The following is a 57,671-nucleotide window of genomic DNA, read 5'->3' on the forward strand; positions in this document are numbered from 1 at the left end:
ACGATCACCGAGCCAGCGGCAATAATAGTGAGTACACAACCAGAGGATGTGGTTGCAACCTATGGAACTACAGCTACCTTTACCATAAGTGCTTCGAATGTTGACAGCTACCAGTGGCAGATGAGTACTAATGGAACGGATTGGAATGACATCACCGATGGTGGTACCGAACCTTCTTATACAGGCAGCAGCACAACCACACTAGTGGTGGCAAATGTCATAGCTGAACTTGATGGATATATCTTCAGGGTTGTATTGGCAAATGCCAATGATTGTGAAACCTTATCTGAAATTGCCACACTGCAGGTGACCAATGAACTTCTGGCAGTTGATGATGACTTTTCAGACGTCACTATCACTGAGGGGCAAGGAGGAATTGCAGGTGATGTAACAGCAAATGACATATCTAATGGCATGAGTGTGAATGATAGCACTATAACCATCAGCTTAACTGACAACGGAGGATTGACTGGTGCAACGATTGATACAAATGGAGTACTAAGCATTCCAGCATCAGCCGTTGAAGGCACCTACACGTTAGGCTACACTATCTGTGAAGTTGCAGATTTGAATAACTGTAGCAGTGCAACCGTTATCGTTGTGGTACAGCCTGACCTGTCCTTGACCGACTTAAAATTGATGGGAGTTAAGCTTTTTCCTAATCCAGCCACTACAGAAGTATTTATAAACATTGCTGACTTGCGTGATGCTACAGTACGTGTATTTGATGTGAATGGCAGACGTTTATTAGAGCAGGCCATTTCAACTCAGTTGCACCGTATTGATGTTGCTTCATTTCCTGCCGGAGTATATCTCTTCGATATTACTTCATCCAGAGGTAAGATAATCAAGAAGATAATCAAGCAAGAATAAACAGAGAAGTAGTTTATCTCAAAGCGATTTAAATACTTTAATGACAACTAACCAGCCAAGTATCCTTGGCTGGTTTTTTTTTTATAGGGATATCTATCTGCCAGAATTCTAGGATACTACTTTTCCTTATAGATCATATCTAGATAAGAGATTCACCGACCCACCTTAGAAAAAGAGCATAATTTAACCTATCCAAACTTAGAGTATTAAAGACATGCGGTATCAGGCTAAATTACCAGTTTTAGAGTAGAAAATATCAAAAGCGGCTATTATATGTATGAAGAAAAGAGAGGCAATTCTATTAATGAAAATTATAAATTAGTTATTTAGTAAACAAATATTAGCCTGTAAGGAGATAAAAGGCTTCGTCTCTGATTAAAACAAGTAAAACTACCTAGTCTTTTTTTAAAATTTCACTTTAACATTGTAATATAAAATTTCAATTCCCTGGAACAGTATAAGATGAAATTCTTTTGCCATAATGTTCTAGCTTCTTTATAGAATGATTAATAACTAAAAAATACCTACTATGTTAAAACGTAAAAACGAAGAAGATGAGCTAAACTTATCTAGAAAAACGGCAACCCCAGCCGAAAAAGCAATATTAAAGGCATCCCAAGAGGATAACAAAGGAATCCTGGAGAATTTGATGGAGGGCTATGGAAAGCTTCTTATAGAAGATCCGATTAGACCCTTTCATGTAGAAGATTTGCAAAAAATAGTAGACAATGTAGATTATGGTGTTTTAAAAGTACTGGAGGGCACTTGGGTCAGCTATAACAGTAAAAGTGATAACCAGAGTAAGAAACCATTTGTGGGTAGTGGCGTGCATACCACTATTATGCCTTCACCGGGTACAAACTCCGGAGGTATTCCTGGAAAATATAGTTTCGACTGTGAAGAATATATCGAAAAACTTATATTTAATTTAGTTCCGGGCGGGGTTCGTAACCGCGGTGGCGGAAACGAGCAATTTTGCGGAGCCATAAAATATGAGCAAAGTATCAAAAGCGTTAACCAAATTTCTGGAGAAAGTACTTTAAAATACACGCCAATCCATGAGGAGAACGGAATGTATTTGTGGCTTAGCGATGTCTTTAACCATGCTGCTACAGCAGAATCTATAAAAGAGGATCGTGGCATACATGCCATTTCACCCGATAATCCGAATAAGGATTTATATAAGAGTGGCTATCAGGACGAAACACTTTTTCTTGTTAAGAATGAGCTGGGACAGGATGAATATGTAACCCTCGAAAATCTGAACGGTAGGAAATATTCTGAAATCATTGCATCCAAGGAACTCAAACCAGGAACAGGGCAAACCGGACCTTATTTTATTCCCGATTACTCCATTTCCCGAAGTGGTGTAATTCCACACGGTAGCACAATTACTTTATTGGGAGATATAGCTCCAAGCGGCTCAAATTATGTAATTCCAGGTCCACCACAATTTCCAACAGGCAATGCTGCATGGAAATACGACCATCTTTCAATTTCCAGAACAATGGGAGGTGCCGGTGCGAGCGAGACGAACCCCATAAACCTCGATCAGCCGGCACCAGCATGGGTATTTGAAACGCTCAACGATCAAAATGACCCAGGAGAAAACAAAATCTATACACAGCGAATATTGGCAAATGATTTATATCCTTATTCCGTAAGACCTGATTTACGGCTACGTGACTCCATCAACGGAGAAGATATAAAAAACCATATACTGATTCAGATGTCGTCCAAAAATAAAACTGGAGCACAGGGTGGCATATTGAATGTTCCGTTTGTGAACCGTTTCGTCCCAACCGTAGAAATGAACATGAGCATGTGGATTGAAACAGTTATTGAAGACGGACGGGAAATCCTTCAGTTGCAATATGAACAGATCATATTCTTCGAATTCCATTTCGGCGATGACGGTGGCACTACAAGCTGGCCACACATTCAAGTCAATACGCTTCGTAAGATAGAAGATATACCTGCCGACCAGAGGCGTATAATAGACGAGCAATTTCCGGATGCTAATTTTATTGGAGCTCCCGCAGCTTCAGGATGTCCGTATCATAAGGAATAAACCAGGCTTCACAATGTTCCTTTTTTAGGCCCTTTTGAAGTTTTCAATTGGATAAGAATTAAATAGAAAAAAAATATGAACACAGAAAATTATGATGTAATTGTCATTGGTGGCGGTGCAATAGGCCTCGCCACGGCATATAATCTAGGTAAGCGGAAAGCTAAAACCCTGGTATTGGAGCAGTTTACTTTTGTGAATCAATTGGGTAGTTCGGCAGGAGTTTCACGCCAGTTCAGGATTCCGTATCCCGATGAATATATGGTGCAAATGGCTTTGGATGCCCAGCCTTATTGGGATGCCTTGCAAAAGGAAACCGATGCGACATTGCTCGATAAGGTAGGCACACTTTGGTTTGGAGATCCCAACGTGCATTCTACCGAAGGGAATATAGGTGAAGCTGAAAAGGCACTAAAGGCATTGAACGTTCCTTATACTACCTTGACAGCAAAAGAAATTGAAGACCAATACCATTTTAAGAATTTGCCCGAAACCTACACGGGATTGTTTCAACCAGATGGTGCCAGTATTAATTTCAAAGCAACTATTGAAACGCTTCTAAATCTTTGCAGGAAAGAAGAAAGTATTCAATTGGAAGAAAATTCGCCGGTGCTTAAAATCAATCAAGTAGGAAAACTATTTGAGGTTACTACGCCAAAAGGCATATATGTTACAGAGAAGCTGGCAATCATACCTGGGCCTTATATTAATAGCGTCATTAATCTGTTGGATTTTGAAATTGAAGCTACTTATTGGAACATGTCATCGGCTTACTTTAAGAAGACCGATCCAACCATCCAATATCCAACATGGTTTGTCTTCCAGAATGCAATCGGTGAAAATGGCAATCAGTTCTACGGTTTCCCTTCGGTCGATTGGGATAATCCAGACTATATTCGGGTAGCTCCTGATTTCGTTGTAGCTCCAATAGACGAACCCAAAGACAGGACCTTGATCCCTAACGAACAGGAACTGGCCTATACCTCACAATGGGTGCAAAACCACATGACTGGATTAAGTACGGAACCTGAATATACCTCAACATGCCTTATCGCTTTAAGCAAGATTCCAAATAAGGAGTTGCTGATTGATTTTGCACCGCCTTACGTGCCAAATCATAAGAACGTAGTGGTCTATGCAACCGGATGGGCGGCAAAATTCACCCCTTTCCTCGGAAAGATAATGTCGGATCTTGTATTGGATGGGCATACGGATTTTGATATTACACCTTTCCAATTGGGACACAAATTCTTTAATTCAATTTAAATTCACAAGATTATGAATAAAAATACACCTTTAAATTCAGGGATGCATCCCGATTTAAAAACCGAAGTAGCCATTATTGGAGCAGGAACCTCAGGTTTATACACGGCTTACCGTTTGACAGCCGAAAAAAAATACAAGGCAAGCGAAGTACAGATCTTTGATATGGGCAAGAAGCTCGGAGGACGACTGGAATCGGTTATGATGCCAGGAATGAATTTCTGGGGCGAACTTGGAGGCATGCGTTACCTGACTTCACAGGAAATCGTTACAACTTTGATTGAAGGATATCCGCTTAGCGAAAAGGACTTGAGCAAACGTACTCCAGTATTAAAGGACAAGATGACGCCTGTTCCTTTCCCGATGGGTGATCCAACGAAGTTACTTATGTATCTTAGGAAGGAGCATTTCAGGCAGGACGCTTGGACGGTTGCACAGAGTGAGGGTGAAAAGCTGCCGACACGCTATTACCTGAATGAGGGTGATTTCGGCTTTAGTTCTGATCAGCTATTCAACAAGATCATATACGATGTCCTGATGGCCGATCCTTGGGTTGCAAAAACTTATGGAAGCAAAATAAAAAAAGGAATTTCAATCTATGACTACTCATTTGAATTGGACAGCCGTGATTGGGATGATATAAAACCTAAAATGGTATATAATTTTCCCGGTTCTCCGTATGACAAACGCAAGGTGAATGATTTAGGATTCTGGAATTTGATCAAAGATAGGGTTTCCCAAGAAGGCTATCAGTTTTTAGCAAATGCTGGCGGTTATTATTCCAATACGATCAATTGGAATTCAGCCGAAGCTTTTCCGTATATGGTAGGTGATTTCTCTGCCGGAACAATTTATAAGACTATCGAGGAAGGTTATGACAGTATTGCCTATGCCGTAGCCAATGCTTATATGGATAATGAAGGTGCTTGTATTTGGTCTGAAAATAAGCTACTTACTTTCACAAAGGACCATCCTTTAAAAGATACCCATAAATATGAACTGACTTTTCTGAATCTGCAAACGAATACGCAATGGAAAGTCTATGCCAATACGCTGGTTCTTGCAATGCCAAGGAAGTCCCTGGAACTCTTAGATCAGGAAAATTTCTTTTTCAATACCAATGAGGATTCTACCATAAGCAAGAACATCCGTTCGGTGATCATGGAGCCAGCCTTTAAGATCCTGATGGGCTTTGAATATCCGTGGTGGAAAGAGTTGGGATTGGACTCAGGACATTCCATTACCGATTTGCCAATGCGTCAATGTTACTATTTTGGGACTGATGAGCAAACCCAAAATTCAATGCTATTGGGAAGCTACGGTGATATGGAAACCGAAACATTCTGGAAAGCACTGTCGGATGACAAAGTCCTTTTTGAAGTAAAGCCTGCCAAATCAGTATCGTTAAAGGAACTTCATCACTTCGACGATGTTCAGGCAACAAAATTGATGGTTGCAGAAATAATGAATCAGCTTCGTGAGTTGCACGGTGATAAGGTAAAGATACCGGAACCTTATGTAACCTATTTCAGGGATTGGACAGATGACCCTTTTGGAGCAGGATACCATGCCTGGAAAGCAGGCTACTCAGTTGAAAAGGTAATGCCTTACATGAGAAAACCTTTCGACAACGAGCAAATCCATATTTGCGGAGAAGCCTATTCTGATCAGCAAGGTTGGGTGGAAGGTGCTTTCTGTGAAGCCGAAAAAATGCTGCGGGAGTATTTTGGACTCGATTGTCCGGTGTGGCTAGATCCTGATTACTATTTGGGATGGTAAGGATTACCTTCCTTGATGGATGCTACAGCAAAAAATAGCAGACAGCTTCAGCTAATGCAAGGTAGTTGCAAATAAAAACCAGTTAAACTGCCTTTCTAGGGTAGTTTGGCTGGTTTGATTTTATAATAGCAACTTTTCTTTTCAGAAAAACCTACAACCGTGACTTACAACTTCAATTGAAAGCTCTAGCAAAAATTTCTTCTTTCATTACAATACGGTTTAAAATCATAACTCAACTTTTAAAATTTGTTAAATATTTGACTACTATTTAAATTCAAACAAGTATTCATAAAAACCACAAGCAGTATGAAAAACCTTATAGAATAAGGAATAGCCACAAAAACACCTGAATAACAACATATTATAAAACAACAAAACAAACTTCGGATCATCATATTGAAATAAAAAAAATATTTTACTTGTTAAAAATTTATTAAATTAGCAATCCACAGAATCCTATTACTAATTTAAAAATCTACTTATGTAAAAACTTACCCCTACCTCCGTACCCCAAAAAATAATACTTAACCCAAAAACCCTTTTCTTATGGAACAGCATCCATTTCCAAGGCAGAAGCTATTTCTTGCCCTGACGTTCTTTGCGCTATTTTTCATGGGCATATTCAGCTCACACGCCCAAACCCCTCCCGGCGTCGGCCTATTCTGGGACAGCCAGGTAGGCTGCCAGATAGGCATCCCCGATGATAAACGTTTTAAATTCCTAGAAGACATAGAAGAGTCTGAATGCCTCCGTGTCTGCGACCTTAGTGAGGTCAATTATGAATTGTTCTACTTGCCTGCAGGTGCTACTACTACCTGGAGTGTTGTGGGAGGTACACTACTCACCTCCGCAAACGATGGCTGTACTGTGCTATGGGAAAACGTTGGAATGGGGTCCATTTCCATGACCATTGCACTTCCCGGAAGCACGATCAGCAAGACGTTATGTATTGAGAAAATGGAGTTACCAACTGCCCTTTTTGAGATTCCCAACCAGACGGCACCCGACCACTTTGTGACCTGCAGTGACCAGCTGATCAACTTTACCAATCTTTCTTTCCCCAACACAGGCTCTTCCCTGATTGGATACTTTTGGGATTTTGGTGACGGTACATCCTCCACAGCATTTGAACCTACTCACACCTATGCTCATGAAGGCGAATATAAGGTGAGGCTTACGGTAACAAACGCCTGTAATTGCAAGGCTACCTTTGAGATGAAAGTCTTTGCCAGACGCCGCGGGTTTGAAATCCTTTGCCCGACGGTTGTATGTGAAGGTCAATCTGCCCTCTACACCCTACCCTTTGATGGAGTTCAAGTCTGCAATGGCAACTATAATTGGTCGGTCGTTGGAGGCCAGATCATTTCACAAGGCAACGGCACTGTCGAGGTGCTCTGGAACAATGTGGACGAGCTTGGCTTTGGCTATGTGACCTTTGACCCTCAAAATTGTGACCTGCCTTGTCTGGAACCTTCAACCATAAAAGTACCAGTAGTTCTGAGCAAGGGTACCATCCAAGGCCCAACAGAACTATGCCTCCGAGAACAGGCACGCTATAAACTTCCGCAATGGCCCACTACCGATGTCCAATGGGAAATTGTGGGCAATACCAACAATGACCTGGCTGAAATAATGCTTACCGACCAACGTAATGAAATTATTGTAGTCCCCCTTGTTCCTGGTACGCTAACACTAAGGGCCGTCTACACTAATACCTTGCTGGGTTGCAGTGGGCAGGCCGAATTCACAATCAGCGTGGCACCTCCCTTGGAGATCATTGGAGAGGGCAATTTCTGTGAAAACAGCTCAGGGAGCTTCACCAATTCTGCAAATGCGGTAGTGACGTGGATACTGACAGACGACTCCGATGCAGTAGTAGCTACTGCAACAGGAACAACGTTCAACTATATTTTCTCAGAACCAGGAAACTATTCGCTTGCAGTGGAAGCGCCTGACTTCTGCAGTGCCGATGAAAAAAGCATAACCGTGATTGCCTTGCCAGAAAAGCCTGATGGCTTGAATGGTGATACCGAAGTATGTCCGAATGCTCCATATCCTTACAGCGTTCAAAATCCAGATCCCAACAGTACCTACTCATGGATGGTAACCAATGGTACCGTCTTGGGTTCTTCCGATGGAGAAGAAGTGAACATCACCTTCAATGGAACATTTCCTGCTACGGTTGCCGTATACCGCAAGACGATAAGCCCTGTTGAGTGTGTTTCTGAACCCGAAATCATTGCGGTGCAGCAGGTACCCGTAAACGCTGCTATAACTGCAAGCCAGGGATCAACAGTATGTGCCAGTTCCATTGCTTCTTACAAGGCAGTACAGAATGGAACTTCCAGCCTTTTTACTGATGGTGATTCCTATACCTGGACTCTATCAGATCCTACATTGGGAAGTGTCATCGACGGACAGGGAACCAACGAAATAGATGTGATGTGGAATGAAGTGTCTGCACCTACTGTCGTTACCCTAACCCTGACAATCAGCAAATGCACACTGAACCCTGCACCACAATTTACCATGCAGGTCACTATCAATCCTAAAACCCTGATCCAGATCCTGGCCTCTGAAAATCCGATCTGTGCTGGTCCACTTTATACCGTAACCTATACCGTTGCGGCTACAAACGGGGTACCACTCAGTTCCTCCGATGTGGTTACATGGAATCTAGGAAATGGTACCTATACCACAGCAGCGGGTGTCTTCAGCCAGAGCAGGACGTTCAACAATACAAGCGGAACTAACATCGATGTACTGATTACTGCGGTAATAGCTAACGCCAATGGATGTGGCACAAGCAATACGGCGGTGTGGACCACAACCGTACTGCCCAATCCTCCTGCAATAGCAACATTGACCTCAGGAGGCAATACCTTCTGCAATGCCTCGGAAGTGAACTCGGTACTGACCGTTTCCTCCAATACTACAGGTGTGCTTATCCAATGGTACAGGAATGGAGTACTGCTTCCAGGAGAAACAGGAACTTCGCTTACGGTAACGTCTGCACTAAATTTTGGTAACTATACTTTCAGGGCTACCAACCCGAATGGCTGCATTGCAGTATCAAACGTGATGACAATCTATCAGCAATGCGGTACCGCTCCGGGTTGCACAACAAACGGTGTGGTGCAGAACAATGCCTCACTGACAGCCTGTGGCACCATTACGCTATCGGCAACCGCCACACCAGCTCCTATCTCCAGCGAATGGAAAGTACTCGGAACAGGTTCTGAAAATTATAGCATCAGTGGCAACATCCTCACAGGTGCACCTGGCTTATATACCCTGATCTTCGAAGCCGTATATCCGTGTGTAGAAGGTGGGGTCACCAAAAAATGGGAATCCAAGCAGGTGATCATCCCGTATGCTCCCGACTTCTCCTACATGACGGAATGTAACGCCAACAATACCTTCAATGTCAACTTCATTGACAACAGTAATTTCTATGCTGGAGTATCCAGCCCACAGGTACGTTTCTACTACAAGACTGCTGGAGCGGCCTCGTTTACCGGACCGGTAACCTATAATTCGAGCCTAAGTGTCTTTGAAATCCAGAACCTGGCAGCAGGATCCTATGTTTTCAAGGTAGAAAACGAGGGCATCGCCCCAAATACCACTACCTTTGTCTGTTCAAAAGAATACACAGTCAATTTGCAAGGTATCAACGCCTTTACTAGCATAGACGTTAACGGAGGAGCCGCTGTTGGATGCCATGACACCTCTGTCAATTTTGGACTCAATATTAATCCTCCTCTTGGCAGCTCCGTGCTTTGGGATTTTGGTGACGGTGCAACGAACAGTGCAGTTACAACCAGAAGGGTTTTCAGCACACCTGATACCACTTATACGATTACTTGCACCATAACGAACGCACTTGGATGTAGTCTGGTATTGAACTCCAGTGTCTACATTCCAAAGAAGTGTTTCTTTGGCGATGTGGTAGCAATGCCTGCCGATGCATCAGTATGCAAGAACGAAGCGGTACTCCTGCAATATGTTCCTGAAGACGACAACTGTATCGTGGCTTCCTACACTTGGATGAATGAGAATGAACCAGTAGCAGGTGCAGGAAACACCAATACATTGAGTGTCACTTCACCAGGATTCTACTGGGTCAAGGTAAACAGCTCCAACGGCTGTACTTACAATACACCGACAAGGATAACCCCTGAATTCAAGCCCCTGCCGGGTATCAAGATCCAAGGACAGGCACGCTATTGCGAAAACGACCCTATCATCCTTACGGCCGTTACGAATGCCACCAGCATCCAATGGGCCATTGATGGCAGCGTGCAAAGCCAGTTCAACAACATGACCGTTGCAGATTTTTCGGGTATGTTTAGTCCTGCTAATTTTGTGATTAGCTGCACCGTGACCGAGGGCGGCTGTTCGAATATCGCCTTGCACAATATAACGATAGAGGAATCCATAGTGGACATCCTGGTCGATATTTCCATCCAATGTGATCCCTATCATGTGGTGATTACCGCACAGGCAGTCACCTACAGCGGGAATCCTGCCCATTACAACTGGAGCAACGGCGAGGTAGGTGAAACCATAGAGGTAAGCGATGGTGGCGTATTCAGTGTGACGGCAACCACCGGCGGAGGCTGCACGTTTACCAAACAGATCGACGTACCGAGAAGTCCTGAAAATTACATGTGGATCTTCCCTTCAGGCTGTTATACCGACTGCATAAGAGTAGGTAACTACCTCATCGGTCCCCTATTGCCACTTGACAGCTGGAGCTGGAACCTAGACGGACAGGCCGATGTATCGGGAGGTGGCTATGCCGATCCCTACACGCTGAATACCGATGGAGAATACTCGCTGACCATCAATACGGGCGTATGTGACCTTGAATCGGACGTGCTTGATTTTTCTACAGAAAGATGTGAAAAATGCAAGATTGAAGGGGTTGATATCAAAGATGTGGTCCGAAATGAGACTAAATACTGTTCGTTCACCCAGACCATCGTGATCTACAGCGGGTACAGCCAGCCCTTCCAAGTTACCCTCAGTGATCAGGGAGGCAATGTGACCATCATTCCCTCTTCCTTTACCCTGGTGCCGGGACAGAATATCATTCAGGTGACCGTGATCCCACAAAGCCCCTTCATGGGCGGTATGACCTCTTGGAGGCTACACGGACAAGTACTGGATAGGGATACCTACATCGATTGTGAGTATGTATTCCAGATTGATATCCCCTACTGTGATGATGTGCAAAGCAGGCCTACTGCCAGCAGCGATGGAAGTACGCCATCTTTCACAACAAGCAACTGTAGCCTGTCTCCAAATCCAACAAGTGGCACGGTGCAGCTCCACTATGACTTGGGTGTTGCTGAAAGTACTGTGGAACTGTATGACCTTACGGGCCGTATGCTGATCCAAAAGGACCTGACTGCCAACAAGGGCACCGAGACCCTTGATATCAGCAATTATGCCGATGGGATGTATATTGTTGTCCTTAAAAATGGAAACGAAATCCTGTACCAGCAGAAATTGATCATTAAATAATAATGCGTATATTGTACTATAATTTAACCTACTAACCAAGAGGCAGGCACTGCCTGCCTCTTTTTATTTTGCCCCTTTATGAAAAAAACTTTACTTCTCTTTTCCTTATTTTTGATACCCTACCTTCCCTATGCACAGTGCTACGAATCACTAACATTTGGAGGAACACACACCGTTGGCCTAAAGTCTGACGGTACTCTCTGGGGATGGGGACAAGGCGATTGGAGACAATTGGCAACTTCTAACTTTACAGAACCAAATCCAATACAAGTGAGTACACTGACTACTTGGGATAAAGCCTACACAGGTATTCAGAATACTTTTGCTATCAAGAGCGATGGGACACTGTGGGGAGTAGGAAGTAATATGTATGGATCCTTGGGTGTTGGCTCCACGACGGAGTACTATTTAGAGTTTCAACAAATTACTACTGCCAATAACTGGACCAAAGTGGCCCCTTCGTACCTCTTTACGCTAGCCTTGAAAGCTGACGGTACCCTTTGGGCATGGGGCAGGGATGACACCAACCAAACCGGAAATGCACCTGCAACTTCAGAACAGCTTGTTCCTATACAGGTAGGCACTGCCACCGACTGGATTGATATCGCAACAGGAACCAACAGTACCGCCTTTGCCCTAAAAGCGGATGGGACACTTTGGGGATGGGGAGCTAATGATGGCTCATTGCTGGTAGCTTCCTCCAGTGTCTATTCGTTGTCCACACCCACCCAGATTAACCCGGCCAGCGATTGGATCAAGATGAGTGTGGGAGGTTTCCATATCCTGGCACAAAAAGAAGACGGCAGCCTTTGGACATGGGGAACAGGACCAGCCAGAGGTATTGGGGAAGAAGCACCTCCTCAGGGAAACATTCCCTACTCGATCAGTACCGATGTATGGAAAAGTTTCTCAACAGGAACCAATACATCCTTTGGAATCAAGGCCGATGGTACCCTATGGGCTTGGGGACTTAACACCAATGGACAGCTGGGGGACGGCACTTCTACAACGCATTATGTTCCCACCCAGATCGGTACAGACACCAACTGGGATAGCGTACACGCCCGTAACTTTGCCACGACAATGGCCACCAAGACCGATGGGTCTATCTGGTACTGGGGCACCAACTACTATGGGGAGTTCGGCAATGGGACAGATTACAATAGCGTCTATTACACCACCCCACAACTGACTCCGGATATCTGTGTGGAGAGCCTGTCTGCTCCTGCTTTTGGAAAAACGGAAATAAGCCTTTATCCCAATCCTGCAAGTGGCACAGTGCAACTGCAATATGAGTTGGGTGTATCGGACAGTATGATGGAACTGTATGACGTCACTGGACGCGTGTTAGTGCAGCAAAGACTTGATTCCGCTAAGGGTAACGAGACCTTTGACATCAGCAACTACTCTGAGGGAATATACATCGTGGTCCTGAAAAACGGAAACAAGGTGCTCTACCAACAGAAATTGATTATTAAATGATAGGAAGTAGGATAACGATGTAACTTACTAACCAAGAGGCAGGCACTACCTGCCTCTTTTTAATTTGCCTCATCATGAAAAACTTTATTTCTCTTTTCCTTTCTTTTGATGCCTATCCCTCCTATGCAACTACTATGAATCGCTATGATTTGAAGAAATGCATGGCGTTGGTTTGAAATCTAACGGTAGCTTGTGGTAGCGAGAGTATGGTTCGAATCCCTCCTTGTCACGATGCATGTTCTAGTACAGACTTACATCTGTTCCCGAAGCTTCGGGATGAAAGCTAAACACCCTGACCTCTGAATACTGAAAACTGAGACTGAACACTGAATTTTAGTAAAAATAACAGCTCTGACAGCTAAAATACTTTTTTATTAGATTGTAAAGACTGTATTGTTCTTTGCAAACGATAAATCCATTTGCAAAAACGCATTATAATAGCGTTCAACATTTCTCTTCACCAGCCCAAGAATAATTTAATCCTATTTTTAAGAGGGTTCACAAAGTTATTAAGATCGGAGGCAGACCGTTTCTAATTAAGCACAGAATCTAAAAAAATCACCTTCACTTCCATAGTCTACAAAAAAATAGGAAAGTAGATCCAAAGGGTCAAAAAGATTGCAAAGAACAGGTAAAACTACCTATAATGATATGTAGTTTAAATTTTAGATTTGTATAGCCGAAATGACAAAAAAACAACAACTATACATTTGAATTATTGATAGTTAGACCTAATAACATCTAACTTTTCAACCAGTTGCATAAGTTAGTCAAAAAAATTTAAGTGTCCAATTAACAGACTAAACTAAATTTTAAAAACGAGTAGTATCAAAAAAACTTAGGCGTTCTGAATAAAATATAAACAAACAGATTATTTCTACCACATGCACTATAAAATAATACAAACTCATTTCAAAACATTTTCAAAAAGCATTTAATCAACTAAACAAATACAATAAATTATGAAAAAAATGAAAAACCTAGTGGGTCTATTAATAGTACTTTTAATAGTAGCCCTATCCTGTAAAGATCCTAAAAATGAAAAAGTAGGAGAAGATCAAAAAGCGGAAACCTATGTAAAGCAAAATGAAGATGGCACCTGCTTGGCTGATTCCGCCTGGTTTCATGTTGACCCTATTTCTGGAAAAAGAAAAACACCAGCACCTCTGGAAGATAGCACTAGTGTTTTTGGAAATAATGCCACCGTTTCCAATTGCGATTTTCATCAATGGTCTTGGCAAAAATTCCTTTGGTTAACTAATGATGTTTCTGGTCATCCATTATTTTTAGATAGCCTGTTTCAAGTTAGCACTCAGACAGTGCGTATTCCTACTACGGACAAAAAAATTGTTTTGACTTCGGCAGACAAGAATCAGGCAACAGGAGACGTTCTAAATACCAATAAGACTTTTAGTTCTAACAATGTTAGTTATCCTGTTTACTATTCCATCCATGTCAACGAAACTTTATACACTAGCATTTGGAAGTATGCTAAGATGAACAAAAGCGATTACACAACGGCAACCTTCCCGGTAGGTTCATTAGAGTTAAAGATAGCGTGGGTAAATGCCGATGCCATTCAGGACACTAGTTCCTACTTTGTAACAAATGCCGTTGTAGAAGGAAAAGATACAAAAATTGCCCTACTAGGAATGCACGTTGTAGGTATTGTTTATAATCATCCCGAATTTATATGGGCTACTTTTGAACATAATGATCTCGTTCCTTATTACGATTGGAATGCTACCACTACATCTGATGTTCCTGTTACCTCAAAAACAAACAAACTCTTATTCAATTCTAACGCAACAGCTACCATTGCAAATATTACAAGTAATGGCCCTAACGCGGATAGTACAAATGTCTTTGCTGTCAACCAATATGGTGTTCCACGTCAACCAGGCAATACTTTCCTTGAAACTAGCCAAGAAGAACCTACAAATTACAACAACATCGATGCTATCAATACAGATGTACATGCACAACTAACCGATATTTGGAAAAATTATTTTTACAATGGTTCTATTTGGATTAATACTGAAAACTATGATTATCCTACACAACAAGCCCAATTATTAGTTGCATTAGGTGATTCCTTAAGATATCCAGCACCTGGTAAATTGCCAAGAGGTTCTGTTGCTACTTATAATATTACAATGGAAACTTATGAGCAACTTGGCTTTACCGCTACAAGTATTCACGATCAGAATGTAGCGGGTATGGGTAACTGTTTTTCTTGTCATTCTGCCAGCAGAGGTTCTTCTTTAAACATTAGCCATATCTTTAATGGAGCCGTTGATTACAAAAATAACCTTACTACTAAACAAACAAAACAAAAACATCTAAAAGAAATAAAAGCATTTATAAAAAAAATGAAATAGCCTATTCAAAAACCTATTCTGCCCTTTTTATACATAAATAAAAAAACATTAAATAGCCATTAACAACAAGATGTATTACAACCATCAAAATTATTTAGTTACAATGTGCACTAGAATCGGTAGAAGCAATTATTATTTCAAAGCACCAACAAGTCGAACACTCAAATAAACTTTACTTTTATGAATCAAACGAACACCACGGCAACAGGTAGCTCTAGAGTGCAACATCTTGGAGGTTGGCTACCTCGCAATCCACAGGTAATAGAACAATGGACACAAAAAGTAATGAAATTGGCAAAACGCAATCCAAAACCGTTACTTCCTGAAATTGCTACTTTCAAGGAGATGGTTTATTCCGATCCTGTTTTGTATGCCAATGTACAAGGTATGTTTTCTGAAGCTCATCATTTAAAAAGAACAACACCACTCGATTGGGAACCAGAACCCATCAACTTTGAAGATTTTATTATCTTATTGAATGCTATCATGTATACTGCACCCGAGGCTTATCAGACAGGTGCACTAGGCAATCAATCCCCAGCTGGGATGATTGGTTTTCCAATTAATGCCCTACTTGCATGGCCGATGGCAACCAATTATGGCTACGATGTCTTCTCAAATGCATTGGTAAATCAGCAATTCAAGAAAATTCTGAACTATTGGTCTACTTTTTTAGTAAGTCCCGATTCACGTTATGTATTGATAGAAAATGATCCCGCTGAAGATGTTATTGCTTGGTTGAGTCCAAAAGCACAGAAAGAAATGCTTCAAGTAGCGAAATCTGCTTTAGGTGTGGAACCCAATCCCATTTCACAAGACGCTACTTTTTCAGAAGTATTTCAATGTAATCCAAATGATCCCTACTATGGTTTTAAAAGTTGGGATGATTTCTTCACGCGTTTATTCTGCGAAAGCGTACGTCCTGTAACAGCACCCGATAATGATGCTATTATTGTAAATGCCTGTGAATCGGCTCCCTTGCAAATAGCGAAAAATGTGGCGCTTTCCGATAAATTTTGGTTGAAAGGGCAGCCTTATTCTTTGGAGAATATGTTAAACTTTGATGCGTTAACACCTCAATTTGAAGGAGGAACCGTATATCAAGCCTTTTTGAGTGCTTTGAGTTATCACCGTTGGCACAGTCCAGTAAACGGAACTATTGTAAAAGCTTATGTGGTAAACGGTTCATATTACCTTGAAAATTTGGATCAAGGATTTTACAATCCGGATGGACCAGATGCTGCAGGTCCTAATAACTCACAGGCTTTCCTAACAGCCGTAGCAACCCGTGCTGTAATTTTTATTCAGGCAGACAATGCAAATATCGGTTTGATGTGTGTGATGCCTGTTGGAATGGCAGAAGTATCTAGTTGTGAAATTACGGTAAAGGCAGGTCAGAAAGTAAAAAAAGGAGATGAACTTGGAATGTTCCATTTTGGAGGCTCTACCCATTGTTTGATTTTCCGCCCAGGTGTAAAATTAGACTTCAACTACTATGAAAACATGGGATTAGATGCTCCTGATAACATTCGCGTGAATACACAAATTGCAACGGTTTTACCTTAAAACAATATTTTTTTACGCTATAACTAAAGTAAAGGCTGTTCAGTAGTAACTGGGCAGTCTTTTTTGTTTGTTTAAGTTTTAATGGTTAATAAATCATTTTTTCCTAAAAAACAGGTAAAACTACCTATACTGATGTGCCGTTTAAATTTTAGATTTGTCAAGATGTACTACCAATAGTGGCTAACCATTGTGCCATTTTGGTTGTCATAGTAACCGATAATACATGCGATTTACCTACTAAATGGCTTAACAAACCAATAATTACTAAATATGGACAACAAAAAACGAATCATTGAAAAACCTACTGCAAACAACGTAAAATGTTGGGACAGTAGCGGCAGTACTGAAATAGTAACAGAGCGTCTTAAAGAGATGTTTGTGGAAATGGGACAAAAAACCCGAATTGAAAAAGGACAAACCCCAGCCGAACGTGCTGTTTTTAGAAAACAACATGGTATCACTTATGGACAATTCGTAATCAATGAGGATATTCCTGAAAGGTTCAAAAAAGGTATTTTTGCAGGTTCTCATTATGATTGTGCTGTTCGTTTCTCTAGCGATACAGGCACTACTTCGCCTGACTTACATTCCACCATTGGGGTGGGTTTGAAATTGTTTGGAGTGGAAGGCCCAAAGCTTTTTGGGGAAGGCCCTACTGCCGATTTCATATTTCAGAATATTGATCGCTTTTTTGCCCGTGATGCACAGCAAATGTGCACGTTTACAACTGCCGGTGTCGTTGATCAGGATTATGATACGTATATCAACAAGCATCCGGAATTGGCCAGTATTTTGCAAGCCATGCAAAAAGAAGAAGCGAGTGTGCTAAGTACTGATTATTGGGCTATTTTACCTTTTCAATTGGGAGAAACTCAAATTGTAAAATACCGTTTGGTTCCAGAGGATACGTATAAAGGGGCACCTTTTGATGATGATAATTATTTACGATTGGATTTAGAAAAACGTTTACGCAATGGAGGTGCTGCTTTCAGATTTGAAATCCAATTGCGTACTAACGAAGCAACCATGCCTCTTAATGATGCACAGGTAGTTTGGAGTACAGAGGAAAGTCCGTACATCTGTATTGCCAAGTTGCATTTACCCCAACAAGATGTAACTGCTATTGGTCAGTCTGAATTTGGGAGTAATCTTTCATTCAATATCTGGAGAACATTAGAAGCACATAGACCTTTAGGTTCAATTGCAGAGGCCCGTAAAACAGTTTATGCTGCAAGTGCTGAGGCCAGGCATCAGGCTAATGGGCAACAGCTACAAGAACCTAAAGAAATAAATCCACATTTTAGGGGGAATACAGACGAGGATAGCAATTGCATTGTTAGAGCTGGCATCTATCCTCCTATTGGAGTGATGCGAGTGGGAAATAGTGAAGAAGAGTATTTCATAGGCCCTCTGGTAGATGAACCAGAAGCAAAAGAGGATGTGTATGCTTACCGCGATAAAACTGGAGCGATAAAACGTCAGGCTGCACAGTTTCGCATTTATGGCTTCAATGCTGCTGGAAAAGCTATTAAGGAGCTGACGATGGATAATGCCAAGATTACCTGGCATTCGCATTTGGCCAATCAAAAAGCCTCTTGGTATCAATTCCAAATTGCCTTGGATATTCCGGATGCCTCCGATCCTAATGTGCCACCTTCCTTATTAAGAAATATTGATGTAAAAGACCGTAGCAAGTTATTGATTGATGGTGGAGGTGAAAGTATTTCAAAACCTAATGTCACCGAAGGAAAAAAATTCACGGGAAAATTCATGGGCAAATCGGTTTATTTGGGAGAAATGCATACCGATGAAAAAGGACGCTTGGTGATGCTGGGCGGTCATGGCAAATCGAAAAATATCAATGGTGACAGAGCCATTACCTTTGCTAACAATGAAGGCTGGTATGATGATATGTCAGATGGTCCTGTTACAGCCACAGTAGAATATGAAGGAGTAGCCCTGAATGTAGATCCTGCCTGGGTAATTTGTGCACCACCTGATTATGCCCCTATGCAAAAATCGGTTCGCACTATGTGGGATTTGATGCGTAGTGTTGCTGTAGAATCGGGAATGTTAGTAAGACCTGCAAGACCTTCTTTCTGTAAAGACATCTTGCCTATTTTTGAAAGAATGACCAATTTACAATGGGTAAATGCAGGGTTTGCCGGAGCTTTTGGTTGGGGTGGACAATTTAACTATACTAGTGCTGAATGGGTAAAAAAATTAAATGACCCTACTTCTGCCAATTTAGAAATGCGTCGTACGATTTCCAATAATTTCCGCAGATTCGATCAATCTGGTGCCGAAGCTCCACAATTATGGCCTTGGCTATATGGTGATGCTGTTGCCATTCCTACAACAGGTTCTGTGAGGCAACATTCCACCTTATCCCATTTGCAATTGGAGTTTTTAGATCAATGGGTCGAAGGTGATTTTGATGCTGATTTTGTGGATACAACAGGCTGTCCTTATATTCCGCCTGTTAAAAACATTGATGATTATCCTATTGCTGAACAACCTGATATGCTAACCAAAGCTGCCATGGATTTCTGTTTGGCAGATGCTTTCCACCCTGGTTGTGAAATGACTTGGCCTATGCGAACTTCTGGTATGTATATGGCTCCTTTCCGATTGAAACACGCTCCCAAGACACCCAAAACCGATTACCATTATTATGGTTCTACCATGAATAGTGATGTCCTAACTTTACCTGCCGGTCCTTTATTGGGTGGTCAGGTACCCGGTGGTGTGACGAGATGGATGGCAATTCCTTGGCAAACTGATACGGCTAGCTGCAGGGATGGCTATACTACTGCATACGATCCCTATCTGCCTACATTTTGGCCTGCCAGAGTTCCCAATAATATTTTGAGTGAAGAACGTTACAAAGAAACTCTAGATACACATTTGGCAGAAGAAACCCGTAGGGAAGCTTTTGCATTCCGCTATTTTTGGCTGGATGATTTGCCTTTAGATGGTGAAGCACCAACACAAACCAACCAGATTAACGCAATGGTGAAGTATTTTGACAAGTTGGCGATTGTGCAACCGCGTCCAGGTGTTCCTGATAATCCCAATTTTCCACCTGAAATGCAAATTGGTGTAGTTCCTAATGAGGAACAAAACCAACTGTTGTTACAAGAAACTGAAGCCCGATTGAGAAAAATCTTAAACGACAATAAACACTTGGACAAGAAAGAACAATTCTTATTGCATACTACTTTGGAACATTTGTCTATGGAAGGCTTGTTTACTGAACAAGTTGTAATGGAAAGCACTCGCGAGCAACTGCTAGAATTGGTTCAGGACGAAATGGTTCAGGATGAGGCCCTAACAAGCGAAGTTGAAAAACTAGTGAATCTGTTAGCTTCTAAAGCACATAAACATACCAAAACCAGAACTGTTCCTCATTCCAGACAACCTCGAAAAGAGGTGGGTGTTCCAGAACAGTTGGTTCGTTTCCAACGTTTTATCCCAAGAAAGCATTAGACTTGGAAACAGAAAAAACAGAAATACTTATTATAGGTGGTGGCATTGCAGGTTGCATTGCCGCCATTTCTTTGATCGATACCTATCAAGTAACATTGTTGGATAAACTTCCTGAACCTACAGAACGAATCGGAGAATCTTTGGCTCCTGCTTCGCAACGCATTCTAAAGCAATTGGATTTACTGGAGGGTTTGGAAAACCAAGTGGGCACTTTGTATCAAAAAAACATGGGTATGCAGTCGTATTGGGGAAACGATCAAGTACACCTTGTAGATGATTTAAGGAATCCTGATGGCTTTGTTAAAAATTTGGACCGACAGGCTTTTGAAACCTATTTGAGAAAGACTGCCGAAGCACGTGGAGTTCGTTGCTTGTGGGGTTCTAAACTCCATAGTAGCTCCTATGAAAATGCGCGTTGGCAGGTGCAACTAATGGCTAGTGAAACCTCTTTATCTACTTCAACGATTTCTGCTTCTTTTGTTATTGATGCCAGTGGGCGTCAATCGCATTTTGCAAGAAGCTTGGGCATTAAACGGCAAGTGGAAGATAGATTGGTGGCTTGCTGGGTTACTTTACCCAATACCAAAACCAATACCATGAGTACCATTTCTGCCAGTGAAAACGGTTGGTGGTACAGTGCTGTTATTCCTGGTAACAAACGGGTGGTGGCTTTTCATACCGATGCTGACTTAGTGGCGAAAAGCGAACTTAAAACTACTGCCTCATTCTTGGAATTGGCAAAAGGGAATCCTGTTATGTGGTCTTTACTAGGCGAACATGAAAATGCTATTGCTTTTAAAGGTACGGTTGCCGCCAATTCAACTAAATTGGAACAGGTAGCAGGACAACAATGGGTTGCTTTGGGCGATGCGGCACTGAGTTTCGACCCATTATCTTCGCAGGGCATGTACAATGCCATGGCGGGTGCGATGCAATTGCAAGCCTTACTGGTACAGTATGGATTTACGGAAACACTTCAAAAGATACATACGGAACAGACGGAGAACATTTGGCAACATTACCTGAGGCATAAAGGTATCTTTTACCAGGCCGAAACCAGGTGGAAAGAAAGTGCTTTTTGGAAGAGACGGTTTGAGACTGATCACTGCGACTGAAAACTGAAAACCTACTCCGGTTCCACCCCTGGCGGATTAAACAGCCCCCAATCGTCTACAATATACTCCCAAACATCAAAACCTTTGACCCATTGCACAAACAAAACCTTGAATTCATCAATGGCAAACCGAAGCAAATTAGGATAATCATGTTGCTCTTCACTAAAATGCTTGAGGCTTCCTGCCTGAACATATAATTCTCTAGCCGCCTTTCTGATGATGGCGGCATTTTCCATTTTTAGGTCATACAGCCCTACTCCTTCTGCTCCAGCTATCTTAGCAGGAATGATAAAAGCGTTTTCCATCATAAAACCTTTGGTAGCTTCCAAGAACATATCATCTTCGGGAATGGTCGTGACTAAGGCTTCCGTGAGACGGAGGAAGAAATGTTCAACTGAACTTCCAAAAGAAAATTCAAATTCATCAACTCTATCTATTCTGAAATTATTTTTTTATTGATTGTGATTGATTTCCAACTTAAATAATCTAATTAAATACAAGAGAGAATTGAAAATAAGCAGCTAACTTTTGACTACAACAATAGTAGATTTGACTACATGAAAGTTCTAAAATCCCTCGAATTTTGCTTTATAACTTTTAAAAAATAATTTATGTCAACAAAAAACAAAATAGCACTGGTAACTGGTGGAAGTCGTGGTTTAGGTAGAGAGATGGTTCTTTGCTTAGCCAAAAAAGGTATTCATATCATTTTCACATACAACAGTAATAAAGCTGAAGCCGATAAGGTTGTTAATGAAGTTATTGCTTTAGGCCAAAAAGCAACAGCCTTCCAACTAGATGCGAGTAAATAAGACACTTTCGATGATTTCGTAAAAAATACAGTTAATCACCTACTGGAAAATGAAGGTAGTCCAAATTTTGATTATTTAATAAATAATGCAGGTTTTGGCACAAATGGTAAAATATCTGAAACTGCTGAAGAAACTTTAGACACAATGTACGCGGTACATTTAAAAGCACCTTATTTACTAACACAAAAATTATTTCCTTTTTTAAATGAAAACGGAGCTATTGTAAACATTTCATCAAGACTTACAAGATTTACCTTTGGAGATTTTTCATCTTACGCTATTATGAAAAGTGCTTTAGAAACGCTATCAAAATATATGGCAAAAGAATTTGCAATCAAAAAAATCAGGGTTAATACTCTTGCACCTGGAGCAATTGCAACCGATTTTGGAGGTGGTGCCGTGAGAGACAACAAAGAATACAATAATCTAATAGCAAGTCAAAAGGCTTTAGGTCGAGTTGGTTTACCTGATGATATCTGGAGTGTAGTTGCATTTTTATGTAGCGATGATGCTAAATGGATTAATGCTCAACGATTAGAAGTTTCAGGTGGAATTCATTTTTAATAACTAATAAAAAAATCAAATGAAAATTATAGTAACAGGCTCATTAGGTAATATTGGTAAACCCCTTACAGTAGAATTAGTAAAAAAAGGTCATTCAGTAATAGTTGTAAGCAGTAAAGAAGAAAAAAGAAATGAAATTGAAAACTTAGGAGCTAAGGCTACCATTGGTTCTATAGAGGATATACTATTTCTAAAACAAACTTTCATGGGAGCTGATGCTGTATTTTGCATGGTGCCACCTGCTGACTACAAAGAACCGAATCGTAGTGAATATTATAGTCGAATAGCAAATAGTTATTTCAAGGCAATACAAGAAACAAAAGTAAGTCGAGTAATTCATTTAAGTACTTTTGGAGCTGATTTAGATAAAGGAACTGGAATATTGTTGGGTGCCCATTATGCGGAAAAAATATTAAATCAATTGCCAGATGTGAATCTAACACATATCAGACCCACTTATTTTTATTATAATCTCAACAACTTTATAACTATGATTAAGTTTCAAGGTATAATAAAAGCAAACTATGGTGGTGATCATACATTTCCAATGGTTGCACCTGCTGATATTGCTGAGGTAATTGCCGAAGAAATCCAAAGAATAAATTCTGAAAACAAAGTACGATATGTAGCAAGTGATGAACGAAATGGTCACGAAATTGCAAAAGTTTTAGGAGAAAGCATTGGCAAACCCGATTTGAAATGGGAAGTAATAAGCAATGATGAAGTACAAAAAAGTATGGAATACCATGGCATACCATCATTACTGGCTTCAGGTTTTGTGGATATGTTTGATAGTATGTACAAAGGCGATTTGTCAAGAGATTTTTATTTAAACAAACCTGTTTTTGGAAAAACGAAATTGGAGGATTTTGCATTTGATTTTGCAAAGGCTTATGAAGAAATTTAGTGCATAAAAAGAGATATAAACCAAGATTTCGGAACCAATTACAACTGAAAATAAGACTATGATACAAGCAATAGAAGGCAATAAATTTTACACATGAGAAAAAACAAAATAGTAGGTTCTTGGGAACTAAAATCAGCACATCTTCATCTTGAAAATGACATTTTATCATTATTCGGTCAAAACCCTAGCGGAATATTAATTTTTACAAAAGATATGCGTTTTAATGTTGTCTTGATTGATATAAATATTCCAAAATTAGCCAATAAAAACAAAGGTCTTGAAAAATATCAAGATTTGCTTACTGCAACTAAAGGATCTTTGGCTTTATTCGGAACATATACCATTGACAGTAAAGGAGATTTTGCTTCACAACATGTAATTGTCTCCACTTTTGCTAAGTGGAATGACTTAAAAAGAGATCGTAATCAACTTAAACTTACGCGTCAGGCAAATCTATTAGTTGAGCATTTAGAACTAGAAAACGATACATTTGTCTCATTCAAATGGCAACTTATTGAAGAAATAGATTCTCCAATTTAATCTGTATCATTAAGGATAGTAGTATCTTATTTAAATAAAACATTTCACAATTTATTAAAGGAGCTAAACTTGCATTATGGAAATAAAAAGAATAAAATCTATCAAGGAATACCATCGATGGGCTGGTTTGCCTAAACCTGAACATCCATTGATTAGTATAATTGATTACTCAAAAGTAACGCATCAAACCAATGAAAAGCACTTAAGTGTTGTAATGGATTTCTATTCTATTGCACTAAAAAGGGTTGAAGGCATAAAGATGTTGTATGGCCAATCAGAATATGACTTTGATGAGGGGTTGATGGCTTTTATTGCACCTGGACAAGTGTTGCGAATAGAGATTGATCCGAATGCACCTAACAATCGATCTGGCTATTTATTAAAAATACATCCCGATTTTTTATGGAAAACAACATTGGTAAAAACAATTAAGCAATATGAATTTTTCGATTATAAAATTGATGAAGCTTTATTTCTCTCGGAGAAAGAAGAAAAAATAATTACAGCGATTTTTGAAGGTATAAAACAAGAATATCACAACAATATTGATAAGTTTAGCAAAGATTTAATTATTGCTCAAATTGAATTACTACTAAAATACTCCGACCGATTTTATAACCGCCAATTTATTACAAGAGAAATTAGGAATCATGAAGTTTTATCTAAGGTCGAGGAAATGTTAAATGATTACTTCGACTCGGAAAACCTTTTAAATGATGGATTGCCAAGGGTGCAATTTATCGCAAAAAAATTAAATATTTCACCTAATTATTTAAGCAATTTATTAAAGTTGCATACTGGACAAAGCACACAACAACACATCCACAACAAACTTATCGAAAAGGCTAAAGAAAAACTTTCAACAAGCAAACTCTCTGTTAGTGAAATTGCTTTTGAATTAGGTTTTGAACATCCCCAAAGTTTTAGTAAGTTCTTTAAAACTAAAACATCCAAAAGTCCTTTAGAGTTTAGAAACAGTTTTAATTAAGTTTTTTAAACTTCATTTTGAACACAACAAACCTCATATTGGATACAATCCAAGAAGGTAATGTTCCCAATTTTGCAACTCACAATAATACTATAAAACATGAAGTACAAAATTTTAGGAACTACTGGATTAAAAGTCTCAACTATTTGTTTGGGTACAATGAATTATGGCGGAAAGGGATTTTTCGAATATATGGGTAATCTCGACCAAAAAGCTGTAGATGAACAGATTAAAATGGTTACAGAAACCGGTGTTAATTTTATTGATACGGCTAACATTTATTCAGAAGGAATTTCAGAAAAGATGATAGGGCAAGCTATAAAAAACCTTGGTATTGATAGGGATGATTTGGTTTTGGCAACAAAAGTGAGAGGAGCAATTGGCAAAGGACAGAACGATCTTGGACTTTCAAAAAAGCATATTATTCAACAAGTTGAAGCCAGTTTGAAAAGACTCGGAACAGATTATATTGACCTGTACCAAATTCATACAGTTGACCCATTGACACCCATTGAAGAAACAATCAGAACTTTGGACGATTTGGTTCGAAGTGGAAAAATTAGATATTTCGGAGCAAGCAATATTGCCGCATGGCAACTAATGAAAGGACTAGCTTATTCCCAATACAATTATTTGGATAGATTTTCCTCTTTGCAAGCCAACTATTCATTAGATGTTAGAGATGTTGAGCGTGAAATTGTACCCCTCCTTTTAGACCAAAAAGTCGGAATGATGGTTTGGAGCCCTTTAAGTGGCGGTTTGCTTACCGGCAAATACAGAAGAGACGGACAAAAAGAGGAAGGCCGCTTAAATTCGTTTCCATTTCCGCCTTTTCATGAAGATAGAGCGTTTGATGTTTTAGATATATTGACACCAATGGCAAAAGAGAAAAATGCATCCATTGCACAATTGGCTTTGGCTTGGCTGTTGCATCAATCTGTTGTGAGTAGCGTTATTATTGGAGCCACAAAATTGCATCAATTGAAAGATAACTTAAAAGCTGTTGAGGTTGTTTTTACAGAAGCAGAATTAAACCAACTTCACGAAGTGAGCAAATTGCCAGCTGAATATCCTGCAATTGTTTTAGATCTGATGACAATGGATCGAAGTGCAGGTATTGATTTTCAAAATGCTTAACTTTACAAGCTAATAAAGCAAACGGATAGTTTTGGTCTGCTTCTCTCAAACTATGAAGAATACACAACTCAATATCGAAAAAATAAATTCTGTAGTTGCACTGCATTCTTTTTTAGCACTGCCAAGTCCTTCAAACCCTTTGATTTCCATAATTGATCATTCTCAATTGAGTTATAAACACCCCTACGAAAATCAAAAACTGAATATGGATTTATACAATATTACGGTGAAACGAAATTTTAAGGATCAAATAAAATACGGTAAGAATAGCTATGATTATGATAAGGGAAGTATGTCTTTTATTGCACCCAATCAGATTATTGCAATGGCCAATCAAACCGACACAAGCAAAAATGATGGATGGTCGTTGGTATTTCATCCAGATTTAATTAGGAAATATCCTTTGTTTAGCGCCATAAAAAAATACGGCTTTTTCTCTTATGAAGTCTTTGAAGGTTTACACCTTTCTGAAGAAGAAGAAAAGACAATTAATGCTTTAATTCAAAACATTCACAATGAAATCATTTCGCGTTTAGATCATTTCAGTCAGGAGGTCATTGTAGCAAATTTGGAATTACTTTTAAGCTATTGTAACCGTTTTTATAACAGGCAGTTTTTAACCCGAAAAATGGCTACTAACGATTTGCTGACAAAATTCGAAACACTTTTACAAAGTTATTTTACTGAAAACACGACGCTTGAATTGCCAAAAGTGGAAAAGATCGCAACAGAACTAAACGTTTCCTCTTCATATTTAAGTGATATGTTACGAACTGTTACCGGACAAAACACCCAACAGCACATTCACGAAAAATTGATCGAAAAAGCCAAAGAAATGTTGACGACAACGCAATTAAGTGTGAGTGAAGTGGCTTTCTCACTAGGTTTTGAATACTCACAAAGTTTTTCCAAATTATTTAAAAGCAAAACCAATCAAACACCAATTGAATTCAGAAACAGTTTTAATTAAATTATTCTTTCAATTTTTTGCGATGATTTTCACCCCATTCGCCCATAGTAGTCACAACTTCTTTTACAGTTAGGGCATACTCGGTTATCTTATACTCAACCAGTATTGGAGATGTGTCATAAACAGTCCTTGTAATCAATTTATTTGCTTCAAGCGATTTCAATTCAGCTGATAGCACCCTATTTGTAATTTTTGGTACAAAGTCTTTAATATCCTTAAAGCGATGGTTTCCATGTTTTATGGCAATGATTATAGGCAATCGCCATTTTCCTCCAAGTACATACAGGGTGTCCTGTACATGGAATATTAAATTCTTGATTTGTGATGCAACTTCTTCCGTCACTTTGGTATCCTTTTGTATATCGGTTACAAAAGTATACTAAAGTCTGATAACTTTGCAGAAACAAAATTAAAAATTTTAAAAAATGAAAACTGCATTAATAACAGGGGCTAATAAAGGTATAGGCTTTGAAGTAGCTAGACAACTTTTACAATTAAACTATCGAGTTTTTATCGGAAGTCGAAGCCTAGAATTAGGAAACAAAGCAGTTGATAAATTAAAATCAGAAGGGTATAAAAATGTAGTAGCTGTTCAAATTGATGTTACGGATCAAGACTCCGTAAAAAAAGCAAGAATAGAGCTGGGTAAAAAAATTGAAGTTTTAGATGTTCTTATCAATAATTCAGGAATCAATGGAATCGAATTTGATGGAGAAACTCCAATAATGCATACTTCAACGGATACTGATGTAAACAAATTCAAAGAGGTATTTGAAGTGAATCTTTTTGGTGTTATCAGAACTACTCAGGCATTTTTAGATCTATTGAAAAAATCTGTAGCACCAAGAATTATAAATGTAAGTTCGAGTCAAGGTTCACTTACTTTGCACAGTGATCCTGATTTTATCCATTACAAACATAAAGGAGTCGCATATCAGTCATCAAAAGCCGCTTTGAATATGTACACTATCGTTTTGGCTTATGAGTTACGGGACTTGCCTTTTAAGGTCAATGCCGTGAGTCCAGGGTCGACAAAAACCGATTTCAACCGTCAATTGGGTCAAGGATCTGTAGAAGATGCCGCTAAAAGAATTATTAAATATGCAACAATTGATCAGGATGGCCCAACAGGCAAATTCTTTGCAGAAGATATGAATCCCAAAACGGGTGAGATTCCGTGGTAGAATATTTTTTAGACAATTAATAAAATCTAAATGCCTGTGAGATGTACTTTTCTTGTTGGCATTTAATTTTTGATAGTTGTGGATTAGTGCTTTTTGACTACAAGAAAACGTGTTCCAGCTACATCCGGATATTTGATAATTCTCAATTTTGCCTCTTGAGACGAACTTTTAAAAAAAAAATATAAATGAGAAAATTAAAATCAATCATCAAATACATGGGAATTACAATAGCTACACTGCTACTACTTGTAACGGTCTTTGTTACAGGATATTTTTATACTACAAATGCTCCATTAACAAATGGAAAGGTAAGCTGCAACATTGGCTATAAAGAAAATCTAAAACTAGACCTTTATGCACCAACCAAAAACATATTTGATAAATCTCCAGTAATCTTTTATGTGCATGGTGGAGCTTGGATCATAGGTAGCAAATTTACCATTAACAGCAACAGGTTTAATAGTGCCATTCATAACTTAAGAGAACAAGGATACACCATTATTTGTCCTAATTACACCTTAGGAAAAAAAGGGAAAAGTCCGTTTCCAGATTGTATCGTAGATGTTTATGATGCGGTCGATTGGGCAAAGGAAAATGCAGCACTTTATAATTTAGATACGCAAAACATTGGTTTGCTGGGAGAATCGGCAGGTGCTCAAATTGCGATGATGATAGCATTTTCTGATCATCACTTGGAGAATAAAAAGAACAATGAAACAACGTTTAGTTATTTAATTGATGTTTATGGACCGAGTGATTTAGCAAGCATGTATGAGGGTCCGGAAATTAAGAACTTAAATAATCGGTTAAATAAATTTTTAAATCTGGCAGGAAAAGAAATCAATATAGAGGAATATGTTTTTGGTTTTAATCCTGCTCAAGACAAAAGCAGGGCAAAGAATGTTTTAGAGAATTATTCGCCTATAAAATTCATCAGTAAAAGGAACTTTCCTACCTTAATAATCCACGGAAAAGAAGATCAAATCGTATCTGTTAAGCAATCGGAAACTTTGAATTCAAAAATGGATTCACTAGGACTAAACAACGAAATCCATTTATTTGATGGAATGGATCACAGCTTACGAAAAGCCACTCAATATCAAAAAGATAGTATTCAATTGTTAATTACTGATTTTGTGCTTAAAAATTATAATTCTAAACATTTAACTTTAAAATAATCACAATTTTAGTTTTCTTACTGTTTAGTGTTTTGGTACATTTACACATTCAAAAACAATTTAAAGAATTAAAAACTGAAGTTAGAAATAATCAAATGTGGTCTATTGTATGTCCATTTAAATTTAATTACCCTCAAAGAAAGGACTACAGGAGTAGGAAAAAGAATTAGGCAGTGAAATTAAATCATCTTAACCTTAAAAACAATATTTTGGCACACCTAAATAGCAATGAAAGCCTTATTTCAGAAAACACAGTAACACTACCTCATCCAAGTAAATTGCTTGTAATTGAACCAATTGATTATCCTAATCCTTACGATTTTCAAAGGCCTCATCGCCATGATTACTTTGAAATTATTCTGATTCAAAGCGGCAAAGGAATTCAATATATAGATTTCAAGCCTTATGAGATGAATCAAGGACAGCTTTTTAACATATATCCTGGGCAAGTGCATCTGATGCAAAGAGATACAGCTCGAGGATTACTGATACAATTCCGAAAAGATTTGTTTGAATTTATCAGGCCCCTTCAACATTTTCATTTATATTTTAGCAATCCAGAATTCAATCTTGACCCTCAAACTTTTGATCATTTATATAGTCTTGCCGAACAAATGGCTGGGCAATTGGCAACAGAGAACCTCTCGCCGATGGCTATCTATAAGTCTTATAGTTATTTACAAATCATACTCATCACCCTTTCTGAATTGCATGGAGAGAAAACAACCCCCGATCATAACCATCTTGTATCGCAGTTTCTTTCATTGGTCTCCCAAAATATATACACAAGAAGAAAAGTAGCCGATTATTGCCAAATGATGAACTGTTCCCATGATAAACTTAATAGTGCCTGTAAAAATGCATTCGGAAAGACGGTTTTAAATCTAATACATGAAGAGTTGGTTTTAGAAATACGAAGGCTTTTTCTGGTTAGTTCCCTTTCCTTAAAGGAAATTGCATTTGAGCTTAATTTTGACAGTCAGGCAAATTTTAGCATTTTTGTCAAAACACATACTGGACTTACTCCTTCGGAGCTGCAAGCATCTGTAATTGAGATTTATAAGTAAAAGCGGATTTTTCATAACTGGTAGTTGTATTAAGTCAATAACTTTGATTTTCTTTAAACAGAAGTTATGAAAATAATTATTGTCTTTTTGCTAATTTCCTTTTTTGGCAACGCCCAAGAAAATAATATTTGGTATTTTGGTGTACATACGGGTTTGGATTTTAACAACGGAACTCCTGATGTGCTTGATGACAGCCAATTAAATGCATTGGAAGGAAGTGCATCCATATCCGATGAAAACGGAGCATTGCTTTTTTATACTGATGGTATAACAGTTTGGAATAAAAACCATAATGTTATGGAAAATGGATTTGGGCTCTTGGGAGGTTCTTCCAGCATTCAATCATCCCTTATAGTACCTCAGCCGGGTAATCAATCTATATATTATATTTTCACAACTGCTACTGCTGGTGGTACGGATGGTTTTAGGTATTCCACTGTTGATATGAGTGCCAATAACGGCATGGGTACAATTATAAATAAAAACATTTTACTTCAAACTCCAACTACCGAAGCCGTTAATGCAACCCGGCATGAAAATGGTCAAGATGTCTGGGTAGTTGCACATAATTATGGTAGCAATCTATTCTCTTCCTATCTCGTAACTCCAAACGGTGTTAACGAAAGTCCGGTTATTAGTGCGGCTGGATTTGTTGTCAACGGTCTTGGACATTGCACTTTAAAAGTAGCTCCTGATGGTAGCAAGCTTGCATTTGCCATACAAGAAATGCAAAACGGAACACAATTGTTTGATTTTAATACTAGTACGGGTAACGTTTCAAACCCAATTCCTTTAATCGGTGGAAATGATTACGGTTTAGAATTTTCTCCTTCAGGTAAAATTTTATACACCAGCAATCTCAAATTTTTATATCAGTATGATTTAGAATCTAATGATATAGGAAGTTCTGGAATTGAAATTTTTTCAATCAATCCTTTTGAGATAGGAGGCGATATTGCAACACTACAAATAGCCCCTGATCATAAAATATATGTTGCAAGACACAGCCGCTACAGGCTATCCATAATCAATAATCCTGATATGGTAGGATTAGGTTGTGACTTCCAAGATAACGGGATAGCCTTGGGGGTTAATGGTGCTAGTACTTTTGGTTTGCCCAATAGTGTGCTTTCTACCATTTTTAAAATAAAGGCAAGTAGCAACTCCATTTGCACAGGCCAAGAAACAACATTTTCTATAAATACTAATCAATTTGAAACCTTATTATGGGAGTTTGGAGATGGCACTACTTCAAATGAACCTGCACCTACACATATATTCCATACTTCAAATAGTTATCAGGTAAAGCTCACGATCTATAATCAAGGAACAACCAGAATAGTGGAAGAAACAATAGAAGTATTTCCTGTTCCGGAGCCTACACAACCATCTGATTTATTACTTTGCGAAGAGCGTGATGGTTTTAAAGCTACTTTCAATCTGGCCATTCAAACCCCAATGGTGCTTGGCACACAAAATAGGGATGACTTCGATGTAACCTATCATACGTCTTCACAACTTGCCGAATCTGGAACAGAAAATCTAGCTGCTGATTTTATAAACACTGAAAATCCGCAAATAATATATGTTAGATTGGAAAACAAAGCAACAGGCTGCTATGCAATTACCTCTTTCAAACTTATTGTTCAGGCAAAGCCTTTGATAGATATGCCGGATAATTATACCTTTTGTGAAGGAAGTGAAATAGAAATTTTGGCTCCAGAAGGTTTTGAAACCTACCTTTGGTCAACAGGAGAAACAAACCGAACCATTACAATCAGTCAACAAGGTCAATACACCTTGAGTGTATCGCAAATTAATCAAGGAATGCTTTGCGAAAATTCTAAGACAATAACCGTTCACGAATCTGGAAGTCCAATTATTTCCCAAATCAAAATCAGTGAATGGACCACAAATCAAAACACTATAACGGTAATGGCTACAGGAATAGGAAATTATGAATATTCAATAGATGGTGTTTATTATCAGGACGTTCCTGTTTTCAATGGATTACCGAGTGGTATTTATACCGTTTATGTCAAGGATAAAAATAACTGTGGTAGCGTTACAGAGGAAGTAACTATATTGATGTATCCAAAATTTTTCACGCCAAACGGAGATGGATTTAATGACAAATGGTCCATTGGCTACTCTTGGAAAGTGCCTGATATGGCGGTTCATATTTTTGATCGATATGGTAAACTCATCATATCGCTTATGGGAAATAGTCCCGGATGGGATGGCACATACAACGGTAGCCATCTGCCAGCGACAGATTATTGGTTTTTAATTGATAGGGCAGAAAAAAAGCAGTACAGGGGACACTTTTCATTGTTGCGATAGTTAGATTTCATATACACACCTCTAAAAACAACAACAATCAATTTATTGTCAGATAATTAGACTTGAAGCCCTAACAGGTTTTAAAAGCCTGTTAACTCTAGTAGGAAGAATATCAATATTATACTACAGCTCTTGATTCACATTTAATACTTTTGGCTACAACATCAGGTAATTCGGCTAAATTTATCTTCCTGATCTTCGGCAATTTTGTAATGTTAATTAAATAGAACATTATGAAACAAAACAAAATTGAATTTACTCTTGATTTAAAAAAATTACTGATTATAATAGTACTAGTAATTGGCTACAGCTCGTTTGCTCAAAAAGGGACAATTAGGGGTCAAGTTATTGATAATTTTACCGATCAGCCTCTAGAAGGTGTGACGGTCATCTTTTTAACCGATAGTACAATTGGCACAACCACTAATGCTGAAGGAAAATTCAGATTAGAAAATCTACCTATCGGTCGCGGAAGTTTTGGTTTTTCATTTTTAGGTTATGAAACTGCGACAATAGCTAACATTGATGTTACAAGTGGAAAGGAAGTGTCAATTGACATTCGACTAACAGAAAGCTACAGTAACTTGAACGAAGTTGTGGTGAGATCTGGACCAAGAAAAGATCAGGCCATAAACAAACTCGCAGCGGTTAGTGCACGGCAAGTGAGTGTGGAAGAAATTACAAAATATGCAGGAGGTAGAAGTGATGTGGCACGTCTCGCCTCTAACTTTGCAGGGGTTTCGGCTCCAAACGATAGCCGAAATGACATTGTGGTTCGCGGTAACTCGCCAACAGGACTTTTGTGGCGAATTGATGGAATTCCCGTTCCAAGCCCTAATCATTTCAGTACTTTGGGAACTACTGGTAGTCCGGTTAGTGCATTAAATCCTAATGTTATGGGAAATTCTGATTTCTTAACTTCTGCTTTTCCTGCAGAATACGGTAATGCTTTAGGTGGCGTTTTTGATATTAATTTTCGAAAAGGAAATACTGATAAGTATGAATATACCGTTGGTGTTGGTGCCATGACTGGTTTTGAAGGTGTTGCCGAAGGTCCAATGGGTAAGGACGGATCCTTTATGGTAGCTGCCCGATATGGACTTGCAGGTATTGTGGGAGGAATGGGTACTGGTGCAATTCCTAATTATTCAGACTTATCTTTTAATCTTGATTTTGGAAAAACAAAGCTTGGTAGTTTTACTTTATTTGGTATTGCAGGGAACTCAACTATTGATTTTAATGGTGAGGAAGACTATGATGATGGAGATCTTTTTTCAGCACCTGATGAGAACTTTGAATATGCTTCTCAATTTGGTATGGTCGGTTTGCGAAATACTATTTCATTAAACGATTACTCTTCCATTAAAACAACTATTGGAGGCTCATTCAGTGGTCAAGATGGACAAGTAGATCGAATTTATGATTATGGAACACCACAAGCAAATTTACTTCGCTTTGCAGATATTGACAATACTGAAACACGGCTAACCTTGTCTTCTGTTTATAATGCTAAGTTTAATAATAAGTTTACTTTTCGAAGTGGTGTGCTACTGGAACAGTTTAATTTATCAGCAAGTGTAGCAAACAGATTAGATTTACCCGATAATGATGGCGATGGTTATCCAGATTATCAACAACGCATTAGCAATGATGGCGGATACACTGTTTTTCAACCCTATGCCCAAGGGCAATATCGCTTAACGGAAAGCTTTACGCTAAATGCAGGATTGCATACTCAATATTTTTCTTTGAATGAAGCATTTGTGGCAGAGCCAAGGGCCTCCTTAACTTGGCAACTTGCAAAGGCACACAGTATAACGTTTGGTTATGGACTTCATCATCAAAATGTGCCAGCTCCTATTTTATTCTTAAATGAAAATGTTAATGGAACAGATGTACAAGCCAATAAGGACTTAGATTTAGTAAGAAGTAATCATTACGTTTTAGGTTATGATTTAAGACCTGGTACTGGTTGGAGAGCTAAAATCGAAGCATACTACCAAGACATTACAAATGCTGCTGTTGATGCCAACTCGACTGGTTATTCTTCATTAACAGAAGGTTCAGATTTTATATTCAGCTTTGACGAATTGAATTTGGTGAGTGAAGGAGTTGGACATAACTATGGTTTAGAATTGACAGTTGAGAAATTTTTATCAAACGGATGGTATAGTTTGGCAACAGCCTCATTATTTGAAGCCAAATATGAAGGAAGCGATGGTATTGAAAGAAATTCACCTTTTAACAACGGATATGTGTTCAACGTTTTAGGAGGAAAAGAATTCAAGGTTGGGAAAAATGGGAAAAATGTGCTCTCGATTGATTCTAGATTTAGTACATCTGGAGGAAGATACTACACTCCTGTTGATTTGGCAGCTAGTCAGGCAGTAGGTTATCAAATTCTACAAGATGATTTAGCCTTCAGCGAACAATATGACCCTTATTTGCGATTAGACCTTAAGATTGGTATGAAAATCAACAGCAGTAAAAGAAAAGTTTCACACCAGTTCTATGTGGATTTTCAAAACGTGACCAATAACGAAAATGTGTTTATCCGTCAGTACAATCGTTTGACCAATAGTGTGGATCAAGTCGATCAGATTGGTTTCTTCCCAGATTTTGGATATAAGATTCAATTTTAATAGCTAATAATGCAGATAATGAAAAATTGGACAACAGCTGATATTCCGCATAGGAATGAAGGATTGGCAGTAATTACAGGTAGTACGGAAGGCATAGGTTTTGAAGATGCATTGGCCTTATCGGCAGCGGGATGGAATGTTGTAATGCTTGGCCGTAATGCTCAGAAAGGGGCTGAATCAATGGCGAAAATATATCAGACCAATCCAAAGGCAAAAGTGATTTTTGAAAAATTAGACCTTGCAGACCTGTCCTCCATTAAGGACTTTGCCATGAGAATGAACTTCAGAGGACAAGCCATCGACCTTCTAATAAATAATGCCGGGGTGATGACGCCACCAAGACGACTGGAAACCACCGATGGATTTGAACTTCAGTTTGGCACGAACCATCTGGGTCACTTTGCATTGACAGCCCAGCTCCTTCCCTTGCTACGCAAATCAACAGCTGCCCGTGTTGTGACCGTTTCAAGCATAGCCAATCGTGCGGGAATAACCAATTTTGATGACCTCCAGTCAAAATCTTCTTATGTTCCAGGGAAGGCCTACAGCCAGGCAAAATTGGCAAACTTGATGTTTGCTTTGGAACTTCAGCGACAAAGTGAGAAGAACGGTTGGGGAATAACCAGTATGGCCGCCCATCCAGGTGTTTCCCGAACAAATCTCCTCATTACCGGTGCAGGCCGATGGAGTTCAGCAGGAATAATGAGAACTTTTTTCCCTTTCTTATTTCAACCATCAGCACAAGGGGCTTTGCCGACATTATTTGCTGCAACCGCTCCGGAAGCTAAAGGAGGCTTCTATTATGGACCAAACAAAATAGGGGAAACTCGTGGTTTTCCAACACTTGCAAAAATACCTGCACAAGCTGAGGACATAAAGGCATCATTGAAGTTATGGGAAATATCACAAAAATTAGTAAAGGTTGAATTTTAATAAAAAGGCTACTTTATGGAACTAAAAAACAGCACCATCCTTATAACAGGAGGTACAAGCGGTATAGGTTTGGAGTTTGCAAGTCAATTGAACAAATTGGGAGCTACTATCATCATCACGGGTCGCAACCTTGCAAGCTTGAGTGACACTAAAAGGTGGTTTTCTAACATTCACACAATTCAAAGTGATGTCAGCAATCCAAGAGACATCGAAAAATTATATGAGGAAGTGACAAAACAATTTCCTGATCTGAACATTATCATTAACAGTGCAGGGGTCATGCGTCAAATTGATTTATACAATAATGAGTTTGATATTGATAAGATAACAAACGAAATCGATACTAATTTATCAGGTACAATTCAAATGGTACATCAATTTTTACCACATCTTATGAAACAAAAATCGGCAGCCATCATCAATGTGTCTTCAGCAATTGCATTTATGAGCTATTCAATTGCTCCTGTTTATAGTGCTTCAAAAGCAGGTGTGCATGCTTACACGAAAGCCTTACGATTACAACTCGAAAAAACAAACGTGAAAGTATTTGAAGTACTGCCACCTGGAGTAAAAACCAATCTTCAAAAGGATTGGAAGATTCCACCACCAGAAGGCAGAATGATGACTGCTAATAAAGCGGTAGCCGATGCAATTAAAGACATTCTAAAAAATAAGCTTGAAATAACACCGGGTTTGGCTAGAATTTTAAAATTGCTTTCTAGAATAGCTCCCAATTACATTGAAAAAAATGTGGCCCATAAGGAATTTGAGAAATTGGTTGCACAAAAAAATTAACCAGCATAAAAAATAATAAGAATGGAAAATAGTAACAATAATGACAATTTGTCAAGATTTTGGTTTGCGGCTTCAAATATGGTACCCCCAATAGGAATCTTCTTGTACTTCAGGCATAAAGGCCAATTCCCAAAAAAGGCTCGCAAAGCGTTAATTGCTGCATTAGCTGGAATTCCTATCGCCATAGTAGCCGGATACGTTATGAATAATTATATACTTAATTAAATCAATTCCCTAATAAGAAATCAAAAATGAAAATAAAACTTTTTACTGCATTAGTCCTACTGATGGCACAAGTAACTTCAGCACAGAAAATCTCTAAAGACCTCATAGTGGGTGTATGGCAATCCGAAGAATACAAGATAGAGATTTTCAAATCTGGAGATACCTACTCGGCTAAATTATTATGGTCAAAGGATATGTTTGAAGCCGATGGAAAAACGTCTAAAAAAGACGACAAGAACCCCAATATCAAGTTAAGAAGTCGTCCAAGACAGGGCATTACACACATTACAGGACTGAAATTTAAGGATGGGGAGTTTGTTGGGGGTGAACTGTATAGCGCAAATGACGGTAACACTTATGGTTTCAAAGGTAAATTGACAGATGTCAATAGTCTGGAAACTAGAGGTTACAAGGGCCTCCCGATAATGGGAAAAACCGTAAATTGGACACGCGTTAAGTAGTAGTTTCCAAAGTAGCTAAAAATGAATAAAAAGTCCGAAATATCCCTTCAAAAGAATAGCCAAATGCAATATGGCTGGCAAAGAACTGCCTTGTTAATAACGCTATTGCTGGTTAGTATCGTAAGTCAGATTGATCGTGTTTTGCCTTTTATTTTAGCGGAATCAATAAAAGCCGATTTAAATTTATCAGATACACAAATTGGTCTGATAACAGGAGTTGCTTTCACACTTTGCTATTCCTTGGCGGCTTTGCCACTTGCTCGGTTTTCAGATGGGGGTTGGGCCCGTAGAGTGCTGCTTTTTTGTATAATCGTTTGGAGTGTTATGACTGGTTTGGGGGGGTTGGCAATCGGATTCTTAACATTAACGCTTTCTAGAATTGGGGTAGCTTTGGGCGAAGCTGGTGGAACACCAGCAGCTCACGCTATCATTGCACAACGGATACCGGAAAATTTCAGGGGACGTGCCATTGCTATTTTTTCAATGGGAATTCCTTTAGGCAGTATGATCGGATTTGGATTGGGAGGTTGGGCAAGCGATGCAATCGGATGGCGAAATGCTCTTTTTGGAGCAGGAATTATGGGAATTGTACTTGTAGTAGGCATTCTATTTTTCATTCCTAAACAGGGAGTTCTGAAACAGGAAACACAACATCGGGAAAGCTACATAAAAATGGGTCGTGAGCTGTTTTCTAAACCGGCATTTGGGTGGCTATTTAGGGCTGCAATTTTAATGGGGTTATCATCAGCACCTTTTTACATCTTTACGTCTCCTTTTCTCATCAGGACATTTGGCTTGTCAGCTGGTGAGGTTGGGCTTAGCTTTGGGCTTCTTCAAGGGGTTATGGGAATTGTAGGAACATTATTTGGTGGTAAAATGTTTGATAAAATTGCAAATAAGGGTTCCAAAGGTTTGATGAATCCGCCGGCAACTATATTTATTGTAGCTTCAATTACCACAACAATGGCACTTTTTATGCCAAACAGTTGGATGTCCATTGCATTATTGGTTCCTGGAATGTTTTCATTTGCATTTATGATGCCCTTTGCATTTGGTGCAGGTCATTTGGTGGCAGGACCCAAAAAACAAGCATTTTCGATTAGTGTTTTAATGTTAGGTCCTGGACTGATAGGAGGTACTTTATCTCCATTTTTGGTGGGATTTATAAGCGATTATGCAACAACCGGCCATTATGAAAATGGATTACAAATCGGATTACTTTTAGTGCCTTTTTTTAGTTTGCTTCTGGGGTGCACAGGTTTCATTGTAAGCAAAAAAATAAATGATCTGGTAAAATAATTTAAAAGATAAAATAGGATGAGTAAAATTATAAGTACAATTTTAATCGCGGTCACAGTAATTTTGAATGTGAAGCACTTTTGGGATGGATTGCATTTGGATAAATCCCCTGAAGCATTAAAAATGTTGGAAGAATTAAACATCAGCAGAAGTTATATGCCATTTATGGGAATAGCAACTATTCTGGTGTCTGTATTGGTGCTGTTTCCCAAAACATTTTTTATGGGCAACCTTCTAAATGCACTAACCATAGTAATAATCATGGCATTCGCTTTAAGGGCCGATAATTATAAGATTGCTTTGATTGAGATACCATTTCTACTGATTCCCTTAGTGCTGATATGGTTAAAGCATCCTCTTAATAACTAATAAAATATACATCAGTATGGAAAAGAATCAAATCATCAGAATAAAATCGATTACAGAAGGTCATCGATTAGGGAACCTGCCCAAGCCTAAGCATCCGTTAATTAGTATTGTTGAGAGTGGTACTATTGAAGGTCAGGCAGATATTAGCATCATAATGGATTTCTATATGATTTCCCTTAAAACAGATTGTAATAATTTACAATATGGTCAACAAACCTATGACTTTGACGAAGGGAAGATGGCTTTTATTGCTCCAAATCAAGTTTTAACTGGACGTACCCATGCAGAAGACCATAACCCAAAAGGTTGGATCATGTTCATACATCCGGATTTCTTATGGAACACGCCATTGGCTAAAAAGATCAAGCAATATGAATTTTTTGGCTACGCTACAAACGAAGCACTGTTTGTTTCCGATAAGGAGAAAAATATCATAAACGAAATTGTAAAAAATATCGAAAACGAATTCGACTCCAACATTGATAAATTCAGTCAGGATATAATTATTTCGCATCTCGAAACATTGTTGAATTATGCCGAACGTTTCTACCAACGGCAATTCATCACGCGTAAAATCACGAACAACAAATTATTGAACCGTTTGGAAGAGGTGCTGTCAGACTACTTTAACGACGATGATTTGCTTTCCAAAGGTTTGCCAACGGTTCAATATATAGCTGATCATCTAAACATATCCCCGAAATACCTAGGAAGCATGCTTAAACAATTTACGGGCTTGTCAACTCAGCATCACATCCATGAAAAATTAATTGCCAAGGCTAAGGAAAAACTTTCTACAACAGAACTTTCGGTGAGTGAAATTGCCTATGGTTTAGGCTTTGAACATCCTCAGTCATTTAGTAAATTGTTTAAGTCCAAGACCAATCAAAGCCCACTGGAGTTTAGGCAGGCATTCAATTAAATAAAGATTTTTTTTGTTTTTTTTGTTTTGAAGTGGATGCTGGGTTTCCCCAGTGATACCCAGCATTTTTCTTTATAAACGGCTTCCCTACTTTCATTTCGATTCAATACCCTTCAGCCAATCATCAGATCAAGGCAGAGGAATACTATTGCATTGACTTTACGGCACCCCGATATCCTCCAACTGCAAAGAAAACACATGAATTACTTCATACAAGACACAAAAAAACCATGAAAATTTCAAAACAAATAAACAGTTACAGGAGATCGATAATGCGAAGCCTGACCAAAAACATAGGTGCTTCCCATCTTCATTTGAACCCTCGGCCTGAGGCTGAAATCAGACGGATTTTAATTTCAAGGCCCAATCACCGATTAGGCAATCTGCTATTGCTGACGGCGTTGGTACAAGAAGTTAGCATCACGTTTCCCAACAGCAAGATCGACCTTCTGGTAAAAGGTGGCATCGCTCCAGCAATCTTTAGGGAGTATGGAAACATTGACAGGATCATGCAACTCCCAAAGAAGCCGTTTAGCCATTTGGTACAGTATGTAAAAGTATGGCTCTCGATCCGATCGAGGCAATATGACCTCGCAATTAATGCTATTGAAAACTCCTCATCGGGACGATTGTCCGTTTTATTTTCAAGCGCAAGCTGCAAATTTTTTGGAGCATTCGATGAAAACCTGAACTTGGAAAGACCAGATTATCAGCACCATGCCAAATATCCGATCTACAATATAAGGGAGTTTATGGCAACATCGGGAATTAATCGCAAGGAGCAGCCCATTCCTTTTTTGGATTTAAAATTGACGCAGGAAGAAAGGGCAAGCGGTGCTAAAATGCTCCAGGGCATCACCGGAAAGGGCAGAAAAACAATTTGCCTGTTTACAAATGCTACCGGAGCGAAGTGCTATTCCGAAATATGGTGGCTGGAGTTTTATGAAAACCTTAAAGCTGAATTTCCAGATTGTGCTATCATCGAACTATTGCCTATCGAAAACACTTCCAGATTGCGTTTTAAAATCCCTACGTTCTACAGCACCGATATTCGTGAAATGGGGTCTTTTATCGCTAACACTTCCCTGTTTATTGCAGCAGATAGTGGCGTTATGCATCTTTCAAGTGCAGTTGGAACTCCAACGGTTGGACTGTTTTCCATAACCAATCAAAACAGATATCAGCCCTATAATACAGCTAGTATCGCCATAGATACAAATACTATAGGGCAGCACGGAATGATCCAATTGATACGAGAGCAATTCGGCAGATCACTTTCGACACGGTAACCATCCAAGGACTCCTTAATCAAGAAAAAATGAAACAGCAAAATAGTGTATTTGCGGATGAAGATACGGATTTGAAGTCCCATATCATGGAAGTATTCGAAAATTTTGACAACGAAGGGACCATGATTGGTGAGGACAAAAGGAATACGATCAAGTGGGTGAAGAGCGACGGAAGGCTCCTCAATTTTAAATCGTTTAAAAAGCCAAACAGCTTCAATAGGCTTGTATATCAGTATTTCCGGAAATCAAAAGCCAGGCGTTCCTTTGAATATGCACAGCTTTTGCTTGGGAATAATTTTCATACTCCTGCCCCAATCGCCTATATGGAAACCTATGGTATCTTGGGACTCTCCAAGAGTTTCTACGTCAGTGAGCATTTGGAAGATAGTTGGACCTTGAGGGAGATCCTGAACCGTTCAACAGCCGAAGAAAAGGCAAAGGTCCTTGGGGCCTATACGGTCCTGATGTATCAATTGCACGAAAGGGGCATTGAATTTATTGACAATACGGCTGGAAATTTCTTACTCCGTCCCGAAAACAATGCTTATAGATTCTACCTGGTCGACCTGAACAGGATGAATTTTCATTGCGTTATGGGCCAATCCAGAAGGCTGCGAAATTTGTCACGCTTGTCAAATGATCCTCAAATCATTGAGACTGTAGGTATCCATTATGCCCGATTGGCAGGATGGGCAGAAGAGTATTGTTATAAAAAAATGAAAGTGTATGCAAAGAGAAGGAACTTTGGACGGGACAGCAAAAGGATACTGAAATCAATAGCGAAAGGCAAGGCAATCCGTTAAGGCTGCAAAAAGGTACACAGGTGGGCAAATCAGAAATTTCACGAACTCCCTGCCATTTGGTCGTGGACTAGGAATTTGAATCTGAAGAGGGGCGTTAACGATTGGATGTTATTCTTAACTTTAACTGGAAGCTGAATTGGTATATTCAGTTTAATTAGCTATAAATAGACTGGGAATCTATGTTTTGCACAAATCTATAAAGTCGTTCTTTTAAGAATAAGGGAGTTTTTTAGACGGTGTTTGAAGGTTAGTATAAGCTCTCTTTTAGAACAGCTTATACTAACAGTCAGACCCTATGCGCTTTATGATGGGAAGTTGGTTCGGTCAGAATAGACGGTATTGCTTTGATTATATCTTGGTTCATTCGGAAATGTGACAGGTAGCGACATAAAGCCCATAACCATTTGCCCAGACCAATTTATAAGCTGGCCATTTGAATCTACAAATAGGTATTCTTCAACCAATTGCCAAAGGACATAGACCGTAGTTATCCCTTCTGCTACGCTAATGTTATAGGTATCGGTGATTGTGGTCTGATCTGATATTGTTACCGAATGGCCGACTGTAGCGGATATTTTTGCGGAAAGTACACCATAGGCAACACCAAATTCTGCACTCAAGGTCTCTGAGTTGGTAGTTGACATTCCATTTGTGTAAGATATCGCTTTTGTATAGACTTGCTCTCCAACTATGACTGCCGTACCAACTTGCTTCCAATAGGTCTTGAACTGAAGGTGAACATCGGTAGGAAATGCGGGTTGAATGTTTGGAGTGTTACTGGGTATAAAAGCTTGGCCATTGAAGTTTACCTTCAGGTCACTGACTGGATTGGAAGATACGATCAGTTTTTCTGATTCAGTTGGCGGTAAATCATTGGGACCCGTTGGTTTTGGTATCGGTGGGGTGGGAATGTTTGACTCTTCCGTAGTTGGGGGGTAGAGCGCTTAAGGGACCTTTCTGCAGCCAATTCTCAATGGGTTCTTCTGTTATGATAAGTTTGTTATCGAATTCCTCATATCCATTGTCCTTGAGCATTTGAGACAAATGGTCGGAATAGAATGTTTCTATTGAGCTCGTTAAGGTAAGGGTTTTTGACGCTCCGGAACGTACATTGTACAGATTTACTTTTTTCATGTTTTTTACATTTAATAATTATTTGATTTTAGACAAACGGTACTGTTGCTCCACTACTGGGTTATTGGTTTCATGTTTTCAGCAATTCCTCCAAGCCCCTTTTATATTTTTGATACTTTTTTCCATTCGGCAACCAGCTCACTTGTGAAATTTTCAGTTTCATTTTCGCTTTTTTAAAGGGTGTAAAAAATGGTATAGGCCTATTTTGGTAGATTAGCCACCATAAAAAATTACACTCCACTCTTAAACTAAAGCTATTGCCTTTATAGCCACCATGCAAACAAACGCACCTTTTTAGTGTAATGCCGTTTTTCGCAACCTCTGCAATAGCTTAAAAAACCAAAGTAAGTCTTTTTCATTAGATGGTAAACACGTATAAATACCTGTTTTTCAGATAACAGTGCAAACTAAAAACGACAGTGGTTCAAATACAGGGTAGGTAGGTTGTACTGCTTCGCACTTTCCCTAATTCGCAACAACTTTTTTACAACCTAGCCAATTTACTCCCGAGACTTCGTGGCCACCCCACCCCACAATAGGGAAAACCCTATTTTTTAAAACACCCACCCTCCTACTTACTATATTTAAAAAAGTAAGCTCTTCTATTTTCCTAATAATCAATTTGCATAAAAAAAACTCGCTTATCCCGAAAATCCGGAACTAAACGAGGTATTTTATTATGATGCTACTCCCGAAACTTCGGGATAGCTTTCTGAAAGGTTTGTGCACGTACCAAACGCCGCGGAACAGTTACACCTCTTAGTAGCGGGCTTTATTTCCAAAATTTCCACCACTCGGTTTTATTTCCATTTTGATTAAACTGACTTAAGGATTTATCTTCTGAATCAGTCTTATCATAGGCGTCCGCTTCTGTTAAATGTCCATCTTGGTCGCTAATTCTCGTTAGTTTTTTGCCTTGTCTAAAAACAAGTTGGAGACCATGTTCTTGTTCTCAATCACATTCACATGAAATTTGGACATAAATATCTCGATCTTTATAGGGTCGCCTTGTTACATAAATTTCTGTGGGGTGAATGAAGTTCCAAATTTCATTTCTATTTTCTATTTGTCTTAGTGGTTCATCAGCTTTGTCAAAATCAACTGCGGCCAAAAACTCCATACAGTTTTTATATGCCAGTTCTGAAATTCCATTTCGGTCTTCTATGTTTAGTTTCAAAAAGCTTGTCAAAGCTTTGTCAGCTTCGTCTATAAATGTTTTGTCTTCATCTGGATCAAAGTCCATGAAGGTTATGGTCAGCTTTTCGTTTCCAAAAAATGGGATATCAAATTCAACACTTTTCCACCAATCAGGAAAATCTTCTTCCTGTTTAAGCTTTCCAAGTACTGCTGAAGTTATTTCGTTATTCATTTTTCTGAAGTTTTTGTTTTTCAAGCTTGCCACTAATCACCACTCGGCTTTGTCGTCGTTCACAAAGGAGTCTCTCACTCCTTTTCCGAATGCGTCAAAGCCGAAAGTTGGGGAATATCGTGCGAGAGCAACGATGGTTTCCCGACTGTTTGCGAAGCCGAGCGGTCATTGGGAAAAATTGCCCTTCGAGTAAATTTTTCCCAATGTTTTGCCTTTAGTTTGCAGATGTGGCAGATCAAGAAAGTATAAACTTTTGCTTAAACATTGACTTTGCAGGTACAAAATCAACTTTAAAGTAAGCCCAAAACCCGCCATTTTTGCAAACTGTTGTTGGCAGATCGTCATTCTTTTACTATTTTAGTATACATTATTCCTTTTTCTGTATATATTTTAAGGATATAATTTCCAGTTTTTAAGTTACTTAGATCAATTTTATTTTCAGAAACAGAATGTAAACTTAATATTCTACCTGCAATATCATATATTTCAATTTTTAATACATTTCGTTCTGTTTTGAAATTTAAAAGATCTTTAACTGGATTTGGATAAACTACAAAATCATTAATGAAATCATTCTCTTGTAATCCTAAAGTATTTTGAATTGTTGTAGTGTAATTGTTTGTAACTATTGGATAGTTATAATCAAAATAGATACTAGCAGAATTACTAAATGTATTTCCAACTGCTAAATTTGGTTTTGTTTTTATTTTGAAGGCGACATGGCCATCATTAGTAGCATCATCAAATGGAAGGTTAATGTTTTCGAAAATAAATTCAACATTATTCGTATTTGATATTCTTGTTTCAAAATTGTGACTGCCATCAATAGGTATTAAGGTAGTAATATCAAACTTTGAGGTGTCAATAATATCTTTTACTACAATATTTTCGGCATTATAATTACCTGTATTTTCAAATCGAATGATATAATGAACATATTGGCCAATTATATTAGAAGTAACGGTATTGCCTTCGATACAAGTTTTATCGTTCGGGTCAAATGAACCAACAACATTTTGGTCTAAATTAGAAGTATTGTCTTGTTGAAATTCATCGTCAATCAATGGTGTTATTGTTGCAATAAAATCTAATTGATCTCCATTATTTACAGGTGGTGTTTCAGTTGGACTATTTACATTAAATACTAGGTCAATTTCTCTACTTTCTAATGGAAATAAATCAGCATAATTCCAAGATAAATTTCCTGAAGAATTGTTTAAAAAAGTTGGATTTGCAGCAATAAGATCAATAAGATTATCATTATAGGTTACATTTATTACTCCATTTTCTACTTGGTTTCCTTTATTTTTAAATAGTATTTTATAAGTTGAATCAAAACCAGGTCTGGCTGCAGTTATAGGAAGCAAAGTAATCTCAACATCGCTATGTATTCCATTAGGAATAATACAGAAATTTTGTGTAAAAGGACTTGTATTGGAAGGAAAACTAACCATAGCATTTGCAGGAGAGGCAGCATAATAGGTTGGGTTTTCTAGAACGGGAGTTATTGTATAGTCTCCTGGATTCAAGGTAATGGCGTAATCACCTGTTTGGCTGTAAATTAGGCTACCTGTAGTTACTCCATTTGTAATCGTAAATTTTAAATTAGAAATGACACTGTCATTCATATCGCAACCATTGTTATTTGCATCCAATTTATTTTGTCCTTGAACTTTATAATAAGTACCGCCAGGAGAAAATGAACAATAGGAGCTGACAGAACAATTTGGACTTCCAGTACTAACATTAATATGGTTCTGAATTGTTGTTAATTGTGCATCATCAACACATACATACTGTAAATTAGGTAGATTAATAAAATTCAAACCTGATTCGATCTTACCATTCTTCATAAATATTGTTTCTAAAGAGGGATTGTATCCACACATTAATAAATCTAGATAGGGGAGATTAGATACGTCGATAGTTGTAATATTGGTAGACATGCATTGAAGACTTTCTATAGTATTTATTCCAGTAAAATCAAGTGCTGAAATGGGATTATAGCTTACAGTTAAATACAAAAGATTGGTGAGTGAGCTCAAATCTAAACTTACAATATTGTTTGCTGCACAGTATAAAACTGTTAAATCAGGCTTGTTGCTCAAATCTAAAGTACTTATTTGATTGGTATCACACGCCAGAAATTGAAGTTGATTTAGGCCACTGATATTTAATGATGTGAGCTGATTAGTCGCACACCCAACAGCAAGTAGATCAACAAAAGTAGTAAGGTCTAAATTGGTTAGTAAATTATCATAACAATAGAACTTTTTTAAGTTGGTAAAATGACTTAAACCCGTTATATCAGAAATCTTAACACTTTGAATCGAATTAGTATTGCTAATATCTAATTCAAATACCAGTTCCGCTTCACTGTATTCTATTTCATTATTGTTGTTGGTATCAATATTAAAGTAAGTTCCATCAACATCTCTAGCAATATAATTTGTAGAATTTGATTGCAAGAGTTTCGTTTTAAAATTAACATCTGGAATGTCTATAATTTGAGCATCACATAATGTTGTAAAAGCTATTAAAATAAAGAGGATTTTTGTTTTCATTTAAATTAGAATTAATTTCGTCATTTCTGTTTATAAATAGTGTCTGCAAACGTTGCTCATGTAGGAGCTTTTGCGTGTCTTGTCACGAACCTTTAAAAGTATATAATTCCGGTGTAAAATCTGCGAGGATTTTTCAAAGATCCGCTACTCTGTAGCGCATATACACACAAATCTGGTTACATACCCGCTATAACGCTACTTAGCTTCTACAATAATACACAAAAAACAAACACCCTATTACGGTTTCGTCATGACCAATAACTTTTTTTATAACGCAACCATTTCCATCCCAACCCACAATAGGGAAAACCCTATTTTTCAAAATAACTTCCTTCTCTGTATTCAAAAAAAATGAGCTGTTCTATTTTCCCAATCATCACTTTGCATAAAAAAACTCGTTTACATCCCGAAATTCGGAAATAAACGAGGTCTTTTTATTATTACGATAATCCCGAAGCTTCGGCATAGTTTCTTAACGAAGTCGTGTCCGACGCTACGCAACGGTTAGCGCTTGCAGTGGCTGCCTTTTATTCTTCATATTTAGTGCGAATCCATTTTCCACCCACAATTTCTCTTTCAGCTTCTTCGCCATAGTCAAGGTCAAAAACTTCATTTAATGATTTATCTTTTGTGACAATTTGTTCCAATGCAACAATTCTAATATCGTCAGCCATTTGATCTCCAGTTAAAAATTGCCAATCTCCTTCGGTATCATGAACTACCCTTAAAATGGGTTTACCTTCTTCAAGCCATTGCCTGGAAGTAAAGGCTGTCAGGTTTTTAGGTTCATTAAATTTAAAAGCAGCATTCCTGTCAAGCAAGGGCTGTACGTATGCAAATTCTTCTTCAAAGTTTTCTTCCCAGGGGAATTTATCATTTCGATCAGTCCAGACAATTTGCAGTGCGTCAAATTTTTCATCCTTAAGAACCTGTTGCGCAACTCCAAAATAATCTCCAATATTTTCATCGTCAACTTTTAAAAACATTGCTTTAGAATCCTCAAAAATGTCAAAGTAATTCTGGTCGCTTTTGATTTGTTCGCCTAGTTTGATAATTGCTGCAACATCATTAATTATTGCGTGGCTTAAATCATTTCGAAGTCCGAAGCAAATTATTTCTGGATGTTTGTACGTTTTCCATAATCCGATACTGTAGGTAAATGATGTTGAATAGTTTGTCGGGTTTACCATAACAACGTGGTGTCCAAATTTGTCAATGTCAGATTTGGCTTTATGTATTATTTCTTGTTTGCTGGCACAATTGTGCTCCACTTTGTCAGCCATCTTATGGGTTGTGGGTTTTACGGTTGCCACTAATTTAAATATATATGCTAAAAATAATCGCTTAGCATCTGCAATAATAAACAAAAAAACACCCCAATTACGGTTTGCCACATTCCCAATAACTTTTTTTACCACTCCCAATTTCCGTCCCAAACTTCAAGCCGAAAGGAGCTGAATTTTTCGGTTCTTAAAATAATGGCAAAAAAGGCGGTTTTGCAAGTCTCCCCCGCAACGGAACAGCTACAGCTCTTAGCCGTTCGTTGTTTTTATTTTATATACGAAATCTTCTATCTGTTCTAAATTTAAACTATTGCTTATGGTATGTAAATTTCCAATATATTCCATTCCTAAATATTTAGCAGTTTCTTTGAAAGGAAACCAAAACTCTTCTCCTAAATTACCTCCATTTGAACTTGTTATAACTGTCATTTTTTTGTTTCTCAATTGCCGCCCAAGTTCTTTTTGGTTATCTAATAAATCGGTAAACCTGTCAAGAAAAACTTTCATGATCCCACTCATAGAATACCAATATACGGGTGTGGCAAAAACAAAAGTGTCATATTTGTTAATCAACGTTTGCATTAAGTTCAAATAGTCATCATTCGCATTTTTATATTCGTAGTCATAATACGAAATACTATAATCATTTAAGTCTATTTTGTCAAAATCTGAAATTCCCAGAATTGTGTCTGTAAGTTTTTTTGTTTCACCATCACTTCTTGAACTTCCAAGTATTATTATAACTTTACCTTTCATTTTTCTTTTACGTTGTGTTGGTTTACAATTACTCATAATGTCAGTCTGTGAAAACCTCCTCATTTTGTTCTACTAAATATACTAAAATAGTTGTCCCAAAAATAGAATGTCTGATTTTTAAATATACGGCCCATCAATCAAATCACTTCAAAAAATGACCTCTTTCACTTTATAAGCCTCGCTTAGAATCACGAAGCTTCGGGATCGTTTTTTGAAAGGTATGAACTTGTCCGACACAGCGCAACGGTTAAGGCTGTTTGAAAAGTATTAATTTTCACCGACAGAAATATACTCTTGAATAAAACTGCCGATAAAGCGATCTAGATCATCCTGTTCCCAACCCTCTTCAATAAGTTCCGCTTTTTTTTCAGCGTATTCATTGGTAGTTTTATAGGCAGCAAACTTCTTAGCTTTCAGTTCCGCAAACTCTTCTCCCGAAAGATTTCGCTCTTTGTTAATCGCCCCGTTTTTAATGTTCAAAAGAATATAGTTCTCAAAAGTTGAGCCGTAATCCAAATGAACGTAGTTGATCAATTTCCCATGAGGCAAAATCAATAGACCGCTAAACCAATCGGTAAATCTTTCTGTTGTGTCTGGAAATGTCTCTTCCAAGACATTTTTCCAACTGTAACCATTTTTTTTGTCTTTGTCTCGGATTTCGATTTCCAATTTTTTGATTAACAATTTACCATCCAGCACTTCAAATGTTGCAACATAACCTCTCCAGCAAGCCGATGACATAACTCCACCTTTGGGACGCTTCTCAGGATGCTTTTTAAAATATTTTTCTAATGGATTTGTTTGCAGGCTGTATTCGGTACCTTGATAGACAATTTTATCCGGATATTGAGCGGTTGCAAATACTTTCGACTGAAAAAAAGTAACAGTTAAGATCAGGAGAATTTTTAGTTTCATTTGACGACAGTTTTTACTTGGATTTTGCGATAGAATGCGTGGTTGGGGAATACATATCCGCGATTTTCGGTTAAACACAAATTTTCCAAATACAAAACCATCTTTAAATTCAGCCTAAAACCCCAATCACGCCAGAGGGCTATTGGCAGAAGTACTTTTATTTGATATTTTTTTCTTTGAGCAATTTAGTTAGTGCCTCGCCACCCCAATTTTCATTCAATTTTTTATTGTTTTTACGTGTTACAATTATCCTATCATTTATAGCTTTATCTTCAAATTCTATAAGCGTTTTTGCTATTTCAAGATATACGTGAGCATTCCACTCTTTCCCAAATCTTTTGAATAAGGATTCGACAAAACTCTTATCTTTATTTTTCCTTATGACTGAAGTATAAATAGGAAATTCATGTACGTTAGCATCTAAAATCTTAGATTCAATAATTTGATGTGCAAGTTTTTTATCATTGAGTATGATTAGATTCAGCATACTTTCTTCCAAATTATCTGTAAAAATACTTTCATTAAAAATGGGTAAGATATTTGTGCCCATTTTTTGACCACCAAGTTTTTTTACGGTCATAGTATAACCCCGGTTAATATCGTTTTGAAGGTAAAACCGATAACCTGTAAGAGTAATTTCTTGATCTTGTCCCCAAAGTTCCCATAAAAGTTCTGCATATAACGGATCTGGGGTTTCCAGAATTGCATCATAGATGAAATCGAGGTGATATTTTTTTATATGATCATGGGTGACGTGTGTAAATGGAATTTTTAATAGCTCCAAAGCTTTTTGATTTTTATAAACTGCTATTGCAGAATATAGTTTTCGCCATTCTTGGCTGTAATGTCTTTCATCTAAGGTTTCCTGCAATCTAGCTTCTAAAAAAGGAATAAATTCTTTTCTAGGAAAATTTTGAATAGCTCCATAAGTAAAGAAATACCCGCTTTCCTTATCTTCATCATCTTCACGATTCGCTAAAATTAGAGGAATATCTTCTTCACGCTTATAGGTTGACAATTTTAATAATGCGCTTTGATTATGATTGGTAACATATAACTTTCGCAAAATAGGATAAAGTTGTGGAGTTGGTTCTGCTAATTCTATTGCTGTATGTCTCGCATTAAGTTCATTTTCCTGATAAATTAATAGACTGTCCAAAGTTTTCCTCTCTAAATCATTAAGTTTTTTTACATCTAAATCTACATATTCAGGTGTGACTAACGAAATGTAAAAATCACCAACCTTTTCACTTGAAATGATGCATCCTGATTGATATTCAATTATTTCATTGTCGTTTAAATGATTTTTGACGATTTCAAATAAATCTACATTTGACTTAAAACCTAAAGTCCAAAAAGCATAACATCTAACGACTCCATTAGGATGATTTGTTAATGATATAAGTTCGTCAGTTGATGCATTTTTTAATTCCTCAAAGTTTTCATATTGAGTAGATTTGCTTCCAGCATAACCAATGTATTCGCCAGTTAGTCTATTTTGTTGAGATATTTTTTCTACAACCGTTTTTATTTTGGATGAGATTTTTGCTTTATCATATTTATTTTGACCATGAGATAGGGCTACAATGAAAAAAGATATGATGAAGACGATATGTTTCATAGTATTTAGGTTAACATTTTGCCGCTTGACGACCTTGCGAACTTCGGAACTGATTATTTTCCTTTAAAGATATAATTTCTTGCGAAATGTAAACTTGAATTTACTACAAAATTCGCAATCTTGCCAAACGCCTGTTACAGGCAGTGTTTTTATTTAGATTCAAGCAATCCTTTTATTTCGTTCCCGCCAATTGTTCCCCCATTTATTAAAACGGTAAAAATCCCAGCTAATACTAATAGTGAGGGAATAATTGTGACTACAAAAAAATAGAGAAGGGCTTTATTAAACTTTCTGTTTTTATGTTTCTCAGCTAATTTTTGAATGTAATTATTTTTAATATAATATCTATAAACAATTCTCATGATAGTAAATAAAAAGGCAAGATAAAATACGATATATTTCAGCTTAGAATAATCAGATTGTTTTCCGGTTATGTTTTTCTCAATATAACTTGACGCTGGCAATAGTATGAATAGAGAGAGGAGTAAATAGAAAATTGTTATATAAGTTGTAATTCTAGTTGTAGCCGTTGTTGGGTCATTTTTTTCATATTCATGGTAAAGTTTGGCGAAAATAAAGTGCATTTTATTCTATTTTTAAGTTTGTATGTATTGTCTATAACGTTTTGCTGGTAGGCGACGCTTCGGACTAGAGCCCAGCTACAGACCGAAGGTAAATAAAACCCGGCAACTCTCCCCACCAAAAACAAAGTTATAGAAATTACTGTAACATTCTAGCACAAAACAGCACCCGAGGCGAAGCCGAACGGAGCGAAGCTAATGGTGTTTACAAGCTGCTAGCGGTAGTAGCAATTTATCTAATATTCTCCAAGATTAGCTTAACCCAAGCATTTTCTTTATCTGAAATTATTATTGTCTTAAATCCATACTTTTTACCTTCCATTTCAACACCTTTTGAATCGTCAACATGAACATCGATTCCAAATTTGGAAGGTAATTTTGAAACCTCTTTGCTTTTCAAACCGAGCTCTTTTATATGCTTTTTCTGGTTGATAATAGTTGCAACTGAAATTCCATAGGTGAAAAACATGAAACGAATTTTAAGTTCGCTTCGATAAGAAGTTGTATAAATATAGATTTTATGATTTTGTGATTGCAACTCTTTGAAAAGATTGACTGTTCCAAAACGGATTCTTTCTACTCCAAATACTTTGTTCCAAAGAGTTTGCTTTTCCAGCGGAAATTTACTTTTTGATAGTAAGGTGTCATCGAGATCAAAGGAAATTATCATATCTTTTTTAGATTTTTCGATCTATTACCGCTAACGTTTCACTCGTAGTCACCGTTCCAGACTCGAGCGGAGCGACTGACCGAAGGCAAATAAAACCCGGACACGAAAGTAGTGAACTGGCGAAGCAAACTGTAGGCTACCGAAAACGAAGATATGAAAATTAATGTTGCTTTTACAACTAAAATAGTAATGGCGACGTTTTCTTATTCAATAATAGCAATTGTCCTGTATTTAGTATGTAAGGGTTTAAGTTCTTTTTTTCTCGTTGAGATCAGATATCCTGTGGCGAAAAGAGCATCGGTTTCAGTGGATAGGTCAGTTCTTTCCAGCTTTAAAGTATCATGATCAATCTTATAGCTTCCAACATAAGTACAGCTAAAATCAGCTGAATTGTAGGTTGCTTCAAAAGTCCCATCTTTATATAGGGTTAGATAGCCACTTTTTGGACTGTTATCTAATGATACTGATCCCATCAAAGTTGGAGTAGTCCAAAATCTAGAGTAATCTAATTCTAGTAATGCATAAAGGAAAACTGCGAAAGTTAAAAATAGGATCACAGGGATAAGATCAAATTTATTTTTGTTCTTGACTTTGTCGTAAACATTTATAGAGCAAATAATTAGGAATAGCAGTAAGAACATTCCACCAAAAAAGATCAGGTGTAAGGCATTTAATAATCCTCTGCAATAATCTCCAAAAGGGATAAGGTTGTAAATCATCATGATCCCAACCGTTATTAAAAGTAAATACTGGAATACCTTCTTCTTCTTCATGCTTGTAAAGGGAATGCGGTTTCGCCACGTCGCAAGATTACGAACTTCGGAACCGATTATTTTCAGTTAAAGATAAAAATTCTTGCGAAACCCAAACATGAATTTACATCAAATTCGCAATCTAGCCAAAAGCCTGTTAGGTGTTGTTTATTCGAAGGTTATACTTTCAAATTCCAATGGAGTAGTATCACATTTCAATTTAAAATGAACTTTAATATTGGATAGATCAGAATACTCAAAATGAATTTGTTTGCCTTTTCTCCTAATATAGACATCAGAAATTTTTACATAGAACTGGCCATTTTCGATTCTCAAATCTGATAAATGAAGTGCTGCAATATAATCGCCTCTCTGCTTTAAAACCAGTAACGACGCTTCACTTTTCGTAAAATTTTTGATACTAAATCCCATTATTTCACTGGGTATGAGTGGTAAGATAGTTGAATTGTCGACGAGATAAATTTCTTTTATGTCAGCATACTCAATCCTTTCGATGTAATGTTTTAAGACTTCGGTATAGACATATTCGTTGCTCAGATTCAGATTATTGGATTGTGCATCTGATAAGTTCGAATAAAGTAGGACTGATAATAAAAGTAGGTTCCTCATTTCATTTAAATAACACATAACTTTTGGATGGTAGGCAACATTGCGGACTCGAGCGGAGCGACTGACCGAAGGTAAACAAAACCCGGCAACCCTCCGCCACCAAAAACAAAGTTATGGAAAAAACTGTTTTCTTTTTACACCAAAACAGCACCCGGGGCGAAGCCGAACGGAGCGAAGCTAATGGCGTTTACCAGCTGTTAGCGGAGGTGCAAATTACTCACTTAAAATAAAAATTAACGTATTTCCATTTTTCGTTACAAACAATGAATCACTGTTTCTATTTTTATGAAGTACAAACGGAGCATTAATGTCTGAAATTCTTGGAATATGTTTAGACCCTTTTGGGAGCCAAATCGCATTATCATCAATCTGAATTTTACTACTATCAGAATCTGCAATAGATGCTAATCCCACGAAAGCAGAATCATTCAATATATAACTACCTCTTTCATTATATGCTTTTCTACAACCAAATTGTTTACTTCAGAGATGCTATTTATCTCAACTAAGTTGGATGAAAATTCTATATTTCGATTAGCAAAAACGACAAAGATAACCACTGCAATTATTACTGATAGAGTATAAAGAAAATATTTTAAATTCATAATCTTGATGATTTTTTTAGGTCGTCTTCATGCATCTCCTCTAACTTATATATCCGCTACTAGGTAGCGCATATACACCCAAATCAAGTTGCATACCCGCTATAACTATTGTTAGCTTCTACAATAATACACAAAAAACAAAGACCCAATTTACGCTTTCCCTCATTCCACACCCCAGCCACTTTCCTCCCGAAACTTCGGGGCCACGACACCCCACAATAGGGAAAACCCTATTTTTTAAAACCACCACCCTCCTACTTGCTAATATTCAAAAAAAATGAGCCCTTCTATTTTCCCAGTAATCACTTTGCATAAAAAAACCTCGCTTATCCCTAAACTCCGGAACTAGCGAGGTTGCTTTTTTATGATAATTTAGTTTTTGAAGGGTTGTGCACGTGTCCGATGCAGTGGAACGGCTACCGCTCTGAGCGGCAGTTTTTATTATACTTTCATTCTATATTTTCTTCTTCTTTCCATTGTGTAACAACCTGAAATATTTTCCGTCTTCAATTAGCAAACCTTCTGATTTTTGATTGGGAATACTTTTAGAGTAATCTTTTGGATGCTTTACGTCAATGCCTATTACTTTTCCATTATATTGTGTATTGACTTCTGATTGAAGTGTATGTCCAACTACAATTGATTTGGCATTGAATTTATTTAATCCTTGCTCTATCTCCTTCTGGGCCAAATCATCTTTAAAGTAACCTCTATACCAAGCTATTCCTTTGTAAGAAGAAATTATTAATTGCTCCAAGTTTCTTTGTGGATTCGGGTAGTAAGGTTTGTAATAATTGTTACGAATAATTTGATTGATTTCGTCTAAATTCGTCTCATGTTTTGCCAAATCGGGATGTATTCCGCCGTGTGCAAAGAGCGTTCCGTTAATTTTTTCAATTGAATTTTTACTCGACATCCATTTTCCTAAGAAGGAATGTGCACCATATAAGTCGGTTTGCTGTTTTTTTAAAATAGATGAAACGTGATAATATTTGGGCGAAGTGTTTTCAAAATTTCCCTGCATATTTTTCAATTCGTGGTTTCCCAAAATGTAATGGACCGTTCCGCCTTTTTGCTTTGCATCTTGCTCCAATTTATAGATAAGCCAAAGCACCTGTGTGGTCGAAAAATCTCTATCTACAAAATCTCCAAGCAATACCAGATGTCCGTTTCCAAATGTCCAGTTTAGTTTTTTGTCAATCACTTTATTGGCAATCAAAAAATCACGAAAGGCTTTAAAACCACTTTCAATATCAGAAATGGCTATAATTTTGGCAGTGTCGTTATAGGTGCTTTTAGGAGCTTCTATTTTATTGGTAATGGTAAATTCAAAACGGGTACTGTCTAATGGGAAATAACAATTTGCAGGAACTTGAGAATGCGAAGCATATTCTTTTTGGTCGAGATAAAACCCTTTATCTTGATTTCCCCTGATGTAGTTAACAGTAAAAACGCTATCATTTTTATTGAAAACGTAAGGACCATCTTTGTCCCAATTCATCATTTCAGGATTTTCTGCATAGCGAAAACTGGCCCCGTGATACAATCCAAATGATAGTGCAAAACTGGCAAGAATTACAAAGGTTATAATGATATGCTTTACATATCGGAACACTCTTTTTTTCATAATAGTTACTTTTGATTTCAGCAAACTTATCAATGTTGATTTTCTTCCCAAAACTATTGGGACAAACGTCATGCTCTGTTGTTTAAAAAGTGTTTAGAGTTATTTGAAGTCCTCTTGTCACTCATTTCAATCAGTTCAAAACACTTTGACGGTTGTTTGTCAACCTCATTGCAGAAGGGGATTTATAATTG

At 37.9% G+C, this 57,671-nt stretch carries 42 protein-coding genes and 2 pseudogenes; 30 read left to right on the plus strand and 14 right to left on the minus strand.

The window, feature by feature from the left end:
• From G508_RS0117875 to G508_RS0117920, 10 genes are all read left to right on the plus strand, one after another.
• A partial coding sequence (locus G508_RS0117875; RefSeq protein ID WP_026706583.1) for a T9SS type A sorting domain-containing protein occupies positions 1-873 on the plus strand: 873 nt, incomplete at its 5' end.
• A gap of 529 nt (positions 874-1,402) precedes the next feature.
• A complete protein-coding gene (locus tag G508_RS0117880; protein WP_026706584.1) occupies positions 1,403-2,944 on the plus strand; it encodes a peroxidase, FMP-type in 1,542 nt (513 codons plus the stop codon).
• 75 nt (positions 2,945-3,019) lie between these two features.
• On the plus strand, positions 3,020-4,207 hold the full coding sequence (locus G508_RS0117885; RefSeq protein WP_026706585.1) for an FAD-dependent oxidoreductase: 1,188 nt from the start codon (positions 3,020-3,022) through the stop codon (positions 4,205-4,207).
• 12 nt (positions 4,208-4,219) lie between these two features.
• Complete coding sequence (locus tag G508_RS0117890; RefSeq protein ID WP_026706586.1) at positions 4,220-5,983, plus strand: flavin monoamine oxidase family protein; 1,764 nt, start codon at positions 4,220-4,222, stop codon at positions 5,981-5,983.
• A 546-nt stretch (positions 5,984-6,529) separates the two neighbouring features.
• Positions 6,530-11,512, plus strand: a complete 4,983-nt coding sequence (locus G508_RS0117895; protein WP_084626025.1) for a T9SS type A sorting domain-containing protein — start codon at positions 6,530-6,532, stop codon at positions 11,510-11,512.
• Positions 11,513-11,590: 78 nt separating this feature from the next.
• Entirely contained in the window at positions 11,591-12,994 is a 1,404-nt protein-coding gene (locus G508_RS0117900) for a T9SS type A sorting domain-containing protein (RefSeq protein WP_026706588.1), read from the plus strand.
• Positions 12,995-13,956: 962 nt separating this feature from the next.
• A complete protein-coding gene (locus G508_RS0117905; RefSeq protein ID WP_035695169.1) occupies positions 13,957-15,375 on the plus strand; it encodes a hypothetical protein in 1,419 nt (472 codons plus the stop codon).
• A 180-nt stretch (positions 15,376-15,555) separates the two neighbouring features.
• Entirely contained in the window at positions 15,556-16,941 is a 1,386-nt protein-coding gene (locus G508_RS0117910) for a phosphatidylserine decarboxylase family protein (RefSeq protein ID WP_026706590.1), read from the plus strand.
• A 270-nt stretch (positions 16,942-17,211) separates the two neighbouring features.
• On the plus strand, positions 17,212-20,430 hold the full coding sequence (locus tag G508_RS0117915) for a LodA/GoxA family CTQ-dependent oxidase (RefSeq protein WP_026706591.1): 3,219 nt from the start codon (positions 17,212-17,214) through the stop codon (positions 20,428-20,430).
• Positions 20,431-20,432: 2 nt separating this feature from the next.
• Positions 20,433-21,545, plus strand: coding sequence for an NAD(P)/FAD-dependent oxidoreductase (locus G508_RS0117920; RefSeq protein WP_026706592.1), 1,113 nt, complete (start codon positions 20,433-20,435; stop codon positions 21,543-21,545).
• 11 nt (positions 21,546-21,556) lie between these two features.
• Here the strand turns inward: G508_RS0117920 and G508_RS19300 are convergent, their stop codons facing one another.
• Complete coding sequence (locus G508_RS19300) at positions 21,557-21,850, minus strand: hypothetical protein (protein WP_169628050.1); 294 nt, start codon at positions 21,848-21,850, stop codon at positions 21,557-21,559.
• Positions 21,851-22,156: 306 nt separating this feature from the next.
• On the opposite strand from G508_RS19300, the pseudogene G508_RS19305 reads away from it, so the two are divergent.
• The 6 genes and pseudogenes from G508_RS19305 to G508_RS0117955 all read left to right on the plus strand — a co-directional run bounded on the left by G508_RS19305 (position 22,157) and on the right by G508_RS0117955 (position 27,463).
• Positions 22,157-22,921, plus strand: a pseudogene (locus G508_RS19305) (SDR family NAD(P)-dependent oxidoreductase).
• A gap of 19 nt (positions 22,922-22,940) precedes the next feature.
• A complete protein-coding gene (locus tag G508_RS0117935; RefSeq protein WP_026706593.1) occupies positions 22,941-23,828 on the plus strand; it encodes an NAD(P)H-binding protein in 888 nt (295 codons plus the stop codon).
• Between the two features lie 93 nt (positions 23,829-23,921).
• Entirely contained in the window at positions 23,922-24,368 is a 447-nt protein-coding gene (locus G508_RS0117940; RefSeq protein WP_026706594.1) for a lipocalin-like domain-containing protein, read from the plus strand.
• Between the two features lie 76 nt (positions 24,369-24,444).
• Entirely contained in the window at positions 24,445-25,356 is a 912-nt protein-coding gene (locus G508_RS0117945; RefSeq protein WP_026706595.1) for a helix-turn-helix domain-containing protein, read from the plus strand.
• Positions 25,357-25,455: 99 nt separating this feature from the next.
• Positions 25,456-26,493, plus strand: coding sequence for an aldo/keto reductase (locus G508_RS0117950; RefSeq protein WP_026706596.1), 1,038 nt, complete (start codon positions 25,456-25,458; stop codon positions 26,491-26,493).
• Between the two features lie 52 nt (positions 26,494-26,545).
• The gene (locus G508_RS0117955; RefSeq protein ID WP_026706597.1) at positions 26,546-27,463 is read left to right on the plus strand and encodes a helix-turn-helix domain-containing protein; all 918 of its coding nucleotides are present in this window, start codon (positions 26,546-26,548) and stop codon (positions 27,461-27,463) included.
• Between the two features lies 1 nt (position 27,464).
• Here G508_RS0117955 and G508_RS0117960 read toward each other — a convergent pair whose 3' ends face one another.
• Complete coding sequence (locus tag G508_RS0117960) at positions 27,465-27,806, minus strand: winged helix-turn-helix transcriptional regulator (protein ID WP_026706598.1); 342 nt, start codon at positions 27,804-27,806, stop codon at positions 27,465-27,467.
• Between the two features lie 82 nt (positions 27,807-27,888).
• Here G508_RS0117960 and G508_RS0117965 point away from each other — a divergent pair, with 82 nt between their 5' ends.
• From G508_RS0117965 to G508_RS19310, 14 genes are all read left to right on the plus strand, one after another.
• A complete protein-coding gene (locus G508_RS0117965) occupies positions 27,889-28,647 on the plus strand; it encodes an SDR family oxidoreductase (protein ID WP_026706599.1) in 759 nt (252 codons plus the stop codon).
• A 185-nt stretch (positions 28,648-28,832) separates the two neighbouring features.
• A complete protein-coding gene (locus tag G508_RS0117970; RefSeq protein ID WP_026706600.1) occupies positions 28,833-29,825 on the plus strand; it encodes an alpha/beta hydrolase in 993 nt (330 codons plus the stop codon).
• A gap of 209 nt (positions 29,826-30,034) precedes the next feature.
• Positions 30,035-30,892, plus strand: coding sequence for an AraC family transcriptional regulator (locus G508_RS0117975; RefSeq protein ID WP_026706601.1), 858 nt, complete (start codon positions 30,035-30,037; stop codon positions 30,890-30,892).
• A gap of 66 nt (positions 30,893-30,958) precedes the next feature.
• The gene (locus G508_RS0117980) at positions 30,959-33,235 is read left to right on the plus strand and encodes a T9SS type B sorting domain-containing protein (protein ID WP_026706602.1); all 2,277 of its coding nucleotides are present in this window, start codon (positions 30,959-30,961) and stop codon (positions 33,233-33,235) included.
• Between the two features lie 233 nt (positions 33,236-33,468).
• Positions 33,469-35,877 (plus strand): TonB-dependent receptor, encoded by a 2,409-nt coding sequence (locus tag G508_RS0117985; protein ID WP_035695172.1) that lies wholly within the window; start codon positions 33,469-33,471, stop codon positions 35,875-35,877.
• A gap of 18 nt (positions 35,878-35,895) precedes the next feature.
• Positions 35,896-36,810, plus strand: a complete 915-nt coding sequence (locus G508_RS0117990; RefSeq protein WP_026706604.1) for an SDR family oxidoreductase — start codon at positions 35,896-35,898, stop codon at positions 36,808-36,810.
• 15 nt (positions 36,811-36,825) lie between these two features.
• Positions 36,826-37,605 (plus strand): SDR family oxidoreductase, encoded by a 780-nt coding sequence (locus tag G508_RS0117995; protein WP_026706605.1) that lies wholly within the window; start codon positions 36,826-36,828, stop codon positions 37,603-37,605.
• 21 nt (positions 37,606-37,626) lie between these two features.
• Positions 37,627-37,830, plus strand: coding sequence for a hypothetical protein (locus tag G508_RS0118000; RefSeq protein WP_026706606.1), 204 nt, complete (start codon positions 37,627-37,629; stop codon positions 37,828-37,830).
• A 26-nt stretch (positions 37,831-37,856) separates the two neighbouring features.
• A complete protein-coding gene (locus tag G508_RS0118005; RefSeq protein WP_026706607.1) occupies positions 37,857-38,291 on the plus strand; it encodes a DUF2147 domain-containing protein in 435 nt (144 codons plus the stop codon).
• A gap of 21 nt (positions 38,292-38,312) precedes the next feature.
• Positions 38,313-39,590, plus strand: coding sequence for an MFS transporter (locus tag G508_RS0118010; RefSeq protein WP_026706608.1), 1,278 nt, complete (start codon positions 38,313-38,315; stop codon positions 39,588-39,590).
• Positions 39,591-39,608: 18 nt separating this feature from the next.
• Positions 39,609-39,959 carry a hypothetical protein gene (locus G508_RS0118015; protein ID WP_026706609.1) on the plus strand — a complete coding sequence of 117 codons (351 nt, stop codon included), beginning with the start codon at positions 39,609-39,611 and terminating at the stop codon, positions 39,957-39,959.
• A 16-nt stretch (positions 39,960-39,975) separates the two neighbouring features.
• Positions 39,976-40,881, plus strand: coding sequence for a helix-turn-helix domain-containing protein (locus G508_RS0118020; RefSeq protein WP_026706610.1), 906 nt, complete (start codon positions 39,976-39,978; stop codon positions 40,879-40,881).
• A 230-nt stretch (positions 40,882-41,111) separates the two neighbouring features.
• A complete protein-coding gene (locus tag G508_RS0118030) occupies positions 41,112-42,170 on the plus strand; it encodes a glycosyltransferase family 9 protein (RefSeq protein ID WP_026706611.1) in 1,059 nt (352 codons plus the stop codon).
• A gap of 29 nt (positions 42,171-42,199) precedes the next feature.
• Positions 42,200-42,973, plus strand: a complete 774-nt coding sequence (locus G508_RS19310) for a lipopolysaccharide kinase InaA family protein (protein WP_035695174.1) — start codon at positions 42,200-42,202, stop codon at positions 42,971-42,973.
• Positions 42,974-43,275: 302 nt separating this feature from the next.
• On the opposite strand, the gene G508_RS0118040 is transcribed toward G508_RS19310, so the two are convergent.
• The 12 genes and pseudogenes from G508_RS0118040 to G508_RS0118120 all read right to left on the minus strand — a co-directional run bounded on the left by G508_RS0118040 (position 43,276) and on the right by G508_RS0118120 (position 57,480).
• Positions 43,276-43,617, minus strand: coding sequence for a hypothetical protein (locus G508_RS0118040; protein WP_026706612.1), 342 nt, complete (start codon positions 43,615-43,617; stop codon positions 43,276-43,278).
• A 1,262-nt stretch (positions 43,618-44,879) separates the two neighbouring features.
• Positions 44,880-45,476: pseudogene (locus G508_RS19315) on the minus strand (DUF6985 domain-containing protein).
• 341 nt (positions 45,477-45,817) lie between these two features.
• Entirely contained in the window at positions 45,818-48,040 is a 2,223-nt protein-coding gene (locus G508_RS0118070) for a DUF7619 domain-containing protein (protein WP_026706613.1), read from the minus strand.
• A 527-nt stretch (positions 48,041-48,567) separates the two neighbouring features.
• Positions 48,568-49,407, minus strand: coding sequence for a DUF4262 domain-containing protein (locus G508_RS0118075; protein WP_245569894.1), 840 nt, complete (start codon positions 49,405-49,407; stop codon positions 48,568-48,570).
• A 165-nt stretch (positions 49,408-49,572) separates the two neighbouring features.
• The gene (locus tag G508_RS0118080; protein WP_245569895.1) at positions 49,573-50,115 is read right to left on the minus strand and encodes a flavodoxin family protein; all 543 of its coding nucleotides are present in this window, start codon (positions 50,113-50,115) and stop codon (positions 49,573-49,575) included.
• A 231-nt stretch (positions 50,116-50,346) separates the two neighbouring features.
• Positions 50,347-50,994 carry a hypothetical protein gene (locus G508_RS19320; protein ID WP_051197755.1) on the minus strand — a complete coding sequence of 216 codons (648 nt, stop codon included), beginning with the start codon at positions 50,992-50,994 and terminating at the stop codon, positions 50,347-50,349.
• A gap of 157 nt (positions 50,995-51,151) precedes the next feature.
• Positions 51,152-52,615: a hypothetical protein gene (locus G508_RS0118090; protein WP_026706616.1), complete on the minus strand. Its 1,464-nt coding sequence runs from the start codon at positions 52,613-52,615 to the stop codon at positions 51,152-51,154.
• 149 nt (positions 52,616-52,764) lie between these two features.
• Positions 52,765-53,199: a hypothetical protein gene (locus G508_RS0118095; protein WP_026706617.1), complete on the minus strand. Its 435-nt coding sequence runs from the start codon at positions 53,197-53,199 to the stop codon at positions 52,765-52,767.
• 229 nt (positions 53,200-53,428) lie between these two features.
• Positions 53,429-53,866 (minus strand): hypothetical protein, encoded by a 438-nt coding sequence (locus tag G508_RS0118100; RefSeq protein ID WP_026706618.1) that lies wholly within the window; start codon positions 53,864-53,866, stop codon positions 53,429-53,431.
• Positions 53,867-54,069: 203 nt separating this feature from the next.
• Positions 54,070-54,639 carry a hypothetical protein gene (locus G508_RS0118105; RefSeq protein ID WP_026706619.1) on the minus strand — a complete coding sequence of 190 codons (570 nt, stop codon included), beginning with the start codon at positions 54,637-54,639 and terminating at the stop codon, positions 54,070-54,072.
• Between the two features lie 147 nt (positions 54,640-54,786).
• Positions 54,787-55,248, minus strand: coding sequence for a hypothetical protein (locus G508_RS0118110; RefSeq protein WP_026706620.1), 462 nt, complete (start codon positions 55,246-55,248; stop codon positions 54,787-54,789).
• Positions 55,249-56,307: 1,059 nt separating this feature from the next.
• Positions 56,308-57,480, minus strand: a complete 1,173-nt coding sequence (locus G508_RS0118120) for a metallophosphoesterase (protein WP_026706622.1) — start codon at positions 57,478-57,480, stop codon at positions 56,308-56,310.
• Positions 57,481-57,671 lie beyond the last annotated feature (191 nt).

This window comes from Flavobacterium soli DSM 19725, assembly GCF_000422705.1.
In the GTDB taxonomy this organism is placed as follows: domain Bacteria; phylum Bacteroidota; class Bacteroidia; order Flavobacteriales; family Flavobacteriaceae; genus Flavobacterium; species Flavobacterium soli.

What these genes read in the sequence shown, in the direction of transcription:
- G508_RS0117995 (WP_026706605.1), top strand. Translation starts at nt 36,826, where the DNA reads ATGGAACTAAAAAACAGCACCATCCTTATAACAGGAGGTACAAGCGGT.
- G508_RS0118120 (WP_026706622.1), bottom strand. Translation starts at nt 57,480, where the DNA reads ATGAAAAAAAGAGTGTTCCGATATGTAAAGCATATCATTATAACCTTT.
- G508_RS0117910 (WP_026706590.1), top strand. Translation starts at nt 15,556, where the DNA reads ATGAATCAAACGAACACCACGGCAACAGGTAGCTCTAGAGTGCAACAT.
- G508_RS0118005 (WP_026706607.1), top strand. Translation starts at nt 37,857, where the DNA reads ATGAAAATAAAACTTTTTACTGCATTAGTCCTACTGATGGCACAAGTA.
- G508_RS0118105 (WP_026706619.1), bottom strand. Translation starts at nt 54,639, where the DNA reads ATGAAGAAGAAGAAGGTATTCCAGTATTTACTTTTAATAACGGTTGGG.
- G508_RS0118000 (WP_026706606.1), top strand. Translation starts at nt 37,627, where the DNA reads ATGGAAAATAGTAACAATAATGACAATTTGTCAAGATTTTGGTTTGCG.
- G508_RS0117940 (WP_026706594.1), top strand. Translation starts at nt 23,922, where the DNA reads ATGAGAAAAAACAAAATAGTAGGTTCTTGGGAACTAAAATCAGCACAT.
- G508_RS19300 (WP_169628050.1), bottom strand. Translation starts at nt 21,850, where the DNA reads ATGGAAAACGCTTTTATCATTCCTGCTAAGATAGCTGGAGCAGAAGGA.
- G508_RS0117970 (WP_026706600.1), top strand. Translation starts at nt 28,833, where the DNA reads ATGAGAAAATTAAAATCAATCATCAAATACATGGGAATTACAATAGCT.
- G508_RS0117880 (WP_026706584.1), top strand. Translation starts at nt 1,403, where the DNA reads ATGTTAAAACGTAAAAACGAAGAAGATGAGCTAAACTTATCTAGAAAA.
- G508_RS0118020 (WP_026706610.1), top strand. Translation starts at nt 39,976, where the DNA reads ATGGAAAAGAATCAAATCATCAGAATAAAATCGATTACAGAAGGTCAT.
- G508_RS0118110 (WP_026706620.1), bottom strand. Translation starts at nt 55,248, where the DNA reads ATGAGGAACCTACTTTTATTATCAGTCCTACTTTATTCGAACTTATCA.
- G508_RS0118090 (WP_026706616.1), bottom strand. Translation starts at nt 52,615, where the DNA reads ATGAAACATATCGTCTTCATCATATCTTTTTTCATTGTAGCCCTATCT.
- G508_RS0118070 (WP_026706613.1), bottom strand. Translation starts at nt 48,040, where the DNA reads ATGAAAACAAAAATCCTCTTTATTTTAATAGCTTTTACAACATTATGT.
- G508_RS0118030 (WP_026706611.1), top strand. Translation starts at nt 41,112, where the DNA reads ATGAAAATTTCAAAACAAATAAACAGTTACAGGAGATCGATAATGCGA.
- G508_RS0118080 (WP_245569895.1), bottom strand. Translation starts at nt 50,115, where the DNA reads ATGAGTAATTGTAAACCAACACAACGTAAAAGAAAAATGAAAGGTAAA.
- G508_RS0117950 (WP_026706596.1), top strand. Translation starts at nt 25,456, where the DNA reads ATGAAGTACAAAATTTTAGGAACTACTGGATTAAAAGTCTCAACTATT.
- G508_RS0117890 (WP_026706586.1), top strand. Translation starts at nt 4,220, where the DNA reads ATGAATAAAAATACACCTTTAAATTCAGGGATGCATCCCGATTTAAAA.
- G508_RS0118015 (WP_026706609.1), top strand. Translation starts at nt 39,609, where the DNA reads ATGAGTAAAATTATAAGTACAATTTTAATCGCGGTCACAGTAATTTTG.
- G508_RS0117990 (WP_026706604.1), top strand. Translation starts at nt 35,896, where the DNA reads ATGAAAAATTGGACAACAGCTGATATTCCGCATAGGAATGAAGGATTG.
- G508_RS19310 (WP_035695174.1), top strand. Translation starts at nt 42,200, where the DNA reads ATGAAACAGCAAAATAGTGTATTTGCGGATGAAGATACGGATTTGAAG.
- G508_RS0118095 (WP_026706617.1), bottom strand. Translation starts at nt 53,199, where the DNA reads ATGCACTTTATTTTCGCCAAACTTTACCATGAATATGAAAAAAATGAC.
- G508_RS0117980 (WP_026706602.1), top strand. Translation starts at nt 30,959, where the DNA reads ATGAAAATAATTATTGTCTTTTTGCTAATTTCCTTTTTTGGCAACGCC.
- G508_RS0117895 (WP_084626025.1), top strand. Translation starts at nt 6,530, where the DNA reads ATGGAACAGCATCCATTTCCAAGGCAGAAGCTATTTCTTGCCCTGACG.
- G508_RS0118010 (WP_026706608.1), top strand. Translation starts at nt 38,313, where the DNA reads ATGAATAAAAAGTCCGAAATATCCCTTCAAAAGAATAGCCAAATGCAA.
- G508_RS0117885 (WP_026706585.1), top strand. Translation starts at nt 3,020, where the DNA reads ATGAACACAGAAAATTATGATGTAATTGTCATTGGTGGCGGTGCAATA.
- G508_RS0117945 (WP_026706595.1), top strand. Translation starts at nt 24,445, where the DNA reads ATGGAAATAAAAAGAATAAAATCTATCAAGGAATACCATCGATGGGCT.
- G508_RS0117965 (WP_026706599.1), top strand. Translation starts at nt 27,889, where the DNA reads ATGAAAACTGCATTAATAACAGGGGCTAATAAAGGTATAGGCTTTGAA.
- G508_RS0117905 (WP_035695169.1), top strand. Translation starts at nt 13,957, where the DNA reads ATGAAAAAAATGAAAAACCTAGTGGGTCTATTAATAGTACTTTTAATA.
- G508_RS0117935 (WP_026706593.1), top strand. Translation starts at nt 22,941, where the DNA reads ATGAAAATTATAGTAACAGGCTCATTAGGTAATATTGGTAAACCCCTT.
- G508_RS0117985 (WP_035695172.1), top strand. Translation starts at nt 33,469, where the DNA reads ATGAAACAAAACAAAATTGAATTTACTCTTGATTTAAAAAAATTACTG.
- G508_RS0117915 (WP_026706591.1), top strand. Translation starts at nt 17,212, where the DNA reads ATGGACAACAAAAAACGAATCATTGAAAAACCTACTGCAAACAACGTA.
- G508_RS19320 (WP_051197755.1), bottom strand. Translation starts at nt 50,994, where the DNA reads ATGAAACTAAAAATTCTCCTGATCTTAACTGTTACTTTTTTTCAGTCG.
- G508_RS0117955 (WP_026706597.1), top strand. Translation starts at nt 26,546, where the DNA reads ATGAAGAATACACAACTCAATATCGAAAAAATAAATTCTGTAGTTGCA.
- G508_RS0117900 (WP_026706588.1), top strand. Translation starts at nt 11,591, where the DNA reads ATGAAAAAAACTTTACTTCTCTTTTCCTTATTTTTGATACCCTACCTT.
- G508_RS0118100 (WP_026706618.1), bottom strand. Translation starts at nt 53,866, where the DNA reads ATGATAATTTCCTTTGATCTCGATGACACCTTACTATCAAAAAGTAAA.
- G508_RS0118040 (WP_026706612.1), bottom strand. Translation starts at nt 43,617, where the DNA reads ATGTCAACTACCAACTCAGAGACCTTGAGTGCAGAATTTGGTGTTGCC.